Source organism: Pseudodesulfovibrio alkaliphilus (assembly GCF_009729555.1).
GTDB classification, from domain to species: domain Bacteria; phylum Desulfobacterota; class Desulfovibrionia; order Desulfovibrionales; family Desulfovibrionaceae; genus Pseudodesulfovibrio; species Pseudodesulfovibrio alkaliphilus.
This window is the reverse complement of record NZ_WODC01000010.1, coordinates 56,418-98,417: the sequence shown is the minus strand read 5'-3', so window position 1 is coordinate 98,417 and position 42,000 is coordinate 56,418. Positions and strand designations below refer to the sequence as shown.

37 protein-coding genes (1 of these 37 cut by a window edge) are annotated in these 42,000 nt (G+C 62.1%); 14 read left to right on the top strand and 23 right to left on the bottom strand.

Going from position 1 to position 42,000, the window contains the following annotated elements:
- Nucleotides 1–161 precede the first annotated feature (161 nt).
- Genes xseB through dxs form a run of 3 tightly spaced genes read left to right on the top strand, consistent with a single transcriptional unit; the run spans nucleotide 162 to nucleotide 3,210 of the window.
- The gene (xseB, locus tag GKC30_RS13615) at nucleotides 162–404 is read left to right on the top strand and encodes an exodeoxyribonuclease VII small subunit (RefSeq protein ID WP_367614146.1); all 243 of its coding nucleotides are present in this window, start codon (nucleotides 162–164) and stop codon (nucleotides 402–404) included.
- Entirely contained in the window at nucleotides 394–1,287 is an 894-nt protein-coding gene (locus GKC30_RS13610) for a polyprenyl synthetase family protein (RefSeq protein WP_155935520.1), read from the top strand. The genes xseB and GKC30_RS13610 overlap by 11 nt, the downstream gene beginning before the upstream one ends.
- Nucleotides 1,288–1,308: 21 nt before the next feature.
- The gene (gene dxs / locus GKC30_RS13605; RefSeq protein WP_155935519.1) at nucleotides 1,309–3,210 is read left to right on the top strand and encodes a 1-deoxy-D-xylulose-5-phosphate synthase; all 1,902 of its coding nucleotides are present in this window, start codon (nucleotides 1,309–1,311) and stop codon (nucleotides 3,208–3,210) included.
- A gap of 79 nt (nucleotides 3,211–3,289) precedes the next feature.
- Here dxs and GKC30_RS13600 read toward each other — a convergent pair whose 3' ends face one another.
- Nucleotides 3,290–3,778 carry a YchJ family protein gene (locus GKC30_RS13600; RefSeq protein ID WP_155935518.1) on the bottom strand — a complete coding sequence of 163 codons (489 nt, stop codon included), beginning with the start codon at nucleotides 3,776–3,778 and terminating at the stop codon, nucleotides 3,290–3,292.
- Between the two features lie 118 nt (nucleotides 3,779–3,896).
- Here GKC30_RS13600 and arfB point away from each other — a divergent pair, with 118 nt between their 5' ends.
- Nucleotides 3,897–4,319 (top strand): alternative ribosome rescue aminoacyl-tRNA hydrolase ArfB, encoded by a 423-nt coding sequence (gene arfB, locus GKC30_RS13595; protein WP_155935517.1) that lies wholly within the window; start codon nucleotides 3,897–3,899, stop codon nucleotides 4,317–4,319.
- A 109-nt stretch (nucleotides 4,320–4,428) separates the two neighbouring features.
- Here arfB and GKC30_RS13590 read toward each other — a convergent pair whose 3' ends face one another.
- The 4 genes from GKC30_RS13590 to GKC30_RS13575 all read right to left on the bottom strand — a co-directional run bounded on the left by GKC30_RS13590 (nucleotide 4,429) and on the right by GKC30_RS13575 (nucleotide 7,905).
- Nucleotides 4,429–5,472 (bottom strand): radical SAM protein, encoded by a 1,044-nt coding sequence (locus GKC30_RS13590; RefSeq protein ID WP_155935516.1) that lies wholly within the window; start codon nucleotides 5,470–5,472, stop codon nucleotides 4,429–4,431.
- Nucleotides 5,473–5,728: 256 nt separating this feature from the next.
- Complete coding sequence (locus GKC30_RS13585; RefSeq protein ID WP_155935514.1) at nucleotides 5,729–6,340, bottom strand: 3'-5' exonuclease; 612 nt, start codon at nucleotides 6,338–6,340, stop codon at nucleotides 5,729–5,731.
- Between the two features lie 141 nt (nucleotides 6,341–6,481).
- The gene (locus GKC30_RS13580; RefSeq protein ID WP_155935513.1) at nucleotides 6,482–7,144 is read right to left on the bottom strand and encodes a hypothetical protein; all 663 of its coding nucleotides are present in this window, start codon (nucleotides 7,142–7,144) and stop codon (nucleotides 6,482–6,484) included.
- Between the two features lie 14 nt (nucleotides 7,145–7,158).
- Nucleotides 7,159–7,905 (bottom strand): hypothetical protein, encoded by a 747-nt coding sequence (locus GKC30_RS13575; protein ID WP_155935512.1) that lies wholly within the window; start codon nucleotides 7,903–7,905, stop codon nucleotides 7,159–7,161.
- A 119-nt stretch (nucleotides 7,906–8,024) separates the two neighbouring features.
- On the opposite strand from GKC30_RS13575, the gene lgt reads away from it, so the two are divergent.
- On the top strand, nucleotides 8,025–8,822 hold the full coding sequence (lgt, locus tag GKC30_RS13570) for a prolipoprotein diacylglyceryl transferase (protein ID WP_155935511.1): 798 nt from the start codon (nucleotides 8,025–8,027) through the stop codon (nucleotides 8,820–8,822).
- A gap of 17 nt (nucleotides 8,823–8,839) precedes the next feature.
- On the opposite strand, the gene GKC30_RS13565 is transcribed toward lgt, so the two are convergent.
- Together GKC30_RS13565 and GKC30_RS13560 are read right to left on the bottom strand one after the other, a co-directional pair.
- A complete protein-coding gene (locus tag GKC30_RS13565) occupies nucleotides 8,840–9,676 on the bottom strand; it encodes a glutaminyl-peptide cyclotransferase (RefSeq protein ID WP_155935510.1) in 837 nt (278 codons plus the stop codon).
- Between the two features lie 95 nt (nucleotides 9,677–9,771).
- A complete protein-coding gene (locus GKC30_RS13560) occupies nucleotides 9,772–10,431 on the bottom strand; it encodes a TetR/AcrR family transcriptional regulator (RefSeq protein ID WP_155935509.1) in 660 nt (219 codons plus the stop codon).
- 131 nt (nucleotides 10,432–10,562) lie between these two features.
- Between GKC30_RS13560 and ispH the strand changes: the two genes are divergently transcribed.
- The 4 genes from ispH to GKC30_RS13540 all read left to right on the top strand — a co-directional run bounded on the left by ispH (nucleotide 10,563) and on the right by GKC30_RS13540 (nucleotide 16,192).
- Complete coding sequence (ispH, locus tag GKC30_RS13555; protein ID WP_367614145.1) at nucleotides 10,563–11,411, top strand: 4-hydroxy-3-methylbut-2-enyl diphosphate reductase; 849 nt, start codon at nucleotides 10,563–10,565, stop codon at nucleotides 11,409–11,411.
- A gap of 406 nt (nucleotides 11,412–11,817) precedes the next feature.
- Complete coding sequence (locus GKC30_RS13550) at nucleotides 11,818–12,198, top strand: molybdenum cofactor biosynthesis protein MoaE (RefSeq protein WP_155935506.1); 381 nt, start codon at nucleotides 11,818–11,820, stop codon at nucleotides 12,196–12,198.
- A complete protein-coding gene (moaA, locus tag GKC30_RS13545; protein ID WP_155935505.1) occupies nucleotides 12,191–13,183 on the top strand; it encodes a GTP 3',8-cyclase MoaA in 993 nt (330 codons plus the stop codon). Before GKC30_RS13550 ends, moaA begins: the two co-directional genes overlap by 8 nt.
- 174 nt (nucleotides 13,184–13,357) lie before the next feature.
- On the top strand, nucleotides 13,358–16,192 hold the full coding sequence (locus tag GKC30_RS13540) for a bifunctional diguanylate cyclase/phosphodiesterase (RefSeq protein ID WP_155935503.1): 2,835 nt from the start codon (nucleotides 13,358–13,360) through the stop codon (nucleotides 16,190–16,192).
- Here GKC30_RS13540 and GKC30_RS13535 read toward each other — a convergent pair whose 3' ends face one another.
- The 4 genes from GKC30_RS13535 to GKC30_RS13520 form a co-directional block, all read right to left on the bottom strand.
- Nucleotides 16,193–17,746 carry a response regulator gene (locus GKC30_RS13535; RefSeq protein WP_155935502.1) on the bottom strand — a complete coding sequence of 518 codons (1,554 nt, stop codon included), beginning with the start codon at nucleotides 17,744–17,746 and terminating at the stop codon, nucleotides 16,193–16,195.
- A complete protein-coding gene (locus GKC30_RS13530) occupies nucleotides 17,743–20,490 on the bottom strand; it encodes an ABC transporter substrate-binding protein (RefSeq protein WP_155935525.1) in 2,748 nt (915 codons plus the stop codon). Before GKC30_RS13530 ends, GKC30_RS13535 begins: the two co-directional genes overlap by 4 nt.
- Nucleotides 20,491–20,565: 75 nt before the next feature.
- Entirely contained in the window at nucleotides 20,566–24,273 is a 3,708-nt protein-coding gene (locus GKC30_RS13525; RefSeq protein ID WP_155935501.1) for a DUF748 domain-containing protein, read from the bottom strand.
- 200 nt (nucleotides 24,274–24,473) lie between these two features.
- Nucleotides 24,474–26,897: a methyl-accepting chemotaxis protein gene (locus tag GKC30_RS13520; RefSeq protein ID WP_155935500.1), complete on the bottom strand. Its 2,424-nt coding sequence runs from the start codon at nucleotides 26,895–26,897 to the stop codon at nucleotides 24,474–24,476.
- Nucleotides 26,898–27,256: 359 nt separating this feature from the next.
- Between GKC30_RS13520 and GKC30_RS13515 the strand changes: the two genes are divergently transcribed.
- The gene (locus tag GKC30_RS13515; protein WP_155935499.1) at nucleotides 27,257–27,511 is read left to right on the top strand and encodes a hypothetical protein; all 255 of its coding nucleotides are present in this window, start codon (nucleotides 27,257–27,259) and stop codon (nucleotides 27,509–27,511) included.
- 13 nt (nucleotides 27,512–27,524) lie between these two features.
- Here GKC30_RS13515 and GKC30_RS13510 read toward each other — a convergent pair whose 3' ends face one another.
- From GKC30_RS13510 to GKC30_RS13495, 4 genes are all read right to left on the bottom strand, one after another.
- Nucleotides 27,525–29,180 carry a DEAD/DEAH box helicase gene (locus GKC30_RS13510; protein ID WP_155935498.1) on the bottom strand — a complete coding sequence of 552 codons (1,656 nt, stop codon included), beginning with the start codon at nucleotides 29,178–29,180 and terminating at the stop codon, nucleotides 27,525–27,527.
- A 138-nt stretch (nucleotides 29,181–29,318) separates the two neighbouring features.
- Nucleotides 29,319–29,537 (bottom strand): translation initiation factor IF-1, encoded by a 219-nt coding sequence (gene infA / locus GKC30_RS13505; protein ID WP_013513878.1) that lies wholly within the window; start codon nucleotides 29,535–29,537, stop codon nucleotides 29,319–29,321.
- A gap of 86 nt (nucleotides 29,538–29,623) precedes the next feature.
- On the bottom strand, nucleotides 29,624–29,887 hold the full coding sequence (rbp, locus tag GKC30_RS13500) for an RNA-binding regulator (RefSeq protein WP_155935497.1): 264 nt from the start codon (nucleotides 29,885–29,887) through the stop codon (nucleotides 29,624–29,626).
- 246 nt (nucleotides 29,888–30,133) lie between these two features.
- On the bottom strand, nucleotides 30,134–30,433 hold the full coding sequence (locus tag GKC30_RS13495; RefSeq protein ID WP_155935496.1) for a hypothetical protein: 300 nt from the start codon (nucleotides 30,431–30,433) through the stop codon (nucleotides 30,134–30,136).
- A 145-nt stretch (nucleotides 30,434–30,578) separates the two neighbouring features.
- On the opposite strand from GKC30_RS13495, the gene GKC30_RS13490 reads away from it, so the two are divergent.
- Nucleotides 30,579–31,031, top strand: a complete 453-nt coding sequence (locus tag GKC30_RS13490; RefSeq protein WP_155935495.1) for a hypothetical protein — start codon at nucleotides 30,579–30,581, stop codon at nucleotides 31,029–31,031.
- Nucleotides 31,032–31,110: 79 nt separating this feature from the next.
- Nucleotides 31,111–31,914 carry a tetratricopeptide repeat protein gene (locus GKC30_RS13485; RefSeq protein WP_367614144.1) on the top strand — a complete coding sequence of 268 codons (804 nt, stop codon included), beginning with the start codon at nucleotides 31,111–31,113 and terminating at the stop codon, nucleotides 31,912–31,914.
- Here GKC30_RS13485 and GKC30_RS13480 read toward each other — a convergent pair.
- The 3 genes from GKC30_RS13480 to GKC30_RS13470 are packed head-to-tail and all read right to left on the bottom strand — an operon-like array spanning nucleotide 31,893 to nucleotide 35,505.
- Entirely contained in the window at nucleotides 31,893–32,630 is a 738-nt protein-coding gene (locus tag GKC30_RS13480; RefSeq protein WP_155935493.1) for a dienelactone hydrolase family protein, read from the bottom strand. The two genes, GKC30_RS13485 and GKC30_RS13480, sit on opposite strands and share 22 nt — an antisense overlap.
- Nucleotides 32,627–34,195: a sialidase family protein gene (locus GKC30_RS13475; protein ID WP_155935492.1), complete on the bottom strand. Its 1,569-nt coding sequence runs from the start codon at nucleotides 34,193–34,195 to the stop codon at nucleotides 32,627–32,629. Before GKC30_RS13475 ends, GKC30_RS13480 begins: the two co-directional genes overlap by 4 nt.
- A gap of 20 nt (nucleotides 34,196–34,215) precedes the next feature.
- Complete coding sequence (locus tag GKC30_RS13470; protein WP_155935491.1) at nucleotides 34,216–35,505, bottom strand: phenylacetate--CoA ligase family protein; 1,290 nt, start codon at nucleotides 35,503–35,505, stop codon at nucleotides 34,216–34,218.
- A 135-nt stretch (nucleotides 35,506–35,640) separates the two neighbouring features.
- On the opposite strand from GKC30_RS13470, the gene GKC30_RS13465 reads away from it, so the two are divergent.
- Entirely contained in the window at nucleotides 35,641–36,420 is a 780-nt protein-coding gene (locus tag GKC30_RS13465; protein ID WP_155935490.1) for a prepilin peptidase, read from the top strand.
- Nucleotides 36,421–36,437: 17 nt separating this feature from the next.
- Nucleotides 36,438–37,328: an alpha/beta fold hydrolase gene (locus tag GKC30_RS13460; RefSeq protein WP_155935489.1), complete on the top strand. Its 891-nt coding sequence runs from the start codon at nucleotides 36,438–36,440 to the stop codon at nucleotides 37,326–37,328.
- A gap of 51 nt (nucleotides 37,329–37,379) precedes the next feature.
- On the opposite strand, the gene GKC30_RS13455 is transcribed toward GKC30_RS13460, so the two are convergent.
- From GKC30_RS13455 to trpB, 5 genes are all read right to left on the bottom strand, one after another.
- Nucleotides 37,380–38,960, bottom strand: coding sequence for an ArnT family glycosyltransferase (locus GKC30_RS13455; protein ID WP_155935488.1), 1,581 nt, complete (start codon nucleotides 38,958–38,960; stop codon nucleotides 37,380–37,382).
- A gap of 196 nt (nucleotides 38,961–39,156) precedes the next feature.
- On the bottom strand, nucleotides 39,157–39,405 hold the full coding sequence (locus GKC30_RS13450) for a type II toxin-antitoxin system Phd/YefM family antitoxin (RefSeq protein WP_155935487.1): 249 nt from the start codon (nucleotides 39,403–39,405) through the stop codon (nucleotides 39,157–39,159).
- A 76-nt stretch (nucleotides 39,406–39,481) separates the two neighbouring features.
- Nucleotides 39,482–40,372, bottom strand: coding sequence for an LAPAL motif-containing putative phage structural protein (locus GKC30_RS13445; RefSeq protein ID WP_155935486.1), 891 nt, complete (start codon nucleotides 40,370–40,372; stop codon nucleotides 39,482–39,484).
- A 231-nt stretch (nucleotides 40,373–40,603) separates the two neighbouring features.
- On the bottom strand, nucleotides 40,604–41,365 hold the full coding sequence (trpA, locus tag GKC30_RS13440; protein WP_155935485.1) for a tryptophan synthase subunit alpha: 762 nt from the start codon (nucleotides 41,363–41,365) through the stop codon (nucleotides 40,604–40,606).
- 11 nt (nucleotides 41,366–41,376) lie between these two features.
- On the bottom strand, nucleotides 41,377–42,000 hold the 3' portion of the coding sequence (trpB, locus tag GKC30_RS13435; protein ID WP_155935484.1) for a tryptophan synthase subunit beta. Its footprint extends 540 nt past the window's final position; only the last 624 of its 1,164 coding nucleotides appear in the window; its start codon lies off the right edge, out of view; it ends in the stop codon at nucleotides 41,377–41,379.

The window sequence follows — 42,000 nt, the reverse complement described above, 5'->3', positions numbered from 1 at the left end:
TACATCCGCAAACAAGAGCAGGAAGACAAGCGAATCGAACAATTGAAATTCCGCCTTTAGGCGGTTCTTAAAGCCGCTTTGAGCGGCTCACAAACTCAAGCCCCCGGCTTTGCCGGGGGTCATGACTTGCGTTTTGATTATTGTCAGCACCGGGAGGAGCAGTGAGCGGGGAATCGTTCGAAGAAAGGCTTGCGCGGCTTAAGGACGTGGTGGACCGCCTGGAGCAGGGCGACCTGCCTCTTGAGCAGGGCGTGGCCCTGTACAAGGAGGGGCTGGCTCTGGCCCAGGCCTGCGGCAAACAGCTGGAAACGGCCCGGCAGGAAGTGCGTATCGTCAGCGACGGGCTTGTGCGTGAGTTCGAGGCCCTTGAGTCCATGGTAACGGAGGATGGCGATGACCATTAAAGCGAGGCTTGCCGGGCGGGCCCGGGAGGTCGAGGCGTTTCTCGCCACATGCCTGCGCGGGCGCGGCATCCCGGACAGGTTGCTGGCGTCCATGGAGTATTCGCTGCTGGCGGGCGGCAAGCGGTTGCGGCCGGTGCTCACCCTTGCCTGGGCGTCCATGCTCGGCAGCGATCCGGCCAGGGTCATGCCCTTTGCCGCCAGCCTGGAGTGCATTCACACCTACTCCCTTATTCACGACGATCTCCCGGCAATGGATGACGACGACCTCCGCCGCGGGAAGCCATCCAACCACAAACAGTTCGACGAGGCCACGGCCATCCTGGCCGGAGACGGGCTGCTCACCGAGGCATTTTCGTTGATGTCCGAGGCCGCCCTTGTCCATGGCTTGCCTCCCGAGCGGGTGCTGCGCGCCGTTTCCCTTCTGGCTTCGGCGGCCGGGGGCGGCGGCATGGTGGGAGGTCAGGCCGTGGACATGGCGTTTACCGGGCGTACCGAGGTGGCCCTTGAGGAACTTCGCCAAATGCACGCCATGAAAACCGGGGCGCTGATCACTGCGGCCTGCGAGTGCGGAGCCGTGCTGGCCGGGGCATCGAACCGCGACGTGGAAAATGCCCGCGAGTACGGCCGGGCCATCGGCGTGGCTTTCCAGATCGTGGACGATGTGCTTGATGTGGAGGGCGACACCAACACCCTGGGCAAACCCGCCGGAAGCGATGCGGCTATGGGTAAATCCACGTATCCGGCGCTCATCGGCCTTGGCAGGAGCAGGGAGCTGGCTTCGGAGTACACGGCCCAGGCCGTGGAGCGCCTCGCGGACTATGACGGCGAGGAAAAATCGCTGCTCGCCGATCTGGCCCGGTACATTGTGGACAGAGTGTGTTGATTGGCTTAGTGTGACCCCCCAATGACCGATGCGCTCATGAACACGACCATTCTTTCGCGGATTCGGAAGCCCGGCGATGTCAAGGCATTGTCCTGGGCCGAGCTCGAAATCCTGGCGCAGGAGTTGCGCGACGTGATCATAGGCCAGGTGGCAGGGCACGGCGGACACCTTGCCCCGTCGCTGGGGGTGATCGAGTTGACCCTGGCCCTTTTCCGGGCCTTTGACCTTGAAGAAGACAGACTCATCTGGGATGTGGGCCACCAGGCTTATGCCCACAAGCTGCTGACCGGCCGGGTGGAGCAGTTTCACACCCTGCGCCAGAGGGGCGGCCTGAGCGGGTTTCCCCGGCTGGGGGAGAATCCTTACGACCACTTCGGGGTGGGGCATTCCTCCACCTCCATCTCCGCCGCCTTGGGAATGGCCGTGGCCCGCGACCTCAAGGGGCTGGACCACGAAGTCATCGCGGTCATCGGCGACGGGTCGCTGACCGCCGGCCTCGCCTTTGAGGGGCTCAATCAGGCGGGTGACCTGGGCCGCAAGATGGTGGTGGTGCTCAATGACAACGAGATGTCCATCTCCAAGAACGTGGGTGCCCTTTCCCGCTTCCTGAGCCGCAAGATGACCACCCCCTTTCTGCAGCGTCTCAAGAGCGATGTGGAAGACCTGCTCGGCACCATTCCCAAGATCGGCGACGATCTGGCCGGGTATGCCAAGCGCTATGGGGACTCGGTCAAGAGTTTCTTCACGCCGGGTATTTTGTTCGAGGCATTCCATTTCACCTATGTCGGCCCCATCGACGGCCATAACACTGCGCAGATGGTCAAGGTTTTCGAAGAGGTCTGCCAGATCGACAAGCCTGTGCTGGTCCATGTGCTGACCACCAAGGGCAAGGGGTACGAACCGGCCGAGTCGGATCCCACCCATTTTCACGGTGTGGGGGAATTCGTGCCGGAGACCGGGTTGGCCAGAAAGTTTACGGGCTTTGGCTTGCCCTCGTACACCTCGGTTTTCGGCTCCACCTTGTGCGATCTGGCAGGCCGCGACAAGACCATCGTGGCCATCACCGCAGCCATGCCCGAAGGCACCGGGACCGAGTGTTTCCGCAAGAATTATCCGGAGCGGTTCGTGGATGTCGGCATCTGCGAGCAGCACGCCGTGACCTTTGCGGCAGGATTGGCCACCCAGGGCTACAAGCCCGCAGTGGCCATCTATTCCACCTTCCTGCAACGGGCCTACGACCAGATCGTGCACGATGTCTGTCTGCAAAACCTCAACGTCAATTTCTTCCTCGACCGGGGCGGGCTGGTGGGCGAGGATGGGGCCACCCATCACGGAGCCTTTGACTTCAGCTACCTGCGGCATGTTCCCAACCTTGTGGTCATGGCGCCAAAGGACGAGGCCGAGATGGCCCGGATGATGGTCACGGCCTTTGCCCACGATGGGCCATGCGCCATGCGCTACCCTCGCGGAACCGGCGTTGGGGCGGCGGTCAGCCCTGATCCGCAACCCATCCCCCTGGGCCGTGGCGAGTTGATGCGCGACGGAACCCATGCCGTGGTAATAACCCTGGGTTCCCGGGTGTACCCGGCTGTTGAGGCGGCCATGCAGCTTGAGGACGAAGGCCTTGAGGTGGCCGTATTCAATGCCCGCTTCGTCAAGCCGCTGCCCCGCGAACAATTGCTTGATCTCGCTGCGCGGTTCGAGACCATCTTGTTGGTGGAGGAGAACGCTTTGGCGGGTGGATTCGCCTCGGCCGTGATCGAGCTGCTGACTGACGAGGGGGCGCTTGCGGGCAAGCGGATCAAGCGGATAGGCATTCCCGACGAATTTGTGGAACACGGCACCCAGAAGGAGCTCCGGGCCATGCTTGGCATCGACGCCGAAGGCATGAAGCAGACCCTGCGCCTCCTGTGTTCCCCATAGCGCCCCTGTCCGAGGATGCGCGAAGGCCCGGCTGTCCGTGATGGATGGCCGGGCCTTCGTGCGTTGCGCCATGATCTGGTCAGCGTCCGCAGCACTTCTTGTATTTCCTGCCCGAGCCGCAGGGGCAGGGTTCATTGCGCCCGATCTTGGGCTCCTTGCGGATGGGCGGGCCAGAGACCATCGTGCCATCCAGATAGCGCCATTGGCCATCCACGCGCCGGAACTGGCTGCGCTCGCGGTGGGTGCGTTCCTCGCCGTCAATGGCATATCGGGCAGAAAATTCAACCACGCCCTGATCGTCGTCCACGCCGCCAGCCCAGGTTTCGTGGATCTCAAGGCCCTGCCAACTGGCGGACTCGGCCCATTCGCGGACCGATGCCTCGTCGTGGTCCTTGAGGGCTTCTTCTGAAAGCGTCTCCCTGAGATAGTCAAATTCCTTAAGCACATAGGCGCTGTAACGGGAGCGCATGAGGGCCTCGGCCGTTGGGGCCGGGCTCTGGCCGGCAATGAGGGGGCCGCAGCACTCGATGTGTTCCTTGCCGGAACCGCAGGGGCAGGGTTTGGTCATGGTCGTGTCCTTTGCAGGGGAGTTTGCGATGCGGCGGATTGTATAGAAAGCGATGCGGGTGTCAATGCGCAAATGACGGCGGGGTTGCGGCCCGCTGAGGGCCGTGGCACAGTCGGGCATGCTGTGGATAAACGACACCGTGACAATCTCTGATGATGAAATAACCTATACCGCCTCGCGCAGTTCCGGGCCGGGCGGCCAGCATGTGAATACCACGGACACCCGCGTGACCCTGATTTTTGACCTGGCTGCCAGCAACAGCCTGACACCGTATCAGAAAGAGCGGGTTCTCCGAGCTCTTGGAGGCCGGATCGACAAGCGCGGGGTGCTTCGGGTCTCGTCGCAGTCCTTCCGCAGCCAGAAGTCCAACAAGGAGGAGGCCACCGCCCGGTTCGTGGAATTGGTCCGCCGGGCGCTCTCGCCTGTGACGCCGCGCAGGCCGACTTCGGTCCCCAATAGCGCCAAGCGCAAACGCCTCGTACGCAAGCGGCATACGGCCGAGCGCAAGCGTCGGCGAAAGCCGCCGGACAGGGACGAGTAGGGCGGGGTTTCGTATTAGCCGGTCATTTGGGCGTTGTAGGCCAAGAGTTGCGGGCAGGTGTCGTTCCAAATAGCCTTGTTTCGCTGTCCACCAATAATGCGACGCAGCCTTATGAGTGTCGAAGCGAATGTACTACATAGTTATAGTTAGAAGCTGCTTCCAAAAACGTCTCATTCTTGTCCAAAGCTTCTCTGAATAAATTTAAAGCATCTTGAGGAGCGCCGCGTTTAAATGCAATGATACCTTCAATGTTGAGCACATCTGATCTTTGTTTGTTTTTTTTGTCAACATTTTCCAAAATATCGCATGCGCCATCAATGTCGTTATTGTGAAGAAAATGGGAAGCAGTGTTGACGAAATAATCTGTTTCGTATTCATGATTGAATGGAGTATAATTTTTTTCAACTTTCCAATTGTCAGAGCGATCAGCAGGAAACCCGAAGTTGCAAAACGAACAAGCATCCAGAGGGTATCTCTTTTTCCAAAGAGTGAATGTTCTTAAGTTGAATTGCTTCAGATCATAAAGCATATGTTTGGATTCAATGAATCCTTGGCTAAATGTGCTTTCTGGAGCCAAGTGCGTATAAGCTCCTGCGCCACAGCGTCCCATTATCCCATTTGGGAGAAGTGCAGTACACTCAGAGTTTCCACAGTACATTTCCACTTCACGGGGGGATGAGTAAAACTCAAGTTTGTTGAACGACGATTTTATTGGAAATTCAATTTGAATTTTTGGATTATGCTTTTTTATTCGTGAAGATAACTCTTTCATGCGGTCATAGCCATGAAGTTTTCTTTCTATTACTGGATAGCGTGAAATTTTTATTCTAAAAAGCATTTTCCACAAAAGCTGATGTGCATCTATTGATTTTTCTGAAAGCCAGAACCCGTTTGTTGTTATCAAAAGCGGAACTTTGTACCTGTGGTAAATTTTATATGCAAATGACGTGATGTCGCTATGCAACATAGGTTCGCCGCCCATTATTGAAATCACTCCAAACTGAGCACCTTTGTCACGCAACAAATCGAGCCAGGGAAAATAGTCCTCAGCGTTGTACTCTTTTTTCGGGGCAAACGGAGCATAGTTGTGACACCATCTGCAATTTTGATTGCAATGGTCAACGGCATGCACTTCAACGAGGGGCAGGATCATGACAACCTCTTTATTCGAGACATAATGTCAATGGTTTGGCATACAGTTCTGCGTATTTGGCCAGCACATGTTTTATGCAAGAAATTTGCCAGAGAACGAATTGCCAGGAGCAGTGCCTGGCGGTCCAAATCCGTCCTGGGAAGCAAATTGTTGAGTATATCGGGTGCTGTAATGAAGCGCGAGCGCACCAGATCAAGTAGGCTTACGAAGGAAAGCCCCTGAAAGCATACGATGTGCGTAATGCTGGAACGTGGCTTTAGAGCAGCCCGAGGCGCTCCAGGGCGAGATAGAGCTCGCGGCTGACCCAGGCGTCGGTGGCGGCGTAGTTGACCTGCTGGGGGGTCAGGTTGTCCTTGGCCCAGTTGGAGCATTGGGCGGACTTGGAGATGCGGAAGCCAAGGAGATTGGCGGCCATGTTGCGCAGTCCGTGGGTCTGCATGTTGGCGGCTGTGGTGATTTCCGAGAGATCGATGAATTTTCTGGGTTCGAAGTCGGCCATTTTTTGCAGGCCCAGAATGTCGTCGCGCACGGCCACGCCGGTCTTGGTCACCCGGCTGTCCTCCATGAGATCGCACAGCCCGTTGCACATGGGCAGCAGATTGATCTGGAAGACATACACACAGGCGGCTGTGGCCAGCTGGATAAGGGCTGGCGGGCCGGGCCGCCTGCCTTTCTTGAAGACCGGGCGCGTCTCGGTGTCAAAGCCGAGCAGGGTTTCGCCTTCCATTTCCCTGAGCGCCTGGGTGCGCTGCTTCTCGGTGCGCACCACGGCCACCGGCCCCTCATAGCGGCGCAGGGGCAGGGCGTTTATGTCGTCCTTGGTGAAGGGCCGCAGGTATTGCTCGGGTATGGCGGGGGCCTTGGTCATGAGGTGTCGGTGTTGTGTTGCGGGGCAGCACCCCGTGAAAGACAGCGGATCGTTCAATATTTCATCTCTTTCGTCAAGCTTTGTGTTGAAGAAATGCCTGCGAGGGGAAGGCCCGGCGCCAAGGAGGGGCCGGGCCGGTGCCTAGCTGGTGTATTTGAAGCGTTTGAGGCAGGGCTGCCTGTTGTTGCGCCACCAGTAATTCCCGTCGCAGGACTGGGAGGTGCTCTCTCTTCTGTCGCTGAGGCGATTGATGTTGCCGTCGAACTGGGCAAAGGCGGCCTCCTCGATGGCCTGCGCCACCTGGGTCAGAGGTGGTTGGCCCGATTCCAGGGCGTCGAGCTGGCGGGATACCTCGGCCGAAAGGATCGGCTGGCCGGGGCTGGTCTTGAGATAGGCGTCGAGCAACGCGATGGTCGAAGACTTGTCGCCGAGGCGGGCTGCGGCCAGGGCGGCGTAAAGCGGGGCTTCCCAGACGCGCTTCTCCCTGTCCATGACCCGTTTCATGGGCGTCGCCACCTCGGCGTAGCGGCCCGCATAGTAGAGGGACATGCCCGCCATGGTCAGGTTGGAGGCAAACAGGGTGGTGCGGCTTGGCGGGGTTTCGGCCAGGCCTGCGGCAAAGGCGTCGGCTGCCTGGGCGAAGTGTTGGCTGGCCTGATCGAAACGCCGGAACGTGTAGGCTAACCACGCCCGTTCGAAATTCTTCTGCCCGGTACGCACCGAGGACCAGGCCATGGCTGGCAGGGGGGCCAGCAGTGCGACGGCGAGAAGAGCGATGAGAAGGATGGTCTGCTTTTTTTTCATGACAACCTCGTGGGCTAAAGCATGTAGGTTCTCGCGATGCGGAAGACATCATCATAAGGCAGCTTGTCGCGGATCGCCAGGGCCATTTCCAGGGCCATGTCCATCTTTCGTCCGGTGTGGGCTATGGTCTGGTCGCGGATTTCCTCCAGGTGATGGGCTAGAAAGTCCGCCTCGAAATTGTCGATGGCCAGGGACACGCCTTCGGAGAAGAAACGGGAGCCCATGTGCGGCAGAAACCGCTCCAGGCCCTGGCGTCCCTCGCGACGGGCGAACATGACATAGAAGAGGAGCTTGACCAGCAGCCGGTCCGCCTTGAGCTTGTGGTCCACCGAGAGCAGGATGGAAAGGTCCACTCCCTTGGGCCGGATGGCGTCGAACATGGCCGTGGCCATCTCGAAGACCTTCTCCTCGCGCATCTGCGGCACATCGAATTTCGAGTCCATGCGCACCAGGGTGATGCGCGGATTCTCGCCCGAGGCGATGGCGAAGACGGCCAGCCGCATGAGGTCGATCTTTCGGGCGTAGTCCTCCAGCAGGAGCTCCTGCTTGACGGCGCTTAATCGCCGGACCATGTCCGTGGTCAAGGAGGAGAAGGCCGTTTCGAGCAGATGCAGAATGAAGGGTTCAGCGGTGTTGGCTATCTCCTCGTCGATGATCGCCCGGCCCTTTCTGGTATCCATGATTTTCTTGATGGAGAGCCAGTAGGCGGCCAGCCCTTCAAGGGGCATCTCCAGAATGTCGAGATCCTGCGGCGTATCCATGATCCTCCCGTCCCGGGGTTGACGTGCGTTCCAAAAAGGCACACCGTGTTCCGCAGGCGTCAGCATACCAGAATCCCACGAGAAAACAAAGGCGGCGCGGTGCGCCTGGAGCGGTGTTCATGCTCAGTTATCCGCAGTTTGATCCGGTCATGATTTCCATAGGCCCGCTGGCGCTGCGCTGGTACGGGATGATGTACGTCTTCGGCATCGGGTCGGGCTGGCTTCTGGGCCGGCGGCGGGCTGCCAGCCCGGGCAATCGGTTCACTCCGGCCATGGTGGACGATTTCGTCACCTGGTCCATTCTCGGCGTGGTGGCAGGCGGACGCCTGGGGTATGTGTTTTTCTACAATGCCGAATACTACCTCGCCCACCCGCTCAAGATCTTTGCGGTGTGGGAGGGGGGCATGTCGTTTCACGGCGGGGCGCTGGGCGTGGTGGCGGTGTGCTGGCTCTTTGCCCGGGCCAAGGGGCTCGGCGCCCGCGAGGTGGGCGACTTCATCACTCCGCTGGTGCCGCCCGGACTTTTCTTCGGCCGCATCGGCAACTTCATCAATGCCGAATTGTGGGGACGGCCCACGGACCTGCCCTGGGGCATGCCTTTTCCGGGGGCCGGCAGCGAGCCGCGCCATCCATCGCAGCTTTACGAGGCCGGGCTTGAGGGGGCGCTCCTGTTCGCGATCCTCTGGTGGTATTCTGCCCGGCCGCGTCCGGCAGGGTGCGTGAGCGGCCTGTTCCTGCTCGGCTACGGCGTTTTTCGCTTTGTGGTCGAGTTCGCCCGCGAGCCGGATGCCCATCTCGGTTTCGTGGCGTTGCAATGGATGTCCATGGGGCAGATTCTCTGCCTGCCCATGATCGCCCTTGGCGGCGGTCTGATCTGGTGGGGCTACGCCAAGGAACGGGCGGGGAGCGTCGGGTAGGCTTTTGGGGAGGAGGGTCAGGGAAGCGGAGTGCCGGACATGGTCTCGCGGATGACGGGCATACGCCACAGGGCGGTGTCCACTTCAATGACGAAGAGCTTGTCCCAATGCTTGCCTGTGACGAAAAGCCTGCCTGTCTCGGGATCGTAGGCAATGCCGTTGGCCACCCCGGACTCCGGGGCGATGCGCTCTCGCAGCGGTGTCAGGTCGATCCAGGCGACAACCTGCCCGGTATCAGGGTCGATGACCGCTATTCTGTCGGATTTCCAGACATTGGCCAGAATCATTCCGCCCACGTATTCCAGTTCATTGAGCAGCCGCACGGGTTCGTCGCCATCGCGCACGGCCAGGGTGCCTGTTCTGGCAAAATCCCTGGATCGATGGAAGCGCAGAATGTTTGTGCCCGCGCTGAGGATGAAGCGTTTGCCGTCGTGGGCGAGGCCCCATCCTTCGGTGGATTCTCCATCGGCCCGGTAGGCGAAACTGGCCAGCGTCTCCAGGGTCTGCGGATCAAAGATGAAGCCCGTGCCCGAGAGCCAGGTGAGCATGTAGAGTTTGTTTTCGTGCAGGGCGACGCCTTCGGCGAAGTAGCGGCCTTCGATGCGGCGGGTGAGCAGCCTTTGGCCTGTCTCGGGCTCGGATATGGTCAGGTAGGATTGGCCGAAACCGCCGGAAGATTCCAGCAGCAGCCCCTGGCTGAAGAGCAGTCCCTGAGTGGAGGTCTGCGGATCGTGGGGGTATTCGGCCACCACCCGGCACTCCAGGACCGCAGCCCGGCCAGAGGTGTCGGCCGCCTGGCCGATAGTCGCAAGAACACACAGGGCCAGGGATAAGACGAGTCGAAACGGGTGCATGTCGCGATTTCTCCGGGCGAACGACAGACGGGGAGGATCATCGGAGGATGATCCTCCCCGCCGATGGGGGAAGGTCGCAGGAAACCGGGATGGGGTCAAGGGGAGGGTGACCCCGGTTTCCGACCTTGCTTGCTCTCCCTGACGGCGTGCAGTCCGCCAAGGGAAAATTTGACCACATGGCCGATGAAGTCGTCCATGCTCGCCTGGACCATTGGCCGCTGCGGAGTGAGCCGGTCGAGGATGGGCTGGGTAAGCAGGTGGTCTAGCATCAGAGCCCATATGTTGGAACAGGAGAAGGCCATGGCCCGCTCGGTAATGTCCGGCCCGAGAATGGCTGCAACGATGTCGCGCAGTTCGTCGGCCCGGGGCTGAACCTGGCGTTGAACAATGAAATCCAGGTTGGCGCTGGGCTTGGCCATTTCTCGCAGGAATATGGCCCAGCGCTGGGCAACCATGCCGTTGCCCCGTTCGTAAATCTCCCGGGCCAGAGCGCCGAGAAAGGTGCGCAGCCGCTCGGGCGCATCATCGTCCCGATTGGTCACGAAGTCGTACTCGTCTTTGGGGAAGACCTCACGGAGCACGGCCACATATAGGGCGTCCTTGCCGCCGAAGTGGTAGTTGACCGCTGCGACGTTGGCCCGGGCGCGCCCGCAAATGTCGCGCACGGTTGCCGCGTCAAAGCCTTTGTCCGCAAAAACCTCAATGGCTGCGGCCAGCAGGGCGTCTTTTGTGTTGACGTCGGGTTTTGCGTTCATGATGATGTGGTCGGCGGTTCCAGGGTACAGGATTCAAACGTCCGTTTGAATCACTACCCTCATTTTCGAGGTAAAAGTCAAGCTTTTTTTCCGCCCGGTTCTGCCGGACGGGAGCGAAGGAGATGCTGCGCGTGGAAGTCATTCTGGCCCGGACTGCGGGATTCTGCATGGGGGTGGATCTGGCCCTGAGGAGGCTCGACAAGCTCGTGGCCTCAGCCGGGGGAAGGTCCATCCACATTCTTGGCCCCATCATTCACAACCCCCAGGTGCTCGCCCGTTACGCCGAGCAGGGTGTGCGAATCGCCGGGTCTCCCGCCGAGGTGCCGGACGGCGCTTACGCGGTGATCCGCGCCCACGGCATCCCCCGCGAGACGGAGCGGGAGCTTCGGGACCGCGACGTGATAATCAAGGACGCCACCTGTCCCCGGGTGAAGAAAGCCCAGTTGCTCATCGCCCGGCATACGGCCAAGGGGGAGGTGCTTCTGCTGTATGGTGAGGCCGATCATCCCGAGGTCCGGGGGCTCGTCAGCTATGCGGGCAACGGGCATCACGTTTTTGGCTCCGCCGAAGATTTCGCCCGGCTGGTTCTCAAATCCGGCATTTCCTATGTGCTTGCGGCGCAGACCACTCAGGATAGGGGGGCCTTTGAGGCTATGGCGGAAGGTCTCAAGGCCGACCCGGCAATTGATGTCGTCGTGCTTCACACCATCTGCGACGCCACCAGGCTGCGTCAGGCCGAGACCAGTCAGCTTGCGGAAACGGTGGATTTCATGGTGGTGGTGGGCGGACTCAACAGCGGCAACACGCGGCGGCTGGCCCAGGTGGCCGCCGAGCGCGGCACGCCGAGTGTCCATGTGGAAACCGCAGCAGATCTCGACGTCGATTCCTTGCGCGGGTACGGCCGCGTCGGGGTGACGGCCGGTGCGTCCACGCCGAGAGCGCTCATCGATGAGGTGCTTCGGGTTCTGAAAGGCGTGTAGTGGGCGTTGCCGATCGCAAGAAGGGGCCAGGCGGTTCCGGCGGTGTGCCGGAAGCTGACCCTGGCCCCTGACAGGATGTCCGCCGTGGCCTTTGGGGTTGCCGAATGCTCCGTGCCGCTGGTGGTGTGGAGGGCTCGCAGCGGCGTCGGAGAGGTTGCGTGCTGTTTCGGCGCGGCGTGGCGGACGGCACCTGGGTGGCTGGTGCACCGTGGCATTTTGCCTTTGGTTCCTGAATTGGATCATACTCCATGTCGGCAAGGCTGGTATTATAATTTTTGGTTGGGCGGTTGTTCGCCAATGTGCCGGAGCGGGGGCAAATGAGCGAGGGTTGCCCCCTGAGCTGGTTAGGAGTATTTTTGCCAGGCAAACGCATGAAGGCGTCAACACTATCGAGCCAGGAGGGGTCATGGACATCAGCAAGGCCATAGCCGAACTCAAGCGCGAACCCGGTTTCGCGGACAATGTGGGCATGATTCTCGTGCACAACGGCGTGGTGCGCGCCTGGTCCCGCAAGGACCGCACCGGGGTCTCGGCCATTGAAGTGACCCCGGACCTTGAGCGGATCGAGGCCATCCGGCGCGAGATCGAAGCCCGCGAGGGCATCTTCAGGGCCGTGGCCCACGCCAAAGGCGGACTCATGCACCCGGGCGACGATGTACTCTTCCTCATCGTGGCTGGTGATATTCGCGAAAACGTCAAGCCCGCGCTGGCTGAATTTCTTGACAGGGTCAAGGCAGAGGCCGTGACCAAGCGCGAGGTATTCGTGGATGAGAGGGCTGATGCGTAATCTGCTTGAGGACGGGCATGGCCGCAAGGCCAGCTACATGCGCGTCAGCGTCACCGATCGCTGCAACCTGCACTGTACATATTGCGCAGGAGAGGGAAGGGAGTTTATCCCTCATCCCAACATCCTGCGTTACGAGGAGATTCTTGAGCTGATGGACATGGCCGTCCGGCTGGGGATGGTCAAGTTCCGCTTCACTGGCGGCGAGCCCTTTGTGCGCAAGGATTTCGCCGAATTCATGATTGCCGCGGCCGGGCGATTCCCCGGGGTGGACATGTGCGTGACCAGCAACGCCACCCTGATCGGCGACCATGTGGACAGGCTGGCGGCCTCGGGTGTCCGGCGCATCAATATCTCTCTCGATACCCTGGACCCGGTCAGGTTCCAGCGCATCACCGGGGTCGATCTTTTTCACACCGTGCGGGCCAACATCGACCGCTGCCTGGAGGCGGGCATGGTCGTCAAGGTCAATGCAGTGGCCATGAAGGGGGTCAACGACGACGAGTTGCCCGCCTTTGTGGAGTTTGCGCGCACCCGGCCCATCGACATGCGGTTCATCGAGTTCATGCCGGTGGGACTGGAGACCGGATGGAGCGACGCCAGCGTCTGGTCGGCCGGGGATATCCTGGCACAGGCGTCGGCCCTGGCCGAGCTGGTGCCCTCGCAGCAGGACGCGAGCGGTCCGGCCCGCACCTTTGACATCAAAGGCGGGCTTGGCCGCATCGGTCTCATCTCGCCCTACACCGATCATTTTTGCGGCACATGCAACCGCCTGCGCCTGACCTCGGATGGAAACCTGCGCACCTGCCTGTTTTCCGACAAGGTGTATCGTCTGCGTCCGGTATTGCGCCATCCGCGTCTGGGCATCCCCGCCGTGGAGAGGATCATTGCCCGCGCCAGCAGGCACAAGCCAATGGGCTACAAGCTCCTTGAGCGGATGGTCGGCAATGGCGTCTGCAAGACCCGTATGGCCTCCATCGGCGGATGATTTCGGCTAGCTCCCGGTTTTTCAATATAATGGGCTTCCAAAGTGCGCCGATCCGATTTATTCTGACCCTTCCAGCGCGGAGCCATTGCGCGGGGATGGATTGTCAGAACGAATTCGCAGGATATAATCGCCGTGCCGAACGCCTTGAGAAAAATTGGAATAAAATATCGGTTGATGGGGTACTTTTCCCTGTTCTTTGTCCTGTCCATGGCCGTCTTCGGCAGCGCGGTCTACTCGGTGATGCGTACCACCCTGCTGGAGAGTATCCACCGCGAGCTTGAGAGTTCCACCGAGGCCGTGCGGGCCATGGTCCAGACTTCCTCAGAGGTTTCGGTCCGCAATCGGCTGCGTGCCATTGCCGAGGCCAATTGGAGCATCCTGGCCGAGTTGGCGGCAGAGGTCCGCAACGGCTCCACCACCTTGCCGGAGGCCCAGGCCAGAGCGCGTTCGATCCTGCTTAGTCAGTCCGTCGGCGAGTCGGGGTATGTCTTTGTCATGGACGCCAGGGGCGTGGTGGTGATCCACCCCGACGATTCGCTTGTGGGACGGGACTATGGCGGCGAGTGGATCGGCGAGGAGCAGACGCGGCGGCTTCGGGGATACATGGAGTACGAATGGGCCAATCCTGGCGAGGTGCGGGCCAGACCCAAGGCCATGCACATGGAGTTCTTCGAGCCGTGGGGATGGATCGTGTCGGTGTCGGCCTACCGGGGTGAGTTCGCCTCCCTGGTCGATGTGGCGGACTTTAGCGACGGGGTCAGGGCGATCAGGGCCGGGGATTCCGGCTATCCGCTCATCCTCGGATACGATGGCACCATCATCTATCACCCCTGGCTCAGGGGCAATGTGACCAACATGGTCGACGCCTCGGGACACACCCTGTTCCAGGATATCCGACGCATCGGCAACGGCGAACTGACTTACTCCTGGCTCGATCCGGGCGAGGAAACTCCGCGTGACAAGCTGATGCTTTTCCGTACGCTGCCGGAGCTGGGCTGGATCGTGGTCTCGTCGAGTTATCTCGATGAGGTGTACGCCCCGCTGCGAACACTGGGCACCATCATTCTCACCGCAGTTTTTCTGACTCTGCTGCTGGCCCTGCCGTTGGGCTACTTTCTGGGGCTCTCCATTTCCCGGCCCATCATCTCGCTCATGGACCGCATGCGCGATGCCGACGGAGGCGATGCGTCGGTGCGCGCCGACGAAAACGCCCGGGGCGAGCTTGGCGCGATGGCTTGTCACTTCAACCGCTACATGGCCCGGCTCGAAGACTCTCGCGACGAACTGCGCGGGGAGATAGACGAGCGCATCCGGGCCGAACGGCGGTTGCGCCTTTTCGAGAAGGTCTTTGAGAACGCCCTGGAGGGCATATCCATCACGGACATGTCCGGGGTCATCCTGGCCGTCAACCCTGCCTTCACTACCATTACCGGGTTCACCTCCGAGGAGGTCATCGGCAAGAATCCCCGAGTGCTCAAGTCGGATCAGCATGATCCGGAATTTTACGGCGAAATGTGGAAGAGCCTCAAGGCCAAGGGTTCGTGGCACGGCGAGATATGGAATCGTCGCAAAAACGGGGAGCCCTACCCCGAGATATTGAGCATCAGCTCCATTCGTGACGATGCGGGCCAGCCCGCCAACTATGTGGCCGTGTTCCACGATATTTCGGATCTCAAGCAGAGGGAGCGGCAGATCGAGCATCAGGCGTATCACGACTCGCTGACCGGCTTGCCCAACCGCATGCTGGTGCTTGATCGGCTCAAGATGGTCATCTCCCAGGCCGGGCGCACCGGAACAAGGGTTGCCGTCTTTTTCATCGATCTCGACAACTTCAAGAAGATCAACGATTCTCTGGGCCATGCACGGGGCGATGCCCTGCTCAAGGCCGTGGCCGAACGGCTCGGGACCTTGCGCGGCACCGAGGATACTGTGGCCAGGCAAGGCGGGGACGAGTTCCTCGTGGTGGTCGCCAACATCCACGAGGAGCGTGAGGTGATGGCATTGGCCGAGCGGCTCTTGCGAACCTTTGACGAGCCCTTTGCCATTGACGGGCACGAGCTGTACGTCAGCGCAAGCATCGGTGTGGCCCTGTACCCGGACGACGGTGGCGACCCGGCCGAACTGGTCAAGAACGCGGATATCGCCATGTCTCAGTCAAAGGCCAGGGGGCGCAACGGCTTTTTCCTCTTCACCGAGGAGATGAACGAACGCATTTCGCAGCGCATGCAGCTTGAGAACGACCTGCGCCGTGCCTTGAAGGAACGCGAGTTCACCGTCTACTTTCAGCCCAAGGTGGATTTGGACACGGGCAGGGTCTCCGGGCTTGAGGCGTTGGTCCGCTGGGTCAAACCCGATGGAACCGTGGTCAGCCCGGGCGACTTCATCCCCCTGGCTGAGGAAACCGGGCTGATCGTGCCTCTGGGCGAATTCGTGCTCGACGCCTCGTGCAAGGCGATGCAGGTGCTCGAAGGGGTGGGCTGCTCGGCCCTGACCGTGGCGGTCAACCTGTCCCCGATCCAGTTCGGCCAGGACGATCTGGTGGAAAGGGTCATGGCCAACCTCGAGCGCGGCGGTCTGCCCGCATCACGTCTGGAGCTCGAGATCACCGAGTCCACCCTGATGACCGATGTGCATTCCTCGGTGGCCAAGCTCGACCAGCTGGTGGAGCATGGCATTTCCGTCTCCATCGACGATTTCGGCACAGGATATTCGTCCCTTTACTATCTCAAGACCTTCCCCATCAGTGCGCTGAAGATCGACAGCTCCTTTGTCCGCGACATCACCGAGGACGAGAACGACGCCAAGATCGTTGAGACCGTGGTGCTCATGGCCCGTACCATGGGCATCGACGTGGTTGCCGAGGGGGTGGAGACTCGGGAGCAGCTTGATCTGCTCGCCTCCTTCGGCTGCGCCACGGTGCAGGGCTTTTATTACAGCAAACCGATCCCGCTGGAGGATGTGGTCAGATTCCTGCTCGGCAATGAGGGCATCTGCTCGGTTCGGCGCTGATCATCTGCCCGGCGTCCATTGGTCCCTGATGGTCAGGAACTCGTCGCGGTATTTCAGGAACAAGTCCGTCAGGGCAGGGTCGAACATGCTGCCCCTGTGCTCGCGGATGAAGGCGAGGATGTCGGATACGGGCCAAGCCCTTCTGTGGGGACGGTCGCATCCCAGGGCGTCGAACACGTCCACCAGCATGACAATGCGGCCGACAAGGTCTATGGCCTCGCCTTTGAGCCCCTGGGGGTAGCCCAGGCCGTCCCACCTTTCGTGGTGTTGCAGGGCCACTGCGGCGGCCAGCCTCATGACCGGGCTGCCGGAATCCTTGAGAATTCCGTGTCCGATGGCCGGATGCTCCCTGACCATGGCCAGTTCCGATTCCGAGAGCGGCCCCGCCTTGAGCAGCACGGCGTCGGGGATGCCGATCTTGCCCACGTCGTGCATGGTGGCCGCCAGTCCGAGGCTCTCGGCCTGATCCTCCCTCATTCCCGCCTTGACCGCCAGCAGCCGGGCGTATTCCGCCACCCTGCGGACATGGTTGACCGTTTCGGCCGAGCGCGTCTCCACCGCCTCGCCCAGGCTGAAGAGCAGCTCGCGTTGGGTATCGATCATGGCGGTATTCTGGTCGATGTTGTCAAAGGCGGCCGAGATGTTGGCGGAGAAGATTTCGATGAGCGAGCGGTCTTCCTCTGTGATGGGCCGGGTGCCCTGGAGATAAATGATGTTCTCCGAGCCGGTGGGGGTGCGGAAGTAGCCGATGAATTCGTCGTCGTGGAAGAAGCTGCGTTTTATGGCGGCCGCCCGTTCGATGCAGGCGATGACCTCGCGGTCGCCGGTTTCAGCCACGTCGTGGCCCCGTGCCGCCTCGAACCTCCCTGTGGAGGCGATGACGCGGAACTGGCCGTCGCGCTTGGCCGCAGCCACGCCCGAAGCCCGGGCCATGAGGGTGTCGTCGCCCTGGCAGACGGTGGCGGCGAGCTGGATGAGTACGCCCGAAGCGAACTCGCCCAGGGATTGCGCCCTGAAGAGGTCGGGCGAGGCCGACAGGATGCGGGCCAGTCCCTTGCGGCTGCGCTCGATGGAACGCATGTCGCGGTAGCTGCGGATGGCAGTGGTGATGGCGGTGTAGAGCTTTTGGGATGTCAGTTCGGCTTTTTCCTTGTAGTCGTTGATGTCGTACCTGAAGATCACCTCCTGCTCGGGGGCTTCGCCGGGCTGCCCGGTCCGCAGAATGATGCGGACCAGCTTGTTCCTCAGCTCGTTGCGGGTCCAATCGGCCAGCTCCAGCCCGGCATGGGGGCTTTCCATGACCACATCAAGGAGCATGACCGCGATGTCCGTATGCTCCTCAAGCATCCGCTTGGCCTCGGCCGCCGAGTAGGCAGAGAGGATGGTCAGGCCGGTGCCCTCGAAGAGGTATCCCCTGAGAACCATGGCCGTGACGCGATGCACGAACTCGTCGTCATCCACCACGAGCAGCTTCCAGTTTCTGTCCATGTCCGCGGCCTGGTTCTTGTCGGTCTCAGCGGCAAAGCGCAGTTCGTCGTTTCCGGTGTCGGTCATGCTTCCCTCTCCGGTTTATCCGTTTCCGTGACGTGTTCTCTGGGGATGGATACGGTGAAGGCGGTGCCCTTTCCCGGTCCTGTGGACAGGCGAATGGTGCCGCCAAGCACCTTGTTGACGATGTTGAAGACGATATGCAGCCCGAGTCCGGTGCCGCCGCTGCCCCGTCGGGTGGTGACAAAGGGTTCGAATATCTTGTCCCTGATGGGTTCGGGAATGCCGACACCGTCATCGGAAAAGGTGAAGAGGATATTGCCGTCCTCGGCCCGGCCGTGGATGCGGATGTGTCCCGCCTCGCCAGGGGCAAAGGCGTGGGTCAGCGAGTTGTCCAGCAGGTTGGCGATGATCTGCACCAGGGCTCCGGGGTAGCTGTACAGTTCCACATCCTGGCAAAGGTTTTCCACCGTGTGGGCGCTGCCCCGGTAGCGCGGCCCAAGGCTCAAGAGCACTTCGTCCACGTAGTTGTGCAGGTTGAACAGGCGCGGCAGCTCGGAGGACTGGTCGGCCGCCACCTGCTTGAAGCTGCTTATCAAACCGGCCGCCCGGCCGAGATTGGCCTGGATGCTGGCCGAGGAGTCCCTGGCGTCGGCCAGAAATCGTTTCAGGTCGGATTTTTTGAGGGAGCCCGCGGTAAACGCTGCATCAAGCTCGGCGACTCTGTCTGCCAAAAAGGAGCTGGCCGTGACCCCGATGCCCAGCGGCGTGTTGATCTCGTGGGCCACTCCGGCAACCAGTCCGCCCAGAGCGGCCAGTTTTTCCGAGAGGATCAGTTCCTCCTGCGTCCGGTTCAATTCGTCCAGCGAGCGTTCCAGATCGGCCTTGGCCTGTTCGAGGTTGCGGGTACGCTCCGCCACGCGCCGTTCCAGTTCCTCATTGAGACCGCGTAGTTGGGCCTCGGTCCGCTTGAGCAGGGTAATGTCGCGCCCTTCGGGGATCAGGAGGATGACAGTGCCGTCATCGCCGCGCACGGGCTTGAGGGAGAAGTCCATGACCATGGGTTCGCCGTCGGCGCGGATGGCCGCTGCCTCGCGTCGGACCACCTCGCCTCGGGCGGCCCTGAGCACGGCGTCCTTGATCCAGTTCAGGGTACCGGAGCCGGGTTCGAACCAGTGGGCCAGCCAGAAGGGCTTGCCCACCATCTCTTCGCGGTGTCTGCCGAGTTGCTCAAGCGATCTGTCGTTGACCTGAATCACCGTGCCGTCAGGGGAGAGAATGGCCGTGAACTGGAAGGTCTGGTTGAAAATGGCCCGAAAGCGTTCTTCGCTTTTGCGCAGCGCTTCCTCGGCCAGTTTGCGTTGGGTGATGTCCACGGCCAGTCCGAGAACGGCGGGTTCTCCCGTATCGGCCGGGAGGTAGGGCAGCCGGGTGGTCTGGAGCCAGTGGAGGCTGCCGTCGCGGTGGCGGAAGGGTTCTTCGAGGGTGACGACGGGGTGGCCTGAGTCAAAGACCATCCTGTCCTCGGCCAGTCTGCGCCGGGCCTGTTCAAGGTCTGGATGCGCCTCTGATTCCGGGATGCCGGTCAGCTCGTCCACGCTGGCGCCCAAGGCGTCGGCCATGGCCCTGTTGGCGAGCAGGAACCGTCCTTCGCGGTCCTTGGCATAGACCATGTTGGGGAGCAGGTCGATGACCTGGCGCAGACTCTCGCGGTTGCGTTCGAGTTGGCGGGACTTTGCCAGGATGCGGCGATGTCGGCTGCGGACCCACAGCGCCAGGAGCAGGAAACCCGCCGCGACCAGGATTCCGGTTCCCATCAGATGGGGGTGTCCTTGATCCGGCCAGCCGGATCGCTGATGAGCCGGTGTGTGGAAGAAGTCGTCCAGAGGGCAGACCCGGTCGAGGAGTCCGGCAGTGCGGCATTCCTCGGCCATTCGCTCCCATCTGGAGCGGCTCATGGAGCCGATGTCCACCAGTCGCGGCAGGATGAGATCCTCTATGATGCGGGCCTCGTGGCGCAGCGCCTCCCGGCTCATGCCCGGTGCATAGCGCTCGCGGACGAGGGTGATGATTTCCTCGGGATGGTCCATGGCATAGGCCCAACCCCGCAGGCTCGCCCGCAGGAAGCTGTCCACCAGTTGCGGATCGGTCCGGGCCAGTCGGCGTGAGGCGATCAGGCAATCGCCATAGAAATCCACCCCGTGGTCTGCCGGGCGCATGGTCAGAAGGGGAACATCCGCTTGGGCCAGGGCATGTGGCTGGCTGGTCAGGCAGGCGGACATGGCGTCGGTCTCGCCATGGATGAGGTCGTCGAGGTTCCCGGTGAGTTGCTGGACAAGGATGTCCGTCGCCCTGACGCCGTGGCGGGCAAGCATGACGGAGAGGGAGGGCGGCGGCGCGGTCGGGAGCATGACCCGTCGGCCGACAAGGTCGGTCGGGTCCGGGGTGTCTTGAGGCAAGTCCGGGTCGGCCCGCAGCAGCAGCACGTTGGCCGCGTGCTGGAACACTGCGGCCAGGACCACGATGGGCGCCCCCTGCTGGTAATGGATCAACGCTTGTGCCGAGCTGACGCCGAAATCCGCACGGCCCGAGGCAACCTCTGCCTCGACGGTGATTCCGGGGCGGTGTTCCGCAAACCGGACGGCCAACCCCTCGTCGCGGTAGAAGCCCTGTTCCAGGGCGGCGTAGTATCCTGCGAACTGGAACTGGTGGGACCAATTGAGCTGGAGGGTGACAGGTCGTGGTGCACCGTCGGCCACAGCGACTGCGGGGAAGAGCGTTAGCGCCATGCAGAGGACGGTCCTGGCCATCCATGATCCCCTGGTGCGGGGTGCGGCGCGGCGAGCCGGGGCTGGATGGTCAGGGATGTGGATCATGAATGAATCCTACCGCAGCCCCAGGTCGGCCCGGTGCAGTGGCACACCCGTTCTGGCCGTGCGTGGGCCGCGACGGTCGGGCAGGGCCACTCGTCGCTCAAGGGCCGGATCGCGCTCCACGAGATGGAGCCTGACCGCCTCGGCCCGACGGCGTTCCAGTTGGTGCAGGTCGTCCTCGCTCACGGCAATGGCGTCTTTGAGAAACTTGCGCATCACCTCGGGCGGTTGCCGGTCGGCCACAAAAAAGGTGGTGGGCCGGGTGCCGGTCTTGTCCGGTTCAGCCTTGTACGCCTCATAGAGCAGGTCTTCGTATTCGTCGGGTTCGATGGTCATGGCCTCGACCGTGGTCCATGCCCGTTGCGAGGGGGGCAGGGAGCGGAGCTTGCGCTCCTTGAGCCGCTGGTTGAGAAGAATGTCCGTCAGGGCCTTGCGGTCGGCTTGCGGGTCGGTCACGCCGACCACTTCCAGGGTGAGACGTGGCCGGGCTTCGAGGGCCGTGGCGACAGTGTCGAGTTTGTGTAGGGCGGAGGCGCCCAGTTCGCTGCTTCCCGGCTCGAAGACGAGGCTGTCCATGTTCGTCGCGGTGCCGCCGAAGAGAGACCCGATGATGGAAAATGGCGAGGTCAGCGCCCGGGTGAACAGTCCGGCCACGGCCTTGAAGACAATGCCGTTCAAACGGAAGTTCGGGTCGTCCAGCCTGCCTCTGATGGGCAGGTCGATCCGCACATCCCCGTTTGCGTCCTGAAGCAGCGAGAGGCCGAAGCGGACCGGCACGTTGGGAACGTCCGGCCGGGTGTCTTTGGGGCCGAGGACCAGTTGCCTGACGAGGAAGGAGTTGTCGGCCTCAAGCATGTTGTTTTCGGTTTTGAAGATCACCTCTGCGTAGAGGCTTCCGTGCTCCACGGGGTGTCCCAGGTATTTGAGGGTGTAGGGAGTGAGGGGCGCGAGTTCCAGACCGCCCAGGCTCACGGCGATGTCGGTGTACAGGGGCACGACCGCAGGATTGATGATTCCCGTGGCGGACAAAGGCGTCTGGCCAAGGCTGGCACGCATGTCCATTTCTGGGCGGGAGTCGTCGGACCGGGCGATGTCGGTCAATGTGAGCCGGATGTCCTCCACCTTCGTGGAGTAGGTCGGGGCCACCGAGGCGTCGCGGAACAGGACCGTCCCCTGCTCCACGCTCACGGTGCCCACGCGCAGGGTCTGGAGAAAGCCTGGTTCGTCCTGCCCAGGTTCCTGTTCGGGAACGGCTGGTTCCGGTTCCGTTGCGTTATCGGGTGCTGCGGCGGGCGCGGTGTCGCCCTCTGGATCTGGCTGGGCGATGCGCAGGGCGGAGAGCAGGTTGACGCGGCCTTTTTCATCAAACTCCACACGGCCTCGCGGTCCGGTCAGGCGGATGGCCTCCACGGCGAGCCCGGCGGGTTCGCTCTCGAAAAGGATGCCTGTCAGGCCAAGGGCGTCAAAGCCGACAAGCTCGGTGCTCTGGGCGCTGGTGGGCGAGAGTTCCGCGAGGGAGGCATCGGTTACGGAGAGGTTGCCACGCAGAGTCAGACGACCCTCTTCAAGGCCGACGGCCATGGAAGACGTGGCCGCGCCGCGGGTCAGGGCCACATCGGCGAATTGCGAAAGAAGGGGGTTGACGGGAATGAGCCCGACATTGGACAGGGTGACGGCTCCGCTGGCGGAAAGGGGGGCGAGGAAACCTTCGGCTTTCAGCCCGATGGTTCCGCCGCCGCCCCAGACGGCCTTGAGGTCGCAGGTCAACGGCATGGATTCGCTGTCGTTTGGGGTGTGGTGGCGAGTGGAAATGTTCCGGGCTTCAAGGTCCATGTCGGACAGGGAGAACGAGGTTGCTCGCCCTGACGCAGGAGCCGTTGTCGTGTCCACCAAGGTGATGTTCCCCCGGCTCAGGCGCAGGCTGTCCACCCTGGCGGTCCAGTCCGGCTCGGCCGCCGAGGTCAGACCCTTCTGCGGGGCTGGCTCCGGTCCGGGGGCTGCCCGGTCATGCCGGGCGAAAAGGTCCACAAGGTCCACCCGGCCGGGTTCCTCCATGCGCAGCCACACATGCGGTCCTTGCAGCAGGATTTCGGCTATGACCACGGCCCCCTCGTCGCTGCTCAGGGAGACCCCGTCCACAGTCAGCCTCTGGGCGGATACAGTGGGGGTTTCGCTGTCCGGTATGCGCAGCCGCAGATCCGTCAGGGTGAGGGCTCCGTTTCGCAGGGACAGGCTTGGGGATTGCTTGTCTTCAAAGGTCACGGTGCCGCTTGCACCCAGTGTCGCGCTTTCCACAACCAGGGGCAGAGCCTGGGCGTAATAGGGGGCATAGTCGGCCAGTGCGATTCCTGCGGCGGTAACGGTTGCCGAGGCCGACAGGGGGGAGACCACGAGTTGGCCGTTGGCGGTGATGGTGGCAGGGGCTTTGGCACCGTCTTGGGTCGCGGGGGTGATGGTCGAGGTTGCGGCGAATGGCACGGGGGTTGTCCCGGTGTTTACATCCCGGGCCGTGACGGACAGGTCGGCCATGGCGCACGAGAAACCGCCGGGTATTGCCCGGTCGATCCACTCCACGCTGCCCGATGTCACTGTCAAGCTGCGAATGACGGCCTGGATGGCCTTGTCTTGAGCGCTGCCCCGGGAGTCCTCCTCCTTGTTTTCCTGGGCAGGGAAATACTGCTCCCAATTGATGCTGCCGTCGTCGCGGCGTATGACCCTGAGAGCCGGATTGTCCACGCTGAGTTCCGAGAGAGCGAGGCGCATGTCGGATGGTGAAAATCGTTCCAGCCTAAAGGATATCTGCCGGGCTGAGAGAACCTTGCCGTCCTGGGGCGAGGCGATCTCAAGATCGGTCAGGTTGCCTCCGCCGCTGATGAAGAGGTTGATGCGCCGGGCGTCAGGTCGTTCGAAGTTGAGGGAAAGGTCCGAAGAAAAGCGTCCATGGACAAGGGATAGGGGAGTGTCCGCCGGAGCGTAGGGCCAGTATTCGCTGAGGTCCACATCGACCGCGCCCAGGTGGAATTCGGTGTGCAGGGAGTCGTGAAAGGGGAGGGTGCGCCCTTCCAGAGTGACCGGGTCGCCATTGACGACGGCCGAGCAACTGGGCTGGGTAAATTCGCCGCGCAGGGCCTCGAAGCTGGAAGTGAAGGGAATGTTCAGATTGATTTCGGAGATGACGTGGCGTTTGTTGCGTGGCTGGTCGTCGAAAACGATGGTGGCGTTGCTCATCTCGAATCCATAGAGGGCAAAGGGAAAAGGGGCTTCTTCCCGGCCCCGTGCCGTATCCGTTTCACTGTCAGCGTGGAGCAGGTCCGAGATGGAGTAGCGACCGTCATCGTAGCGGGTGACGCTTACGGCAAGCTCGCGCAGGGTGAGGTCATTGATGACCGGAGCCATGTGCCAAAGGGACGCCAGGTCCGCCCTCGCGCTCATTTCGTCAAAGGAGAGCAGCGGTTCTTCGTCGTCTGGGGCGTTCGGATGTGCATCCACCCGGAATTCCCGCAGGGTCAGGCGCAGGGTCAGGGGGTTGAAGGCGATTTCGCCGAGGTGGATGGGCCGCCCCAAGGCTGCAGCGCCCTGGCTGACCACGGTGGATTTGATGATGGCCGGGAGCAGCAGGAACCCGGCCAGAACGTAGGCGAGCAGGGCGCAGAGCAGCCCGAAGGCCACGCGCCGCACCCTTGGGGTGGCCATGGGGATTTTGTCGAGAAATGCCAGCATGCTCGGGTCCGCAAAAGCTCCAGGTTTGATTTGGAAATTCAAGGATAGCCGATTCCGCCTCGCTATGCCATATGCGCCGCATGATTTTCCGTATCTTTTTCAATGGCTCCGGTCATCCGGCGCAGTGGCAGAAGGTGAAACGCCGGGCGCATACGGTTGCGCCCGGCGTTTCGGGGGGGGGTGTGGAGGAGGAGGTGTGACTATTGCGATGATATGGTCCGCAGCTCTTCTGCCAGTCCGGCCATGCGCCGGACTTCGTCCCGGGCGCGCTCCATGCCGTGGGCCGTGCTTTCGGCCACGCGGCTGACCTCGCTGACGGAGTTGCTGATTTCGTCGCTGGTTGCCGATTGTTCCTCGGCCGCGGTGGCGATGGCCCGCACCTGGTCCGCGCTGCTGTCCACCAATGAGCGGATTGCCTCGAGCGCCGCGCCGGATTCGTTGACAAGCTGGGTGGCTCTCTCCACCGCAGATTCGGACTCGCCGACAGCCTCGACATTTTCCCGGGTTCCCTGCTGGATGGCCTGGATGGCCTCGTCCACTTCCTTGGTGGCGGTCATGGTCTTTTCGGCCAGTTTGCGCACCTCGTCGGCCACAACGGCAAAGCCGCGTCCGGCCTCGCCCGCTCTGGCCGCCTCGATGGCGGCGTTGAGGGCCAGCAGGTTGGTCTGGTCCGCGATGTCGGTGATCACGCCGAGAACCTTGCCGATGCCGTCGGCCTTGCTACCCAGGCTGTCCATGTTTTCCCGCAGCGCAAGGGAGCGGGTGCGGACTTCGCCCATGGCCTCCACGGCGCGCTTGACCACGTCTGCGCCTATGTCGGCCCGGCCGCGTGTCTCATCGGCCTGACTGGCGGCATTGGCCGCGTTGGAAGCCACCTCGATGACCGTGGCGTTCATCTGTTCCATGGCCGTGGCCGTTTCCATGGCGCGGGATTTTTGCACCTCGGCCCCCTCGGATGCCTCGGTGACCTGGTCGAGCAGGGTGGAGGAGGTTTCGGCGATGGACACGGCAACGTGGGTGATGCGGTCGTTGACCTCGCTGATACGCTCCAGGTTGGCCTGGATGCCGCGCTCCTTTTCCACCAGCTCGGTGACGTTGCGGGCTACCTCCATGCGGCCGATGATCTTGCCCGAAGGATCGCGCAGCACGTCAGAGGTGGGCTTGATGGCGACCTCCTTGCCATCTTTCATGATATGGATGACATTGCCCTCGTAGTGTCCATCGCGCTGCCGACATTGATGGATGGGGCAGTCATCGGTGCCGCAAATGGCGGTGTTGAAGATATCGCGACAGGGAGTGCCCTTGAGGTTTTCGAGCTTTCGACCGCCAAAACGCGCCGTGGCCTCGTTGCCCACGATGATCCGCATGTTGTCGTCCACGGTGAATATGGGATCGGGGACGGCGTTGACGATGTACATGTAGGTTCTTACCTCGGTGAGGATGTCGCCCAGCTTGCTCATGAGCACGTTGAACCAGCGTGCGAGGTCGCCCATCTCGTCATTGGCCGAGTCGTCCAGCCGTTCGTCGAGATCGGCCCGGTCCTCGGCGATGTCGCGGATCTTGCCGATGACGGCCTGCACGGGCCGGATGACACTGCGGCTGATGAACAGCCATGTGACCAGGGCGGGCAGGATGAGGATGGCCAGGAGCAGCGAGCCGATGGTCATGCCTGCCGAGCTGATGATGGCCGCAGTGTCTGAAGTGTCCATGGCGTAGACGATGAGGCCGATCTGGTTGCCGTTGTAGTCGCGCACCGGGAAGGCGGACAGGGCCATGGAATCCAGAATACGCATTCCGATTTCGCGTGTGCCCTGGTCCAGGAGGTCGGTGGGCACCATGTCCGCCACCTTCGGGTCGCCGGAGTTGGAGACAAGGACGAATCGGCCGTCTGTCACCGGATACTTGACCGGGTCGTTGAGTCCACGAGCGATGTTGAGTCGGTCGGCATTCATGTAGAGCAGGAGCTGTCTGCCCTCACCCTCGGCCGCATTGGCCAGGATGGGGTCAAAGTCGAGCAGCACCTCCACCGATCCCAGCTGTTTGCCGGTCTCATCGCGTACCGGCGTCAGGCCCCGGATGGCGAAACCGCCCCGGCCGAGTTCTATGCCTTCCACGGGCTGGCCGGTGCGGTTGACATCAAGCACGGTCTGCCGGAAAGACCTCAGGTCGTCGGAGACATCCATCCATACGCCGTCGCGCTGAGTCTGCTGTTTGCGCCAGGCGCGCAACAGGCTGCGGGCGTTGGGAAGGTGGAAGTGGAGCTGGAGCAGTTCTCCCGACATGGCCGCCGCATGTCCGACATTGACCGGCCCCATCGCCGCGCGCAGAAAGGTGCGCGCCTCCTGGACCGAGGGGTCGTTTTCGTCGTTGATGTTCCCTTCCTGGGCCATGCTGAAGGCGCGAAGCACCTCCGGGGTGCTGGAAAACAGCGAGGCCATCTGCTTGGCCCGGCTGGATGCGGAGGCGATGGAGTGGGCCAGCTCGGCCTCTTTCTCGTGCACCATGCTCCTGACGAAGTTTTCCCGCAGCAGCCCCAGGTCCGTGCGCAGCAGGTACAGACTGGCGCCGCCGAGCAGCAGCACAGTCCCCAGCACGGGGAGCAGCACTTTGAGACGTATGCTCATTTTCATGATCTGAATTCCTTGGTTTCAATAACAAAGGCCCGGCGGGGAACCCCGGGAAACGGGCCAAACGACCAAAGGCCCCATGCCGGAGGGGCGATCAATGTGCGCTCCGCTCCGGCCTCAGGACATGCCATCCTTATATCTTAACTGAATCTCTGGCTCGATGACAACTCTTTGTGCAACATTGGTGCTATTGTGCAATGTTGAACAATCTTGTTTCTTTCCTGTTTCGTACCATGCGTTGATGGCTTCTTGCCTGTTTCTCGGACGGAAAGTACAGAGTTGAGTTTTTTCGGAGGAGTGTCTCGATGTTTTAACGATGGGATGTTTTGTATGCTATGGACAAAAATCGTTCAATTATGAGTATTCATCTGGCAGTGCGAACGGCCATATCCTCTATGGTCCATGATGCAATGGTTGCTGGAAACTCCGTCTGGATGATGCAGGATTCTTGCGTGGTGCTGAAGTATCCTTTGCTGGCTAAGTGCGCGGAGATGACGCTGGTCCGGCCATTTTCTCCCGGCGCAACGGGCTACTTATTGTTCCGAAATTCCCAAGTTGTAAAAAAAACGCAAAAGGCCCGTGCCGGGTGTGCGGCACGGGCCTGTCCATGACAAGGGAACGGGATTACCCCTTTCTTGGTTTGAAGGGCTTCACAAAGGGGCGCTTGCCTGGGCCGGGCGATCCTTTCTTGGGATACTCGCGGCGGTAGGGCGGTTTTTTCGACGGTTCGCCAGGTTTGATCAGGGGGTGCCCCTCGCGGCTGCGCACCCGGTCGATGACTGTCCGGGCCTCGGCAGCGGGTACGGTGAAGGTGGTCTGTTCACCCTGAACCCGCACATGCTGGATAGCCCATGGTTTGATGTTTGCCGTTTTGGCGATGAACTCCACGAAATCCCTTGGATTCATGCCGTCCACACGGCCAAGGGAGCAGACAAGGTCGGCCCGTCCCCGGGTGGCCGGGGTGATGGCGTCGATTTCGCGGTAGCTCGATTCCATCAACTCGTCGCCAAAGGCGTGTTTGAGCAGTGCGGCAATCACCTCCTCGGCCTCCCGTCCGTCGAGGAGGCCGCGGGCCATGGGCAGGTAGGGATGGTGGGTCTCGTCGTTCATGATGGCGTCGAGCCCGTGGAGCATGCGGCTCTTCTTGGTGTGGATGACATCGCTGATGCGCGGGAGCTTGGCCTTGGCGATATCAATGCCCGAGCTTTTGGTGATGTACATGAGTCTGCGGAATTCGCCGGGTGCGATCAGGGTGATAGCCACGCCTTCCCTGCCGGCCCTGCCTGTTCGGCCGGTACGGTGGACAAAGGTTTGCGGGTCCTGGGGAAGAGCGAAGTTGACTACATGGCTCAGGTCGGGCACGTCGATGCCGCGCGCGGCCACGTCGGTGGCCACGAGAATGGTCACGAGCCGTTTGCGGAAGCGACCGAGGATTTCCTCGCGTCGGGCCTGGGAGAGGTCGCCGTGGATTGGCTCGGCCGGGTAGCCGCGCTCGGTCAGGCGTCCGGCCACCTCGTCGGCGTCGGCGCGGGTGCGCGTGAAGACAAGGCCGTAGAAGTCGGGCTCGGCGTCCACCACCCTGCACAGGGCCTCGAAACGATCCGAATCGGCCACCTCGTGGAAAACCTGGCGGGTGAGGGGGGTATCGTTCTTTTCGGCCTTGACCGTGACCAGTTCATAGTCGCCCATGAATTCCCTGGCGATACGCATGACCTCGGCGGGCATGGTGGCCGAGAAGAGCAAGGTGCGCCGCTCCGGCCCTGTTGCCTTGAGAATTTCGCGCACGTCGTCCACAAAGCCCATGTTGCACATCTCGTCGGCCTCGTCGAGAACCACAAAGTCGAGCTGGTTGAGGCGCAGGGTGCCCCGGTCGAGATGGTCCATGATGCGGCCCGGAGTGCCGACCACCACGTCCACCCCGCTTTTCAGTGCTTTGAATTGCATGTGGATGGCCTGTCCACCGTAGACCGGCAGGACGCGCAACCGTTTGTTTCCCTTAAGGGAGTTGATCTCCTCGGCCACCTGGATGGCCAGCTCCCGGGTGGGGGTCAGGACGAGTGCCTGGACCCGTCCCGCGTTGGCCTCGGCGGTCTCGATGATGGGCAGGGCAAATGCCGCGGTCTTGCCTGTGCCTGTCTGGGCCTGACCGACAATGTCCACCGTGCCGCCAAGCAGCAGGGGGATGGTTCGCGCCTGAATGGGGGTGGGGGTGGTGAAACCCTTGGATTCCAGGGCCGCAATGGTTTCTTCTGAGAGGCCCAAAGCCTTGAATTCGTTCATGATGTCCTTGTTGCCGGTGTAGGGCCGGCCAGTGAATGGCGATGGAACCGCACAAACCCGCATCGCATACGTTGCGACAAGGGTGCGGGTCAATGGCGCCTGCTCAGAGGCCGCATGGCGCGGCCCGAGAGCGGGAAATTAGCGGGGGCGGAAGGTGATGCGTCCGCGGGTCAGGTCGTAGGGGGAGAGTTCGACGGTGACGGTGTCGCCGGGCATGACGCGGATGCGAAACTTGCGCATCTTGCCGGAAATGTGGGCGAGGACGGAGTGACCGTTTTCGAGTTCGACGCGGAACATGGCGTTGGGCAGCGCTTCTTCGACGGTGCCCTGGACGGTGATGCCTTCTTCTTTGGCCATATATGCTGTATCCTCCTTGAGGGGACGGGAAAAGCCCGCCCCGTGGGGGCGGGCTGGGGTTGCCGTTTTCGGCGTAGGTTCGGTGACTACCAGCGGGGACGCTCGGGACGGGGGCGGGCTTCGTTGACCTTGATGTTGCGGCCTCCGAAGTTGCTGCCGTCCAGGTTCTCGATGGCTTCGAGCGCACCCTGGTCTTCCATTTCCACGAAGCCGAATCCGCGAGGACGGCCGGTCTCGCGATCATTGACGAGTTTGACGGAATGCACTTCGCCGTAGGTCTCAAAGGCTGTGCGCAGTTCTTCTTCCGTACAGCTCCAGGGCAGGTTGCCCACATAGATGTTCTTGGCCATTCGTACAGGTCTCCAGAAAGATGTAAGAAAAGTGTTCTCTGTTGGCGACATGTCGCCCGGTGAACCGGATCGAGGCCATGCGAATCGCACAAGCGTCCCAAATACCTCAAACTGTCCACCCATCGTCAACCGGGGTGACGATGCCGCAGCGTGTCCCCATGGACGGCGCCGACTACCGTAGTAAGTGGCCTTACGCTTTGAAGATAGTCCAGTCAAGGGAAAATTGCCGTTGTGGCCCATGTTTCTTCAGATGACCGAGGCCATCTCCTCGAACAGCCTGTCGGGATCGTACAGTCCGGGGTGCTTCACGTCCAGGGCGTCCATGGTCGTAAAAAAAGCGTCCCAGCCCTCGATCTCGGCCGCCTTGCGTTTGTCCACGAACACTTTGAAGATGGTTCCCCGAGGGCATTTTGTCAGATTGAGTTCAAGCACTCCGGCCGGGGTCATGTCGGTCCAGACGGCGGACCATGAGGATCGGTCCCCTTCGGTTTTCTTGAATTTTTCATGGTACGCTTCGAAAATCCGCTCGATATCCGCCCTTTCCATTCCTCACCTCGCTTTTTCTCCATCATGCCTGAAAACCAGTGTTGCGCCAAGTCTGTCCAGGTGTTTGCCAGCAGGCCGGTTTTGTTTTAGTTTCCGTCGCAGGTGCGCGGGTTGCGGCCGGGATTCTTGACGGCGGGAGGTGGGCGTGCAGGCAGTTGTCAGATGGATGGTCATGCCCAGGCGTCGCGACGTTGGCATTGTCAACGCGGGGCTTGGGGTCTGGATGGGCGTGGAGGGATACGGTCCCCTGGATTCGCGGCGGCTGCAGGTCTGTGTTGAAGGGGTGTTTTCCTATTGCGCCGGGTCCATCCTGTCGTGTGGGTGTGGGGGGGAAATCGTCGTGAGTCTGTTCAGGGCGGACGACGACCTGCGGGTGCTCATGCAGCACGGCGGCCCGGCCGGCGAGTGGGACGAATGCCTCAAGCTTGATGGGAAACCCCCTATCAGGCGGACCAGTTTTGACGCCATGGGTCTGTTCATAGCCCGGGAGATGCTGCACTCGCTGACCTGTGACAGCCGCTACGACGTGGCCACAGGCAGTCCGCTGAGAACCTACGAAATGGTGTACCGGCCGATGGCTTTTCCCGTTCGGTCCTGAGAAGCGCACACGGTTCGTCTTGCCCGCCGGGTCGGGACCGGCTATGGTCCGTCCTGACATTTTTTTGTCAGGGGGGCGCGTGAGGGGCGATTGCGAGATCATGGGAGTCTACTCCCACAGCACCAAATACGAGTACAAGATCGGCCAGCGAGGCTCGCGCTACCGGCACGGCACCTATTGGTTCGTTCGCAGGCGCGGCGAGGACATGTACGAGGTCCGGCCCCTCAACGCCAACCATATCCCATCCGGCGTCTCCCGGCTCATTGATCGCGACGAGTTCCTTACATACTATACCCCCGAGCTGACCTACTATCAGGAAAACACCCTGCCCTGCCTGGAGGCGCTGCGGAAGAAAGTCCGCATGGGCCGTCGGTACTTCAACCTCGGCCAGATGGACAGGGCGGAGCGGGAGTTTTGCAGCGCGGTCCTTATGCAGGAGGATTCCGTGGACGCCAATATGGCCTTGTCCGAGGTCTACGCCGAGCAGCAGGAATTCACCAAACTGCGTACCGTGCTCGACAAGTTGCTCAATATCGACGAGGTCTTTCGCGAGGAGCAGCGACACCGCTTCAACGAGTTCGGTATTAATTTGCGCAAACAGGGGCGGTTCGACGACGCAATCCGCTTTTACGCCAAGGCCCTTGAGGTCAATGAAGACGACGAGAACCTGCACTTCAACATGGCCCGAGCCCTGCACGGCAAGGGACGGGACGAGGCGTGCCGCGAGCACCTCGCCCGGTGCATGGAACTCAATCCGGAGATGGCCGAAGCCAGGAGCTTTCTGCGTTCTCTTGATGCAGTGCGGGCCGAGGAGAGCAATGGCGAGCGGGCTGCGGGACGGGGCGATGGCGGCAAGGAAAATTATGTGTTTTCGCTGAAGTAGGCAAGGGCCGAATTCCAGGCGGCGCGGCTGGTCCGTTGACAATACCACGATCCGGTGGATGGGTCGTCCGGCTGGCTCGCGTTGGCAAATCCGTGGCCTGCGTCCTGGTACATGACGAGGCGATAGTCCACCCCGGCCTCGCGCATCTCCCTCTCGAAGACAGGAATCTCCTCCAGGGGCACCACCGTGTCGTGGGCGCCGTGGATCACCAGAATCCTTCCCTTTACGTCCCCGGCGGCGCAGGGCAGGGGCGTGTTCAGGTAGCCATAGAAGCTGGCCGTGGCCAAAAGCGGCGCACCGGATCGGGCCAGCTCAAGAGCCGCGCATCCGCCAAAGGAAAACCCGGCCGCAAAGAGGCGCTCCGGGTCCACCGGACAGCGTCCTTCCCGTCCGAGATCCGCCAGGGCATCGAGTCCGGCCCCGGCGCGGTGGCGCATGAGCCGTCGATCCGTCCGGTAGACACGCGCCGCTGCCGAGGCCGCTTCTCGCGACGCGGGCCGTACGTCCTCTCCGTACATGTCGGCCAGGAGGACGGCGTAGCCTCGACGGGCCAAGGTCTCGGCATGGGGAAGCATGTACTCTCCCGGCCCGGTGAACTCGTGGATGAGCAGCACACCGGGTAGGGGGCCGTCTGCGGCCAGAACTTCGTTGAAAACCAGCGTGCCCGCCAATCGGGCGGGGCCGTGTCTGTACGGCAGGGGCATGTATGTAATCACGCGAAATCATCCTCGCAAATGTGGGTGCCCATGACGTGGGCAGAGTGCATGGGCTCGTAGCCCTGTTCGTCGCTGCCGCCGTGGTGGTAGGCGCAGAAGTATTCACCGTTGCCAAGGGATGCCCAACCCGAATAGCCGAAGTCTGGCGACACGGCGAAGCGGTCGTTCATCAGTTCCAGAACATGGGTTTGAACCCACTGGTCGGGCAGACCGTCAAGGGCGTCCCACTCCCAGGCGTAGGCTCGGAGCATGGCCGGTTCGTCGATACGCAGCTTGATCCGTTTCCAGGTGCAGTCCACCGCATTGTCTTCAAAGGGGTATGGTGCGCCGAAGAGGATGGCCCGTGTGTCGGCGTGGTCGTCGTCAACGCGCACTTCGGCCCGGCGTTGGCCGTTGGTGGAGAGGGCGACGCGGCCAGCGGCGTAGTCCAGCCGGATGGTGTGGAAGCGCCCCGGCTCAAGGGGCACGGTCGCACCTGTCTTGCTGTTTTGCTCCGAGGGGTCTTGCGGATCAGGGGCGGTCTCGATGCGGTCGGGAAAGAGCCGGAACCAGACGCCCAGGCGCAGACCGCAGCCGTTTGGCCCGGCATGGTCCACGCGCACCTCTGCCTCAAGGGTGGCCCTGGCCGAGCGGGGGTCGGTCATGGGGCGCAGGGCGTAGCGGACCACGCTGCCCGGCCCGGGCTGGCCGCAAACGCGCAAGCCCTCGGGTGTCAGGCTCGGATTGGCCGGGTCCGGGTGGCGACCGTGGACACGGAAGTCATCGGACAGTTCCTCCTCAGAGCCGAGCCAGGCGCAGGTGCCTCCGTCCGGGCCCACGTTGCGGTAGGTGACGAGCAGCTTTCCGTCCCCGGTCAGCCCCAGGGTCGGGCGGTGGCCGATGAGCGGAGTGGGTGCAGGGTCGGACCATGTCCGGCCCAGGTCGCGGCTGACGCACAGGTACATGGGCTCGTAGACAAAGCTGTTTTCGCGCATCAGGGCCAGCAGGCGGCCATCGGGCAGCAGGGCCATGGAAGCCTCGCAGAGCACGAGGTTACGCGGGCGGGCGACGACCGAGAGGGCTGTCCAGGTGCAGCCCGCGTCTTCGGAGCGGTAGACCATCTGCTCGGTGTTGGCCTGCCGGATGGCCGGGTGGTCAACGGTGCCCCGGTGCTGATGGCCGGTGGTCAGCAGCGCGCCGTCCTCAAGCTCGATGGGGCGGTCAAGGAGGGCGTGGTGCAGCCCTTTGGGCGTGAGCGTGTCCCAGGTGCGGCCCAGGTCGCTGGTGAGATACAGGCGCGGCCCGGCGTCGTCCGTCATGATCAGTCGGCCGTCGTGCAATGGGGCGATGCGCGGACAATGGCTCCAGGGAACATCCATACGCATGGCCTCGCCAAAGCTGCGGCCGCCGTCGGCGCTCTCCTTGACGAGCAGGGCGCGGCGCGTACCCACATGCTGGTCATATTCGTTATAGGCGACGATCAGACGACGATCTCCGGTGCAGACCACATCGGGAAAGCAGAGATAGTGGCCTTCACGGCGGTCGATGACCGTGTGGCGGTCCGTGGCGTTGGTCAGGCTGGGCATGTTGTCGGGTGCGAAGCGGACTAGTCTTCGCCTCGTTCGTCCTGGACCCGTTTGGTTTTGGCGAAACTGCGCGGCAGCTCTCCGGGGCCGAGGATGCTCACCTCGCTGCGGACCAGGATGTGCTTGCGGATATCGTTGGCCACGGCTCTGGCCAGCCTCTCGTCGTTGTCCGCGCTCGCGTCCGGGGTGCGCTCCACGCGCACGGCCATGTGGTCCAGACCCTCGCGGCGGGTCAGGGAGATTTGGTATTCTGCCGAGAGTTCCGGGAAGCCTTCCAACACCGAGCCGATCTGGCCGGGGTAGATGTTCACGCCCCGGAAGATGAACATGTCGTCGCTGCGGCCCATGATCCTGTCGATGCGCGGCATGGACACGCCGCAGGGGCAGGGGCCGGGGATGAGCCGGGTCAGGTCGCGGGTGCGGTAGCGGATGAGGGGCGAGGCCTCCTTGCGTAGCGATGTGACCACCATCTCGCCCACCTCGCCCGGAGCCACGGGCGCAAGGGTCTCGGGGTCCAGGATCTCAAGGATGAAGAGGTCGGCCCAGTAGTGGATGCCCTCGTGGGCCTCGCACTCCAGGCCCGTGCCCGGGCCATAAAGCTCGGTCATGCCGATGATGTCGAAGCTGTGTTCAAGGCCGAGGGACTGCTCGAACTGGCGGCGCATCTTGGGGGTGTGGGTCTCGGCTCCGAAGATGGCCCGCTTCAGGGCGAGGCGCTCGGCCAGTCCCTGTTTGTGCACCTCCTCGCCCATGAGCAGGGCCATGGACGCGGTGGAACACAGGCAGGTGGACTTGAGGTCCGTCAGCATCTGGAGCTGAATCTCCAGCAGACCGGGACCGACAGGCAGGGCCATGGCTCCGAAGCGTTCGCAGCCGAGCTGGAATCCGGCCCCGGCTGTCCAGAGTCCGTAGCCCACGCAGATCTGCACCCGGTCCTCGCGGGTCAGACCGGCCAGCTCGAAGCAGCGGGCGAACATGTCCTTCCACAGATCGATGTCGCTTTGGGTGTAGGCCAGGATCTTTCGCTTGCCCGTGGTGCCGCTTGAGCCGTGGATGCGAACCACATCCCTCTCGGGCACGGAGAGCAGGGGCATGGGGTAGCCGTCCTTGAGATCGTCGGCCGTGGTGAAGGGCAGCTTGCGGATGTCGTCCAGGGAGGCGATGTCGCCGGGAGCGATGCCCATGGCCTCAAGGCGCGATCGGTAGAAGGGACTGCCGCCAAAGGCGTGGTTCACGGTCCAGACAAGACCCTCAAGCTGGATGGCCGCGATCTGGTCCTCTGTCAGGTCCGGTATGAAACGGTGGCGCATTGCTGAACTCCTTGGTGCGTTCGGCGGCAGCGCCCCTTGTGTCGGGCGCGGGAATCCGGTAGCTCTTTGGGGTGGCCGCCCAGTGGGTATTCATGCAGCAAAAGCGGCCGATCATCAAGCTTGGAAAGGAGAATCATGGAGAGCATGCCGGGCTGGCTTTTCTTCCTGGTGGCGGGCGTGGCGGGCCTGGAGCTGGGAGGCATGGCCACCATATTCATCCAGCGGTGGATCGACGAGCGGCCCATGCTCAAGCCGCTGCGCTCCGCCTGTCCGAGCTGCGGACACACCCTCTCGTGGCGCGACACCATTCCGGTGGTCAGCTTCTTCGTGCTCAAGGGGCGTTGCCGCCACTGCGACGCGCCCATCGGCGGCCAGTACATGCTGGTGGAGCTTTCCTGCATGGCCTGGTCCCTTGCCCTGGCCCATCACTTTGGTCCGGGACCGGAGTGGGGCATCTATCTGGTCCTTGGGGTCATGTTGGTGGCCGGGAGCTTCATCGATTTCGAGACCATGATGCTCCCGGACCGCGTTACCCTGGGCGGCGCCGTCCTGGCCCTGGCTGCGGCCCTGATCCTGCCCGAACCGGGCTGGCTCGACAGCATGGCCGGAGCTGCCTGCGGGGCCGGGTTCTTCTGGCTGGTGCAGCACGCCTACCGGCTGTGGCGCAAGGAGGAGGGGATAGGGACCGGCGATGTCAAGCTGATGCTCATGATCGGGGCCGTCACCGGCCTGACCGGGCTGCCCGTGGTCATCCTGGCCGCTGCCGCGACATCTGGCGCGGCCTGCGCCGTCTATCTGCTGCGGCCCGGCAGCAAGGGGCTTCGCACCCGTATCCCGTTCGGCCCCTTTCTGAGCCTGGGCTGCATGCTCCACATACTCTACGGGCAGCATATCCTACGCTGGCTTGGTCTGTAACAAGGAGGAACAGCCGCATGCGCGGACGCTACGCTCTGCTTCACCGATTCGCGTTGGCGACCCTGGCCCTGTCGGTTCTGCTTGCCGCTTGCGCCGGGCATCGCATTGAGCCCATCCCGGCCTGGCCGCTGCACACCGTGCAGGTGGACGATGCGCAGCTCGCCTACCGGGTTGCCGGCACGGGCCCGCCGTTGCTCCTGATCATGGGCTACGCCGGAACCATGGACATATGGGACGCCACCTTCGTGGCCCGGCTGGCCAAGACCCGGCGGGTCATCCTCTTCGACAACCGGAACATGGGCCATTCCACGGCCTCGGACGCGTCTGCGAGCATGGAGCGCATGGCCCGGGACACCCTGGGACTCATTCAGGCCCTGGGTCTTGACCGACCCGATGTTCTGGGCTGGTCCATGGGTTCCATCATCGCCCAGGAGATGGCTCTGGCCCGGCCCGATGCCGTGGGCAAGCTGGTTCTCTATGGTTCGGCCTGCGAAGCCGGCCCGGTGCTGGAGGCCGTGGACCGCATGAGAGCCCTGAGCCACGAGCGGTTCATGGCCGAGCTGTTCCCGGCCGAGTGGGCGCGGCGCAATTCCGACGTGTTCGCCAGGCTGCCGAACCCGGCCCTGCCGCCTTCCCCCGAGGCCCTGGCCAGCCAGCGCGAGGGTCTTCGCCAGTGGGCCGGCACGACCGACAGGCTGCCCGGCCTGCGTGGCCCGGTGCTGCTGTTGGTCGGGGAGGAGGACGCCATCACCCTGGTGCAGCAGAGCGTGACCATGGCCGGGCTGATTCGCGGGGCGTGGCTGGCCCGTTTCGACGGCGGCGGGCACTGGCTCATGTACCAGAATCCCGAGGCAATGGCCGATGTGGTGGAGACGTTCCTGCGCACCCGGCAGGATCTGCTGGACTGATTCGTCCGGCCCGGAAGGGCCGACCATGAAGGAAAATCCCGGAATGACCGATCAGTAGCGCCCGGACGGCTCGCGGGGCCATTCGCCCCGATAGCCCCGGCACAGGTGGAGGGTGAACTCCCGCGCCGGACTGCCCCGGAAGGTGGAGGTGTAGTGGATGGGAGGGCTCACGGACTCGAACAGGGCGTGGACCGGCTCCGGCGCCTCGCCCTGGAAATTTTTGCGGACCATGATCGCATCCCATCCGGTGCGCTCCAGGCCCGGGCCGGGCCAGATGTCGTACTGGTTCATCCGCCGGTCCGAGCCCCACAGGCAGAAGGTGATGGGTTGGTCCGGGGCATAGAAGGCCAGGGCGGCCGTGATGTCGTACTTGTCGCTGAACAGGAACGTCCGGTCCGGGTGTGCGAATTCCGCCTCCGCCAGTCGCCGCGTCTCAAGGCCCAGGTCGTCCCAGCCCTTGAGCCGGTTGGTGATGTTCCAGGCGTCGGGAAGCGGAATCAGCGGCGAGGCGAAGATGAGCAGGGTCACTCCGGTCGCCGCTCCCGCCAGGGCCAGCCGCGCCCTGGGCGAGCGCTGCGGGTTCTCCCACCACCCCTTGAGGGCCATGCCGCCCAGCACGCTCGCGCCCATGAAGGCGGCGGCGGTCCAGTTGGCCTCGGTCTTGGTCTTGAACGCCCACAGGGTGATGGCCCCCCACAGCGGCCAGAAAAAGAGCGCGGATTGCAGGTCGCGCCGGTAGACGCGGTCGAACGAGCCGATGGGGCCGAAAAAACCCTTGCGCACCGCGTGCCAGCCGCCCACCATCACGAAAACGAACCACCACGGTCCCATCAGCCCGATCTGCGCCCCAAGCATCTCAAGGAAAGGCAACACCCGCAGCGAAAACGGCCTGGCCTCGCCCGTGGAGAGCTTGGCCACATGCTTGAAACCCACCCAGTCGTGCTGCATGTTCCACAGGATAATGGGCAGCATGCCCGCTGCCGCGCCTGCCGCGCCCGCCAGCACGAACCGTCGCCAGAACCGGGGCGGCAACTGCCCCCGCAGATGCAGAATGGCGGCATAGATCACGGCCAGTCCCAAGAAGGCCAGCATCATGTACTTGGCCAGAATGCCCACGGCCACACACACCCCGAGAATCACGAAGGGCACGTTCGAGGGTACGCGGTCCGGCCTGTTGCGCGTGGCCGCAGCCAGGGCGAAGAAGGCCACGGTCCAGCACAAGATGAGCGGGTTGTCCGTAGTCATCAGGATGCCCAGCCCGTTGAGCAAGGGCATGGTGGCGGCCACAAAGACCACATACACCGCCAGCCGATACTCCCGCCAGACCCGCGAAACACCCACATACAGCGCTGCCTGGATCGCGCTCATGCCGATCACCGCGCCGAACCGGACCCCAAGCTCGACACTGCCGAAGACCTTGCACCACAGCCCGATGATCCCGGCGATGAGCGGCCCCTTGGAATAATACGAAAGCTGCGGCCTGCGAATCCAGTCCCAATACTGGGCCTCGTCCTGCACCAGATTGAGCTGGCCCGTGACCACAAACCAGTACCGGACCGCAAACGACGCCGCGATCACCACAAAGGCGATCACGTCCAGACGCGGAGAATAGGATTCGTTGACAGGCTGCATAAATGTCAGGGACAGGTATAATACCTCCGCCCCCATGGCAAGCCCGAGGATGGTGGAAGCGCCTCCGGCGGCCGGGAGAAGGGAGCGGGGAACCTTTTGAGAAAGGTTCCCCGCTCCCTTCCCCCGGACCCCCATCCCTCACCCCTCCAAAACTTTTTGTGTCGCTTCGCGGGGGGAGGTGGGGCCATCACTCTTGCTAACGACTGCGTATTTGGCAGCGACCCGCCTGGGCCGCCCGGATGCTCTCTCGAAGCCGCGCCGCATTGGCAGGGCTCTTGAGCAGATACGCGCTCTCCATGATGCTGTTGTAGTCCCGCAGCGACATCATGACCACGGCCTCGGCATTGCGCCGCGTGATGATGATCGGTTCGTGCGAATCGCATACTTCGGCCATCTTGGTAGCCAAATTCTGGCGGGCGTAGGTGTAAGTGATGGATTCGGGCATGGGGGTCTCTATTGCTGCTCAGCCAGTAGACAGGTCGGGGGCGGGACGATGGCGTCTGCACACTCTGTGTGGTTGGTCACTCATCCATTGGGAGGTGGAGGCTTTCGTTAACGACTTTGAGGCTATCAATTTCATATGTTGGTGGACTCGGTTTTCTATTTCCTGCTTTAATGGTTGAGATTTTAACAATATTAGCGGCGAATCTCATTTTAAAAATTTCCTTGGCAGGATGCTGCTTGATTTTGTGCAAAAAAACATTGTCCAAAATTATAGCAGTGAATTTTCGCCCAGTTTCTTTCCCCTCAAACTTCCATTCCTGATAATTACCAATTGCTACCACAGTGAGAATGTCGTCATATTCTTCTACTGTGGTTAAATCTTCAGGGTGTACCTTGAAATAGGGTCTATCGAATTTGGTGATCTGGGCTTTTGCATTTATACCGCCATCAATCTGGACTTCGTCAAATCCACTCTGTTCAAGGAATAACGTCATATCATCAAGAGACAATTTAAAATCTAAGTTTGCAATAAGCTTAAGAAGGCGTCTTTTTTCTTCATCTGACAATTTCGAACCAGTTACCTTCTCTTCAAGAAGGTTAGAATCACCATTTGATTCTTTAAACAGGTTGATAACATAGGCGTAAGTGCTTTTTATTGCATTAGATGGTTTGTATTCGTGATAGGTGTCGATGGTAGTTACGGAAGCATACAGGCCGACCGCCGCAACTGCCATCCCAGCGAACTTAAGTATTGCACGAAGTGAACCTTCCTCCTCAGCGACAATTTCAAGGGTAACTTCAATCCGAAAAAGCTCTTTGTTTAGCCGAATAAAGGATTCATTAAAACCCATCAACGATCGGGCATACCACTGGACATCCATAGTATGGTTGTCAGTAGCTTTGCCAAAAAAAGTGAGCGATAGGAAATCTTCGATTGACTTTTTTTCTAAAAAGGATGCTTGGTCCATTCCGCCCCTCAGAGTGAAGATATGCCACGCTATAAGGAATCGTTAAGATTCAATATAAGCACAGCGAACACAAATAATCAAGATTTGTGCCCTCAATCTTTCCCTCCCCCCCCCCCCCCCGCCAAAAAGTTTAGGAAAAAGGGGGATGGGGGTCCGGGGGAAGGGAGAAAAGAACCCTTTTCAAAGGGTTTTTTCCCCCTTCCCCCGGCCGCCGGAGGCATCTCCATCCCCCTATTGCCAGGGCTCCATGAATTGGGTGCTTGTGTGGCCGGTGGCGATGTGGGTGATGAGTGCGGAGCCGAACACGGCGGCGTCCATGAGTCCGGCGAAGCTGGCGAGCTGGTCGGGGTGTTTGATGCCGAATCCCAGCGCGATGGGGATGGTGAAGATGGACCGGGCCTCGGCGAGTTTTTCGCGGATGCGTTCGGGCAGGGATTCGCGCTGGCCGGTGGTGCCGAGGACCGAGACGAAGTAGCAGAAGCCCTGAGCGTCCTCGGCGTAGAGGCGCATGCGATCAAGGCTGGTGTTCAGGCCGATGAGCGGGACCAGGGCGACGTTGTGGGGGGCCATGGCCTGCTTGACGAAGCCGGATTCCTCGTGGGGCAGGTCGGCGATGATCAGGCCGGAGACTCCGGCGGCGGCGCAGTCTGCGCCAAAGGCGTCAAGGCCGTACTGATAGACGGGGTTGAGATAGCCCATGAGCAGCAGGGCGGCGTTGAAGCTGCCCTTGCGCGCCTTGAGGCCCTCGAATATCCAGGCGAGGTCGATGCCGTCCTCAAGGCATTTGAGGGACGCTTTTTCCACGACCGGGCCATCGGCCACGGGGTCGGAGAAGGGCATGCCTATTTCGATGACGGCCGCGCCTGCGGCGTCGAGCTGTTCGAGTTCCTTCCAGAACTGATCGCGGCTGGGGAATCCGGCGGGCAGGAACGGGATGAGGGCGACCTTGCCCTTGGCCATGGCAGCTTCTATTTTCGATTGCATGGGATTCATTGCATATTCTCCTAAAGGATGGAATCGACGATGGCCATGTCCTTGTCGCCGCGGCCCGAGAGGCAGACGAGGACGGACTTGCCCTTGAGTTGGGCGCAATGCTCGATGGCGTAGGCCACGGCGTGGGACGATTCCAGCGCCGGGATGATGCCTTCGCGCCGGGAGAGGGTCATGAAGGCGTTGATGGCCTGGGCGTCGTTGATGGTTACGTAGGTGGCGCGGCCGGTGGCGTGCAGGTGGGCGTGTTCGGGGCCCACGCCGGGGTAGTCGAGGCCGGGCGCGATGGAGTGCGAGGGCAGGATCTGGCCCTGGGGGGACTGGAGCAGCTTGGTCTTCATGCCGTGCAGGATGCCGTCGGTGCCGAGGTTGAGCGGGGCGGAGTTGTCGCAGCCGGGTTCGCCTGTGCCTGCAGCCTCAACGCCCACGATGCTCACCGAGGGATCGGGCACGAAGTGGTGGAACATGCCGATGGCATTGGAGCCGCCGCCCACGCAGGCCACGACCACGTCGGGCAGGCGGTTGTTGTTGCGCTCCAGGAACTGCTGCCGGGCCTCGCGCGAGATGACCTGCTGGAACTCGCGCACCAGGGTGGGGAAGGGGTGCGGCCCGGCGGCGGTGCCGAAGCAGTAGTGGGT

Excerpts from the sequence above, each read along its gene's own strand:
- GKC30_RS13560 (WP_155935509.1), bottom strand. The coding sequence starts at position 10,431 with ATGAACGCAAAACCCGACGTCAACACAAAAGACGCCCTGCTGGCCGCA.
- infA (WP_013513878.1), bottom strand. The coding sequence starts at position 29,537 with ATGGCCAAAGAAGAAGGCATCACCGTCCAGGGCACCGTCGAAGAAGCG.
- GKC30_RS13585 (WP_155935514.1), bottom strand. The coding sequence starts at position 6,340 with ATGACCAAGGCCCCCGCCATACCCGAGCAATACCTGCGGCCCTTCACC.
- GKC30_RS13550 (WP_155935506.1), top strand. The coding sequence starts at position 11,818 with ATGGACATCAGCAAGGCCATAGCCGAACTCAAGCGCGAACCCGGTTTC.
- GKC30_RS13455 (WP_155935488.1), bottom strand. The coding sequence starts at position 38,960 with ATGCAGCCTGTCAACGAATCCTATTCTCCGCGTCTGGACGTGATCGCC.
- GKC30_RS13465 (WP_155935490.1), top strand. The coding sequence starts at position 35,641 with ATGGAGAGCATGCCGGGCTGGCTTTTCTTCCTGGTGGCGGGCGTGGCG.
- GKC30_RS13515 (WP_155935499.1), top strand. The coding sequence starts at position 27,257 with ATGAGTATTCATCTGGCAGTGCGAACGGCCATATCCTCTATGGTCCAT.
- GKC30_RS13565 (WP_155935510.1), bottom strand. The coding sequence starts at position 9,676 with ATGCACCCGTTTCGACTCGTCTTATCCCTGGCCCTGTGTGTTCTTGCG.
- GKC30_RS13470 (WP_155935491.1), bottom strand. The coding sequence starts at position 35,505 with ATGCGCCACCGTTTCATACCGGACCTGACAGAGGACCAGATCGCGGCC.
- rbp (WP_155935497.1), bottom strand. The coding sequence starts at position 29,887 with ATGGCCAAGAACATCTATGTGGGCAACCTGCCCTGGAGCTGTACGGAA.
- arfB (WP_155935517.1), top strand. The coding sequence starts at position 3,897 with ATGCTGTGGATAAACGACACCGTGACAATCTCTGATGATGAAATAACC.
- GKC30_RS13575 (WP_155935512.1), bottom strand. The coding sequence starts at position 7,905 with ATGGATACGCCGCAGGATCTCGACATTCTGGAGATGCCCCTTGAAGGG.
- moaA (WP_155935505.1), top strand. The coding sequence starts at position 12,191 with ATGCGTAATCTGCTTGAGGACGGGCATGGCCGCAAGGCCAGCTACATG.
- GKC30_RS13610 (WP_155935520.1), top strand. The coding sequence starts at position 394 with ATGACCATTAAAGCGAGGCTTGCCGGGCGGGCCCGGGAGGTCGAGGCG.
- GKC30_RS13445 (WP_155935486.1), bottom strand. The coding sequence starts at position 40,372 with ATGGACCAAGCATCCTTTTTAGAAAAAAAGTCAATCGAAGATTTCCTA.
- dxs (WP_155935519.1), top strand. The coding sequence starts at position 1,309 with ATGACCGATGCGCTCATGAACACGACCATTCTTTCGCGGATTCGGAAG.
- GKC30_RS13580 (WP_155935513.1), bottom strand. The coding sequence starts at position 7,144 with ATGAAAAAAAAGCAGACCATCCTTCTCATCGCTCTTCTCGCCGTCGCA.
- GKC30_RS13475 (WP_155935492.1), bottom strand. The coding sequence starts at position 34,195 with ATGCCCAGCCTGACCAACGCCACGGACCGCCACACGGTCATCGACCGC.
- GKC30_RS13450 (WP_155935487.1), bottom strand. The coding sequence starts at position 39,405 with ATGCCCGAATCCATCACTTACACCTACGCCCGCCAGAATTTGGCTACC.
- GKC30_RS13495 (WP_155935496.1), bottom strand. The coding sequence starts at position 30,433 with ATGGAAAGGGCGGATATCGAGCGGATTTTCGAAGCGTACCATGAAAAA.
- GKC30_RS13535 (WP_155935502.1), bottom strand. The coding sequence starts at position 17,746 with ATGACCGACACCGGAAACGACGAACTGCGCTTTGCCGCTGAGACCGAC.
- GKC30_RS13590 (WP_155935516.1), bottom strand. The coding sequence starts at position 5,472 with ATGATCCTGCCCCTCGTTGAAGTGCATGCCGTTGACCATTGCAATCAA.
- GKC30_RS13600 (WP_155935518.1), bottom strand. The coding sequence starts at position 3,778 with ATGACCAAACCCTGCCCCTGCGGTTCCGGCAAGGAACACATCGAGTGC.
- GKC30_RS13460 (WP_155935489.1), top strand. The coding sequence starts at position 36,438 with ATGCGCGGACGCTACGCTCTGCTTCACCGATTCGCGTTGGCGACCCTG.
- GKC30_RS13520 (WP_155935500.1), bottom strand. The coding sequence starts at position 26,897 with ATGAGCATACGTCTCAAAGTGCTGCTCCCCGTGCTGGGGACTGTGCTG.
- GKC30_RS13525 (WP_155935501.1), bottom strand. The coding sequence starts at position 24,273 with ATGCTGGCATTTCTCGACAAAATCCCCATGGCCACCCCAAGGGTGCGG.
- trpA (WP_155935485.1), bottom strand. The coding sequence starts at position 41,365 with ATGAATCCCATGCAATCGAAAATAGAAGCTGCCATGGCCAAGGGCAAG.
- GKC30_RS13510 (WP_155935498.1), bottom strand. The coding sequence starts at position 29,180 with ATGAACGAATTCAAGGCTTTGGGCCTCTCAGAAGAAACCATTGCGGCC.
- GKC30_RS13530 (WP_155935525.1), bottom strand. The coding sequence starts at position 20,490 with ATGGCCAGGACCGTCCTCTGCATGGCGCTAACGCTCTTCCCCGCAGTC.
- lgt (WP_155935511.1), top strand. The coding sequence starts at position 8,025 with ATGCTCAGTTATCCGCAGTTTGATCCGGTCATGATTTCCATAGGCCCG.
- GKC30_RS13540 (WP_155935503.1), top strand. The coding sequence starts at position 13,358 with ATGGGGTACTTTTCCCTGTTCTTTGTCCTGTCCATGGCCGTCTTCGGC.